The 54,447-nt window shown below is 70.2% G+C and carries 54 protein-coding genes and 2 pseudogenes (2 of these 56 running past the window's edge); 23 read left to right on the plus strand and 33 right to left on the minus strand.

Annotated elements, in window-relative coordinates; translation table 11 throughout:
- Positions 1 to 2,798: the 3' portion of an AAA family ATPase gene (locus ACFY5C_RS24685; protein WP_389447563.1), read on the plus strand. The gene continues 1,069 nt to the left of window position 1, outside the view; 2,798 of the gene's 3,867 nt are visible here — the last part of the coding sequence; its start codon lies off the left edge, out of view; its stop codon occupies positions 2,796 to 2,798.
- A 65-nt stretch (positions 2,799 to 2,863) separates the two neighbouring features.
- Here the strand turns inward: ACFY5C_RS24685 and ACFY5C_RS24690 are convergent.
- Positions 2,864 to 3,063 (minus strand): annotated as a pseudogene (locus tag ACFY5C_RS24690) (DUF4291 family protein); the annotation flags it as partial.
- A gap of 66 nt (positions 3,064 to 3,129) precedes the next feature.
- On the opposite strand from ACFY5C_RS24690, the gene ACFY5C_RS24695 reads away from it, so the two are divergent.
- Together ACFY5C_RS24695 and lnt are read left to right on the plus strand one after the other, a co-directional pair.
- Positions 3,130 to 3,615 carry a nuclear transport factor 2 family protein gene (locus tag ACFY5C_RS24695; RefSeq protein ID WP_389447565.1) on the plus strand — a complete coding sequence of 162 codons (486 nt, stop codon included), beginning with the start codon at positions 3,130 to 3,132 and terminating at the stop codon, positions 3,613 to 3,615.
- Positions 3,616 to 3,724: 109 nt separating this feature from the next.
- Positions 3,725 to 5,305 (plus strand): apolipoprotein N-acyltransferase, encoded by a 1,581-nt coding sequence (gene lnt / locus ACFY5C_RS24700; RefSeq protein WP_389447566.1) that lies wholly within the window; start codon positions 3,725 to 3,727, stop codon positions 5,303 to 5,305.
- Here the strand turns inward: lnt and ACFY5C_RS24705 are convergent.
- Positions 5,229 to 6,134 (minus strand): Gfo/Idh/MocA family protein, encoded by a 906-nt coding sequence (locus ACFY5C_RS24705; protein WP_389447568.1) that lies wholly within the window; start codon positions 6,132 to 6,134, stop codon positions 5,229 to 5,231. The two genes, lnt and ACFY5C_RS24705, sit on opposite strands and share 77 nt — an antisense overlap.
- Positions 6,106 to 7,332 (minus strand): FAD-dependent monooxygenase, encoded by a 1,227-nt coding sequence (locus ACFY5C_RS24710; RefSeq protein ID WP_389447570.1) that lies wholly within the window; start codon positions 7,330 to 7,332, stop codon positions 6,106 to 6,108. Before ACFY5C_RS24710 ends, ACFY5C_RS24705 begins: the two co-directional genes overlap by 29 nt.
- Positions 7,333 to 7,436: 104 nt before the next feature.
- Here ACFY5C_RS24710 and ACFY5C_RS24715 point away from each other — a divergent pair, with 104 nt between their 5' ends.
- The 3 genes from ACFY5C_RS24715 to ACFY5C_RS24725 all read left to right on the plus strand — a co-directional run bounded on the left by ACFY5C_RS24715 (position 7,437) and on the right by ACFY5C_RS24725 (position 9,207).
- Entirely contained in the window at positions 7,437 to 8,027 is a 591-nt protein-coding gene (locus tag ACFY5C_RS24715; protein ID WP_389447572.1) for a TetR/AcrR family transcriptional regulator, read from the plus strand.
- 57 nt (positions 8,028 to 8,084) lie between these two features.
- Complete coding sequence (locus tag ACFY5C_RS24720; protein WP_389447574.1) at positions 8,085 to 8,594, plus strand: DinB family protein; 510 nt, start codon at positions 8,085 to 8,087, stop codon at positions 8,592 to 8,594.
- 112 nt (positions 8,595 to 8,706) lie between these two features.
- On the plus strand, positions 8,707 to 9,207 hold the full coding sequence (locus ACFY5C_RS24725; RefSeq protein ID WP_389447576.1) for a hypothetical protein: 501 nt from the start codon (positions 8,707 to 8,709) through the stop codon (positions 9,205 to 9,207).
- Positions 9,208 to 9,346: 139 nt separating this feature from the next.
- Here ACFY5C_RS24725 and ACFY5C_RS24730 read toward each other — a convergent pair whose 3' ends face one another.
- The 5 genes from ACFY5C_RS24730 to fabG all read right to left on the minus strand — a co-directional run bounded on the left by ACFY5C_RS24730 (position 9,347) and on the right by fabG (position 14,089).
- Positions 9,347 to 9,817 (minus strand): hypothetical protein, encoded by a 471-nt coding sequence (locus ACFY5C_RS24730; protein ID WP_389447673.1) that lies wholly within the window; start codon positions 9,815 to 9,817, stop codon positions 9,347 to 9,349.
- A 119-nt stretch (positions 9,818 to 9,936) separates the two neighbouring features.
- Positions 9,937 to 10,620 carry a uracil-DNA glycosylase gene (locus ACFY5C_RS24735; protein ID WP_389447578.1) on the minus strand — a complete coding sequence of 228 codons (684 nt, stop codon included), beginning with the start codon at positions 10,618 to 10,620 and terminating at the stop codon, positions 9,937 to 9,939.
- Between the two features lie 118 nt (positions 10,621 to 10,738).
- A complete protein-coding gene (locus ACFY5C_RS24740) occupies positions 10,739 to 12,319 on the minus strand; it encodes an ABC transporter substrate-binding protein (RefSeq protein WP_389447579.1) in 1,581 nt (526 codons plus the stop codon).
- A 227-nt stretch (positions 12,320 to 12,546) separates the two neighbouring features.
- Positions 12,547 to 13,308: an SDR family oxidoreductase gene (locus ACFY5C_RS24745; RefSeq protein WP_328429134.1), complete on the minus strand. Its 762-nt coding sequence runs from the start codon at positions 13,306 to 13,308 to the stop codon at positions 12,547 to 12,549.
- A gap of 19 nt (positions 13,309 to 13,327) precedes the next feature.
- Complete coding sequence (gene fabG / locus ACFY5C_RS24750) at positions 13,328 to 14,089, minus strand: 3-oxoacyl-ACP reductase FabG (RefSeq protein WP_328429133.1); 762 nt, start codon at positions 14,087 to 14,089, stop codon at positions 13,328 to 13,330.
- Between the two features lie 297 nt (positions 14,090 to 14,386).
- Here fabG and ACFY5C_RS24755 point away from each other — a divergent pair, with 297 nt between their 5' ends.
- The gene (locus ACFY5C_RS24755; RefSeq protein ID WP_389447580.1) at positions 14,387 to 15,004 is read left to right on the plus strand and encodes an excalibur calcium-binding protein; all 618 of its coding nucleotides are present in this window, start codon (positions 14,387 to 14,389) and stop codon (positions 15,002 to 15,004) included.
- Positions 15,005 to 15,039: 35 nt separating this feature from the next.
- Here ACFY5C_RS24755 and ACFY5C_RS24760 read toward each other — a convergent pair whose 3' ends face one another.
- Positions 15,040 to 15,456 (minus strand): DUF3037 domain-containing protein, encoded by a 417-nt coding sequence (locus tag ACFY5C_RS24760; protein WP_389447582.1) that lies wholly within the window; start codon positions 15,454 to 15,456, stop codon positions 15,040 to 15,042.
- Positions 15,453 to 16,217 carry a HipA family kinase gene (locus ACFY5C_RS24765; RefSeq protein ID WP_389447583.1) on the minus strand — a complete coding sequence of 255 codons (765 nt, stop codon included), beginning with the start codon at positions 16,215 to 16,217 and terminating at the stop codon, positions 15,453 to 15,455. Before ACFY5C_RS24765 ends, ACFY5C_RS24760 begins: the two co-directional genes overlap by 4 nt.
- 219 nt (positions 16,218 to 16,436) lie before the next feature.
- On the opposite strand from ACFY5C_RS24765, the gene ACFY5C_RS24770 reads away from it, so the two are divergent.
- Positions 16,437 to 16,919, plus strand: a complete 483-nt coding sequence (locus ACFY5C_RS24770) for a Rieske (2Fe-2S) protein (RefSeq protein WP_389447585.1) — start codon at positions 16,437 to 16,439, stop codon at positions 16,917 to 16,919.
- Here the strand turns inward: ACFY5C_RS24770 and ACFY5C_RS24775 are convergent.
- Positions 16,906 to 17,556 carry a cysteine hydrolase gene (locus ACFY5C_RS24775; RefSeq protein ID WP_389447587.1) on the minus strand — a complete coding sequence of 217 codons (651 nt, stop codon included), beginning with the start codon at positions 17,554 to 17,556 and terminating at the stop codon, positions 16,906 to 16,908. The genes ACFY5C_RS24770 and ACFY5C_RS24775 overlap by 14 nt on opposite strands.
- A gap of 135 nt (positions 17,557 to 17,691) precedes the next feature.
- On the opposite strand from ACFY5C_RS24775, the gene ACFY5C_RS24780 reads away from it, so the two are divergent.
- Positions 17,692 to 18,159 (plus strand): pyridoxamine 5'-phosphate oxidase family protein, encoded by a 468-nt coding sequence (locus ACFY5C_RS24780; protein WP_389447589.1) that lies wholly within the window; start codon positions 17,692 to 17,694, stop codon positions 18,157 to 18,159.
- A 6-nt stretch (positions 18,160 to 18,165) separates the two neighbouring features.
- Here the strand turns inward: ACFY5C_RS24780 and ACFY5C_RS24785 are convergent, their stop codons facing one another.
- Positions 18,166 to 19,074 carry a LysR family transcriptional regulator gene (locus ACFY5C_RS24785; RefSeq protein ID WP_389447591.1) on the minus strand — a complete coding sequence of 303 codons (909 nt, stop codon included), beginning with the start codon at positions 19,072 to 19,074 and terminating at the stop codon, positions 18,166 to 18,168.
- Positions 19,075 to 19,112: 38 nt separating this feature from the next.
- Here ACFY5C_RS24785 and ACFY5C_RS24790 point away from each other — a divergent pair, with 38 nt between their 5' ends.
- A complete protein-coding gene (locus ACFY5C_RS24790; protein WP_389447593.1) occupies positions 19,113 to 20,153 on the plus strand; it encodes a DMT family transporter in 1,041 nt (346 codons plus the stop codon).
- Between the two features lie 21 nt (positions 20,154 to 20,174).
- Here the strand turns inward: ACFY5C_RS24790 and ACFY5C_RS24795 are convergent, their stop codons facing one another.
- Entirely contained in the window at positions 20,175 to 21,506 is a 1,332-nt protein-coding gene (locus tag ACFY5C_RS24795) for an aminotransferase class I/II-fold pyridoxal phosphate-dependent enzyme (RefSeq protein WP_389447595.1), read from the minus strand.
- Positions 21,507 to 21,577: 71 nt separating this feature from the next.
- Here ACFY5C_RS24795 and ACFY5C_RS24800 point away from each other — a divergent pair, with 71 nt between their 5' ends.
- Positions 21,578 to 22,261 (plus strand): pyridoxamine 5'-phosphate oxidase family protein, encoded by a 684-nt coding sequence (locus ACFY5C_RS24800; protein WP_389447597.1) that lies wholly within the window; start codon positions 21,578 to 21,580, stop codon positions 22,259 to 22,261.
- Positions 22,261 to 22,893: an FMN-binding negative transcriptional regulator gene (locus tag ACFY5C_RS24805; protein WP_389447599.1), complete on the plus strand. Its 633-nt coding sequence runs from the start codon at positions 22,261 to 22,263 to the stop codon at positions 22,891 to 22,893. Before ACFY5C_RS24800 ends, ACFY5C_RS24805 begins: the two co-directional genes overlap by 1 nt.
- Positions 22,894 to 22,965: 72 nt before the next feature.
- On the opposite strand, the gene ACFY5C_RS24810 is transcribed toward ACFY5C_RS24805, so the two are convergent.
- The 3 genes from ACFY5C_RS24810 to ACFY5C_RS24820 all read right to left on the minus strand — a co-directional run bounded on the left by ACFY5C_RS24810 (position 22,966) and on the right by ACFY5C_RS24820 (position 25,759).
- Positions 22,966 to 23,916, minus strand: coding sequence for a DMT family transporter (locus ACFY5C_RS24810; protein WP_389447601.1), 951 nt, complete (start codon positions 23,914 to 23,916; stop codon positions 22,966 to 22,968).
- Positions 23,917 to 24,095: 179 nt separating this feature from the next.
- Positions 24,096 to 25,088, minus strand: coding sequence for a DMT family transporter (locus ACFY5C_RS24815; protein WP_389447603.1), 993 nt, complete (start codon positions 25,086 to 25,088; stop codon positions 24,096 to 24,098).
- A gap of 110 nt (positions 25,089 to 25,198) precedes the next feature.
- Entirely contained in the window at positions 25,199 to 25,759 is a 561-nt protein-coding gene (locus ACFY5C_RS24820) for a Clp protease N-terminal domain-containing protein (protein ID WP_389447604.1), read from the minus strand.
- 269 nt (positions 25,760 to 26,028) lie between these two features.
- Here ACFY5C_RS24820 and ACFY5C_RS24825 point away from each other — a divergent pair, with 269 nt between their 5' ends.
- Complete coding sequence (locus ACFY5C_RS24825; protein WP_389447606.1) at positions 26,029 to 26,460, plus strand: SRPBCC family protein; 432 nt, start codon at positions 26,029 to 26,031, stop codon at positions 26,458 to 26,460.
- Between the two features lie 152 nt (positions 26,461 to 26,612).
- Here the strand turns inward: ACFY5C_RS24825 and ACFY5C_RS24830 are convergent, their stop codons facing one another.
- Positions 26,613 to 27,239, minus strand: a complete 627-nt coding sequence (locus ACFY5C_RS24830; protein ID WP_389447608.1) for a PadR family transcriptional regulator — start codon at positions 27,237 to 27,239, stop codon at positions 26,613 to 26,615.
- A 211-nt stretch (positions 27,240 to 27,450) separates the two neighbouring features.
- Between ACFY5C_RS24830 and ACFY5C_RS24835 the strand changes: the two genes are divergently transcribed.
- Positions 27,451 to 28,260: a PhzF family phenazine biosynthesis protein gene (locus tag ACFY5C_RS24835; protein WP_389447610.1), complete on the plus strand. Its 810-nt coding sequence runs from the start codon at positions 27,451 to 27,453 to the stop codon at positions 28,258 to 28,260.
- Between the two features lie 109 nt (positions 28,261 to 28,369).
- On the opposite strand, the gene ACFY5C_RS24840 is transcribed toward ACFY5C_RS24835, so the two are convergent.
- A complete protein-coding gene (locus ACFY5C_RS24840) occupies positions 28,370 to 29,170 on the minus strand; it encodes a CPBP family intramembrane glutamic endopeptidase (protein ID WP_389447612.1) in 801 nt (266 codons plus the stop codon).
- 194 nt (positions 29,171 to 29,364) lie between these two features.
- Between ACFY5C_RS24840 and ACFY5C_RS24845 the strand changes: the two genes are divergently transcribed.
- A complete protein-coding gene (locus ACFY5C_RS24845; protein ID WP_389447614.1) occupies positions 29,365 to 31,152 on the plus strand; it encodes a substrate-binding and VWA domain-containing protein in 1,788 nt (595 codons plus the stop codon).
- 42 nt (positions 31,153 to 31,194) lie between these two features.
- On the opposite strand, the gene ACFY5C_RS24850 is transcribed toward ACFY5C_RS24845, so the two are convergent.
- Entirely contained in the window at positions 31,195 to 32,712 is a 1,518-nt protein-coding gene (locus ACFY5C_RS24850) for a glutamate--cysteine ligase (protein ID WP_389447616.1), read from the minus strand.
- Positions 32,713 to 32,860: 148 nt separating this feature from the next.
- On the opposite strand from ACFY5C_RS24850, the gene ACFY5C_RS24855 reads away from it, so the two are divergent.
- From ACFY5C_RS24855 to ACFY5C_RS24865, 3 genes are all read left to right on the plus strand, one after another.
- Positions 32,861 to 33,064, plus strand: a complete 204-nt coding sequence (locus ACFY5C_RS24855; protein WP_389447617.1) for a hypothetical protein — start codon at positions 32,861 to 32,863, stop codon at positions 33,062 to 33,064.
- 226 nt (positions 33,065 to 33,290) lie between these two features.
- A complete protein-coding gene (locus ACFY5C_RS24860; protein WP_389447619.1) occupies positions 33,291 to 33,893 on the plus strand; it encodes a hypothetical protein in 603 nt (200 codons plus the stop codon).
- A 464-nt stretch (positions 33,894 to 34,357) separates the two neighbouring features.
- Positions 34,358 to 34,564 carry a DUF5999 family protein gene (locus ACFY5C_RS24865; protein WP_030053671.1) on the plus strand — a complete coding sequence of 69 codons (207 nt, stop codon included), beginning with the start codon at positions 34,358 to 34,360 and terminating at the stop codon, positions 34,562 to 34,564.
- A 174-nt stretch (positions 34,565 to 34,738) separates the two neighbouring features.
- Here the strand turns inward: ACFY5C_RS24865 and ACFY5C_RS24870 are convergent, their stop codons facing one another.
- The 6 genes from ACFY5C_RS24870 to ACFY5C_RS24895 all read right to left on the minus strand — a co-directional run bounded on the left by ACFY5C_RS24870 (position 34,739) and on the right by ACFY5C_RS24895 (position 41,022).
- A complete protein-coding gene (locus ACFY5C_RS24870; protein ID WP_389447620.1) occupies positions 34,739 to 35,782 on the minus strand; it encodes an endo-1,4-beta-xylanase in 1,044 nt (347 codons plus the stop codon).
- A 55-nt stretch (positions 35,783 to 35,837) separates the two neighbouring features.
- Positions 35,838 to 36,602, minus strand: a complete 765-nt coding sequence (locus tag ACFY5C_RS24875; RefSeq protein ID WP_389447674.1) for a carbohydrate ABC transporter permease — start codon at positions 36,600 to 36,602, stop codon at positions 35,838 to 35,840.
- 134 nt (positions 36,603 to 36,736) lie between these two features.
- The gene (locus tag ACFY5C_RS24880) at positions 36,737 to 37,735 is read right to left on the minus strand and encodes a carbohydrate ABC transporter permease (protein WP_389447622.1); all 999 of its coding nucleotides are present in this window, start codon (positions 37,733 to 37,735) and stop codon (positions 36,737 to 36,739) included.
- Between the two features lie 6 nt (positions 37,736 to 37,741).
- A complete protein-coding gene (locus ACFY5C_RS24885; RefSeq protein ID WP_389447676.1) occupies positions 37,742 to 39,037 on the minus strand; it encodes an extracellular solute-binding protein in 1,296 nt (431 codons plus the stop codon).
- Between the two features lie 289 nt (positions 39,038 to 39,326).
- Positions 39,327 to 40,673 (minus strand): diaminopimelate decarboxylase, encoded by a 1,347-nt coding sequence (gene lysA / locus ACFY5C_RS24890; RefSeq protein ID WP_389447624.1) that lies wholly within the window; start codon positions 40,671 to 40,673, stop codon positions 39,327 to 39,329.
- A gap of 10 nt (positions 40,674 to 40,683) precedes the next feature.
- A complete protein-coding gene (locus ACFY5C_RS24895) occupies positions 40,684 to 41,022 on the minus strand; it encodes an SAV_915 family protein (RefSeq protein WP_389447625.1) in 339 nt (112 codons plus the stop codon).
- A 326-nt stretch (positions 41,023 to 41,348) separates the two neighbouring features.
- Between ACFY5C_RS24895 and ACFY5C_RS24900 the strand changes: the two genes are divergently transcribed.
- On the plus strand, positions 41,349 to 41,912 hold the full coding sequence (locus tag ACFY5C_RS24900) for a universal stress protein (protein WP_389447627.1): 564 nt from the start codon (positions 41,349 to 41,351) through the stop codon (positions 41,910 to 41,912).
- 53 nt (positions 41,913 to 41,965) lie between these two features.
- Here ACFY5C_RS24900 and ACFY5C_RS24905 read toward each other — a convergent pair whose 3' ends face one another.
- The 7 genes and pseudogenes from ACFY5C_RS24905 to ACFY5C_RS24935 form a co-directional block, all read right to left on the minus strand.
- Positions 41,966 to 44,509, minus strand: a complete 2,544-nt coding sequence (locus ACFY5C_RS24905; protein ID WP_389447628.1) for a DUF4118 domain-containing protein — start codon at positions 44,507 to 44,509, stop codon at positions 41,966 to 41,968.
- A gap of 2 nt (positions 44,510 to 44,511) precedes the next feature.
- The gene (locus tag ACFY5C_RS24910; protein ID WP_389447630.1) at positions 44,512 to 45,195 is read right to left on the minus strand and encodes a response regulator; all 684 of its coding nucleotides are present in this window, start codon (positions 45,193 to 45,195) and stop codon (positions 44,512 to 44,514) included.
- Positions 45,196 to 45,198: 3 nt separating this feature from the next.
- A complete protein-coding gene (locus ACFY5C_RS24915; RefSeq protein ID WP_389447632.1) occupies positions 45,199 to 45,831 on the minus strand; it encodes a potassium-transporting ATPase subunit C in 633 nt (210 codons plus the stop codon).
- Between the two features lie 5 nt (positions 45,832 to 45,836).
- Entirely contained in the window at positions 45,837 to 47,960 is a 2,124-nt protein-coding gene (gene kdpB, locus ACFY5C_RS24920) for a potassium-transporting ATPase subunit KdpB (protein WP_389447634.1), read from the minus strand.
- On the minus strand, positions 47,957 to 49,621 hold the full coding sequence (gene kdpA, locus ACFY5C_RS24925) for a potassium-transporting ATPase subunit KdpA (RefSeq protein ID WP_389447636.1): 1,665 nt from the start codon (positions 49,619 to 49,621) through the stop codon (positions 47,957 to 47,959). Before kdpA ends, kdpB begins: the two co-directional genes overlap by 4 nt.
- A gap of 8 nt (positions 49,622 to 49,629) precedes the next feature.
- On the minus strand, positions 49,630 to 49,719 hold the full coding sequence (gene kdpF / locus ACFY5C_RS24930; protein WP_016434100.1) for a K(+)-transporting ATPase subunit F: 90 nt from the start codon (positions 49,717 to 49,719) through the stop codon (positions 49,630 to 49,632).
- A gap of 221 nt (positions 49,720 to 49,940) precedes the next feature.
- Positions 49,941 to 50,141: pseudogene (locus ACFY5C_RS24935) on the minus strand (amino acid permease); the annotation flags it as partial.
- 471 nt (positions 50,142 to 50,612) lie between these two features.
- On the opposite strand from ACFY5C_RS24935, the gene ACFY5C_RS24940 reads away from it, so the two are divergent.
- The gene (locus ACFY5C_RS24940; protein ID WP_389447638.1) at positions 50,613 to 52,568 is read left to right on the plus strand and encodes an APC family permease; all 1,956 of its coding nucleotides are present in this window, start codon (positions 50,613 to 50,615) and stop codon (positions 52,566 to 52,568) included.
- A gap of 102 nt (positions 52,569 to 52,670) precedes the next feature.
- Positions 52,671 to 53,192: a hypothetical protein gene (locus tag ACFY5C_RS24945; RefSeq protein WP_389447639.1), complete on the plus strand. Its 522-nt coding sequence runs from the start codon at positions 52,671 to 52,673 to the stop codon at positions 53,190 to 53,192.
- Here the strand turns inward: ACFY5C_RS24945 and ACFY5C_RS24950 are convergent.
- Entirely contained in the window at positions 53,170 to 53,763 is a 594-nt protein-coding gene (locus ACFY5C_RS24950) for a DUF1707 domain-containing protein (RefSeq protein WP_389447641.1), read from the minus strand. The two genes, ACFY5C_RS24945 and ACFY5C_RS24950, sit on opposite strands and share 23 nt — an antisense overlap.
- A gap of 107 nt (positions 53,764 to 53,870) precedes the next feature.
- Here ACFY5C_RS24950 and ACFY5C_RS24955 point away from each other — a divergent pair, with 107 nt between their 5' ends.
- Together ACFY5C_RS24955 and ACFY5C_RS24960 are read left to right on the plus strand one after the other, a co-directional pair.
- A complete protein-coding gene (locus ACFY5C_RS24955; RefSeq protein ID WP_389447643.1) occupies positions 53,871 to 54,266 on the plus strand; it encodes a molybdopterin-binding protein in 396 nt (131 codons plus the stop codon).
- Between the two features lie 101 nt (positions 54,267 to 54,367).
- Positions 54,368 to 54,447, plus strand: partial view of a molybdopterin-binding protein gene (locus ACFY5C_RS24960; RefSeq protein WP_389447645.1) — the 5' portion only. The gene runs 340 nt beyond the window's last position; the window shows 80 of its 420 coding nt (coding positions 1-80); it begins with the start codon at positions 54,368 to 54,370; the stop codon falls past the right edge of the window.

The following is a 54,447-nucleotide window of genomic DNA, read 5'->3' on the forward strand; positions in this document are numbered from 1 at the left end:
ACCCGCAGGTCCGCACTCCCTACCGTGCCCGCCCTGCACTCGCGGAAAGGGTTGCTGCGGCCGTAGCAGCTCGTGCCGGCTCCAGTTTTCTCGTGGCACAGCTCACGGCGCTGTCCCTGATGGGATCCGACGAACCCGTGGACACAGGGAGTTCTGGGTGGGCGGAGACGTTTCCCACCACAGTGGGTGCCGCAATGGACCGCTACCTTCGTGACGTTCAGCCAGGTGGCCCATGGTTACGCGATCTGCTGATGGCTCTGGCCTGGTCCCAGGGCGATGGCTTCAGCGACCCAGGAACCTGGGCGGCCGCGGCCACCATGCTGGGAACGGCCGCGTACTCCGAGCGCGATGTCACCCGGCTGCTCCTGGACAGCGCTGGGGTGGACCTGCTCCACCGCAGCACCCACGGAGACCGTGTCGCCTTCCGGCTCTTCCACGAAGCGTTGGGCGAGCATTTGCGGCAGCTGAGCACTCGTCAGCGTCCGGCAGCCGAGGTCCACCGCCGTCTTGCGGGCATTCTCCTCGAGAAGCTGTCATCGTCTTCCCTTGACGAGCGGGACTGGGTGCACGCCGACAGCTACACGCGTACATATCTGCCTTTCCATGCGGGCGAGGGCCAGGTGCTGGACCATCTTCTCGATGACGCGGGCTTTTTGGCTGCCGTGGATCCGGCTCGGCTGCTGACGGCACTCCCCACCGCTCGCACCGGGTCGGGCCGGCGAGTGGCTCGCATCATTCAACGAGTCGGCCAGCAGCTGCTAGTGGCACCGGAAGACGAGCGCATCTGCTACCTCGGGATGGCGGCCCACATGGCCGGCGACGCGCGCCTGGCGGGCGAACTGGCAGCTACAGCTCCCGATCGTCCCTGGTCGGTACTCTGGGCTCGCTGGGACACTCTCATTGAGAGCCGCATGCTCGGACACCATGACGACTATGTCCTTGCTGTCGGCACCGTTGAGACAGCGAGGGGAATCGTGGTGCTGTCGGCGAGCGCGTGGGGCATCCAGGCGTGGCGCCTCGCCGATGGAGAACCCATGGTGACCGGCGTACGGGAGCCGGATTCACCCATCCTCGCCATGGCTACCTTCCGGCAGGGTGACGGCATCGCCATCGTGACCCTTCACGAGGATGGGCATTTGCTGCGCACGACGCCGGACGCGGCCGATCCGCAGAGGATTCTCGCGGAAGATCGTGCGCCAAACGGTTTGTGGTCGATAGACGTCGCAGGTCAATCCGCAGTGGCTACGGTCAGCCGAGATCACGTAGTAGAGGTCTTGTCCGTGAGGGACGGTCATGTGCTGGATCTGCCGCCGGTCGTGATCGGGCGAGAAGACCAAGTTCTCGTGGTGGACAACGCAGGCGGGCGGTGCCTTGCCGTGGTGAGCGGCAACAGTGGTGACATCGAGACGTGGGACCTCACCACCGGTCGCCCGCTCAGTGAACCGCTGCATCCCGGAGTACACGTGCCGGGCTGGCGGAGTGACACGCGCTTCTGGGCAGCGTCGCTCGCTGAGCGCCAGGACGGGCCCGTGATCCTTCTGGGAGCTGCGGCAGGCCAGGTGATCGCTTGGGACCCAGTCCGTGGAGAGGTTGCCGGGGACCCGCATCATGGTGACGCGGGAGTATTCACCACCCTCATCACGGGCCACGACAACGATCTGTGGTGCTGGGGCGATTGGAACGGCAACCTGTTCATACGTGGCGCCGCCCAAGAGGAGGTACGGCAACTGGCCGTTCATGACGGCGGGGTGCAATCGCTGGCACAGTGCGAACTGAACGGTGCCCGCCTGCTTATCTCGGGAGGACGTGACGGCGCCGTACGTGCCTGGAACATCCAAGCAGCCCGCCCGGTGGCCTCTGTCGGCGACCACCACAGCGTCGTCACGGGAACCAACTCCACCCGACAGAGCTGCATCGCGTCCATCAATGCCGACGGCTCTCTCGTGATCTTCGAGGCGGACGGCGGTGACGTCCTCGCCGAACTGAGGCGATCGGCCGAGGAAGGCTTCCGCAGCGCAGCCGCGGTCCCGGGCGACCCGCGGTCCTTCGTCACGCTGGACAGACAGAGGCACATCACGCTACGGGTCTTCCCGGACGGCCAACCGTCATACGACTTCCAGTTGGCCTCGGACGAGGAGTGGAGGTCCATCGCTGTCGTGAACAGGGAGCGGCCACTACTCCTCGTCACTGCGACAAGCGGGCGACTGGGCTTCTTCGACCTAGCCACTTGTGATGCCATTCGGCCACCGCTGGCCTGCCACACCGGCAGCTTCATGGTGGCTCCGCTCCCAGAGCAACCGGACGAAGCACACCGGTTCGTCACTTGGGACTGGGAATGCTTCCAGGCCCAGCTGTGGACCGTGACGAACGACGAGACGCGGCATCGCGTCCTCAGAATGGACAACGGCGACCCGTTTTCCATCACGGCTGTCTCCTTCAGCCACATAGGTGACATCCCGGTCGCCGTCGGAGTCGGCGGCTACTCTCGTCTGCACATCTGGAACACCGAAGACGGCTCCCTGATGATCGACGCCCAACTCGAGCAGGCCCATCACATGCAATTGGCCGACGTGGACACCACCCAGATCGGCAGGCAGCCGCTAATCCTCTCCGGCGGACACACCTGCTCCGCTGCCCTGTGGTCCGCGGAAAGTCGACGAGAGCACCATCTACGGGTCGGATCACCGTTGCGGAGCACCAGGTTCCTTCCCGGCAACCGAGCCGTCGTGGCCGGGCCACGCGGCATCATGGTTCTCGAACTCGGCTCCCGTCTGCTCAGTCGATTCGAGCACCCCTGAGAAGCGATCAACGAAGTAATCCCACCCTCTTCAGCCCACGAAAGAGGTCATGAACGCGGGTTGATGACCCACGTCATACGGTCGCGACTCAGGAAGCCGGAAAGCGCCCGCTCCCCGCCGCGGCCCGGCCGATCTCGGGACGGTAGGCCTGATAGACGGTGACGGAGGACTCTGTGTGCCGGGCGCGCACACGGAACCTGGGTTCGCGCTCGGCGGGCTGGTCGTTCTGATCATTCACGGGGACAGCTTCGCCCCCTGGCCGCATCCCCATCCAGTGAATATCGCTGCACACCCCCTTGGCTCCGTGCACCTCATGCCCAACACTGAGCCGATGACGCAGCGTGTGGAGCTCGCCACCCTGAGGGACCGGCTGGCGGTCGACGGAATGGTCACCGAGTACGCGGTGGCCGTGGACGACGGGGACTGGGAGGCGTACCGGAGTCTGTTCACCCCGGATGGACGCGCGGACTACCGGTCGGCCGGCGGGATCGAGGGGGACTCCGGGAGCGTCGCCACGTGGCTCGCGGAGAGCATGCGGCTGTTCTCGATGCGGCAGCACCTGATCGTCAATCGCAGGGTGCGCTTCGGGATCCTGGATCAGGACATCGGCGACACGGCCAGGGTGCAGGCCGACTACATCAATCCGATGCGGTTCGCCGCGGACGGCGACGGCTCCTCCGCCCCCGACTTCGTGTGCGGCGGCCGCTACGCCTTCGGGCTCCTGCGCACGGAGGACGGCTGGCGGCTGCGCGAGGTGATCGTGCAGGAGAAGTGGCGCCGCCTGCCCGACCGGACCGCACCGGCCGTGACCACCTGACGTGACCACCTGACGTGACCACCTGCCGTGATCACCTGAGCGGACGCCCACTGTCCCACTGTCAGTGCCTGGCCTCACACTGGAGGGACAACGGGGTAGGAGGCGATGCATGCAGACGATCAACCACTGGCTCACCTCCCCGTGGCGGCGTTCGATCACCGCCGTTCTCGCCGGCGCGCTGCCCGTGCTGGCCTTCCCCGAGCCGTCGTGGTGGTGGTTCGCGTACGTCGCCCTGGTCCCGTGGATCGCATTGCTGCGCTCCGCCCCGACCGGACGGCGGGCGCTGCACGACGGCTGGTGGGGCGGCTTCGGCTTCATGCTGGCGATGCACCACTGGCTGCTGCCGAACCTGCATGTCTTCACGTTCGTCATCGCCGCCCTGCTGGGTGCGCTGTGGGCTCCCTGGGGCTGGCTGGTGCGCCGCTTCCTGGCCGCACGGCCGTCGCCGGGGCGGGTCGTGGCGGCCCTCGTCGTGCTGCCCTCCGGCTGGCTGCTGATCGAGCTCGTGCGCTCGTGGCAGGGGCTCGGCGGGCCGTGGGGCGTGCTGGGTTCCAGTCAGTGGGAGGTGGAGCCGGCGCTGCGGGTCGCCTCGGTGGGCGGCGTGTGGCTGATCAGCTTCCTGATAGTCGGCGTCAATGTCGCGGTCGCCGTGCTGGTGGTGCTGCGCAGGTGCCGGGTCCCCGCGCTGGCCGGGGTGCTCGCCACGGCCGTCGCCGCCTCGGCCGCCTGGGTGTGGTCCCCGCGCCCGGACGTCGAGAACCGGGTCCGGATCGCCGTGGTGCAGCCGGGCGTCATCCAGGGCGCGGACAGGCCGGAGCGGCGTTTCGACCGGGAGGAGCAGCTCACCCGTGAGCTGGCCGGCCAGGGCGTCGACGTGATCGTCTGGGGCGAGAGCAGCGTCGGCTACGACCTCGACGACCGGCCCGACTTCGCACGCCGCCTGGCGGCACTGTCCCGCGAGACGGGGGCGAACATCCTGGTCAACGTGGACGCGCAGCGCTCCGACCGGCCCGGCATCTACAAGAGCTCGATCCTCGTCGGCACGGACGGCCCGACCGGCGCCCGCTACGACAAGATGCGCCTGGTGCCCTTCGGGGAGTACATACCGCTGCGCTCGATGCTGGGCTGGGCCACCTCCGTCGGCAAGGCGGCCGCCGAGGACCGCCGGCGCGGCACCGAGCAGGTCGTGATGGACGCCGGGCACGGGCTGCGCATCGGCCCGATGGTCTGCTTCGAGTCCGCGTTCTCCGACATGAGCCGCAACCTGGTCGACCACGGCGCCGAGGTGCTGATCGCCCAGTCGGCGACCTCGACGTTCCAGCAGAGCTGGGCCCCGGAGCAGCACGCCTCGCTGGCCGCACTGCGCGCCGCGGAGACCGGTCGGCCGATGGTGCACGCGACGCTGACCGGCGTCTCCGCCGTGTACGGCCCCAGCGGACAGCGCATGGGTTCCTGGCTGGGGACGAGCGAGAGCGCCAGCACGGTCTACGAGGTTCCGCTGGCCGGCGGTGTCACGCCGTACGTCCGCTTCGGCGACTGGCCGCTGCAGGCGGCACTGCTGATCATCGCCGCGTGGGCAGCGACCGAGGGCATACGGACGCTGCGGCCCCGGTTCAGGCGCCCTGCTCCTGAACCGCGCGTACGACCCGCTCGCACAGCTCATGGGTCGCCAGCGCGTCCCGGGCGCTGAGCACCTTGCCCGCGCGCACGGCGTCGAGGAAGGCGAGCACCACCTGCTCGATGCCGCGCTGGCGGGCCACCGGCACCCAGTCACCGCGCCGCCGCACGGTCGGCTGGCCCTTGTGGTCGACAACCTCGGCGAGGTTGAGGACCTGACGCTTGGTGTCCTGCCCGGATACCTCGAGGATCTCCTCGGCCGATCCGCTGAGCCGGTTCATCACACCGAGCGCCGTGAAGCCGTCCCCGGCGAGTTGCAGCACGACATGGTGCAGCAGCCCGCCCTCGACGCGGGCGCGCACCGTCACGTCGTCGACCGGGCCGGGCGCGAGGAAGCGGAGCGTGTCCACGACGTGGATGAAGTCGTCCAGGATCATCGAGCGCGGCTCTTCGGGCAGCCCGATCCGGTTCTTCTGCATCAGGATCAGCTCGCGCGGATGATCGGCGCACTGCGCGTACCCGGGGGCGTAACGCCGGTTGAAGCCGACGGCGAGGCTTACGTTCCGCCGCTCGGCGAGCGCCACCAGCCGCTCGGAGTCGGCGAGTTGATAGGCGAGCGGCTTGTCGACGTACGTCGGCACGCCCGCCTCCAGCAGCCGGGTCACGATCTCCGGGTGCACGACGGTGGGCGCGTGCACGAAGGCGGCGTCGAGACCTTGGTCGAGGAGCGAGTCGAGGTCCGTGTGCCGCCGCTCCGGAGGCAGATGGAGGCCGTCGGCCACCCGGGCGAGCGTCGCGGGCGTACGGGTCTGCAGATGCAGTTCCACCCCGGGCTGCACACCGAGCACCGGCAGGTATGCCTTCTGCGCGATGTCACCGAGTCCGATGCAGCCGACCTTCACGGGGTGTTCTCCTCAACTGCTTGCCTGCCGGGGTCTGCCTGGAAGCATACGACTGCTGCGGAGGCCCCCAGTCGGCGATCGCCTCGAAGCTCCGCAGGAACAGCGCGGGCGCGACCTTGGACAGGCCCGCGAGCGTGGTGTTGCGTACGGCGATCCCGGCGCGGTTGGTCATCAGGTTCAGGCGGGCGACCTTGACGGCCTGCCGGGCGAGGGTTGTCGTACGCGGGAGGCGGGCTGCCGTGTAGGCGGCGAGGTCGCCGCAGTGGTGGGCGAGGACCACGGCGTCCTCGACGGCCTGGTTGCCGCCCTGCCCGAGCATCGGCGGCATGGCGTGCGCGGCGTCGCCGACCAGGGCGACCCGCCCGCGGTGGTAGGCGGGCAGCGGCTCGGCGATGTGGTGGACGTCGTGGCGCAGGACATCTTCGGGGCGGGCGGCCGCGAGAATCGCGGGGATCGGGTCGTGCCAGTCGCCGTAGCGGCGCAGCAGGTCGGCCTTCTCGTCGTCGGGAGCGCGCCCTGCGGCGGGCGTGATCGCGGCGGCGTAGGCGTAGACCCGGCCGTCCTTCAGCGGGTGCGAGCCCCAGATGCGGCCCCGGCCCCAGGACTCGTGCGAGGCGAACTTCGCGCCGGGCACCGGGACCACGACCCGCCATGTGGTGAAACCGGAGTAGACGATGCCGGGATGGTCCGGGAAGAGCACGGGGCGGACGGCGGACCGGATGCCGTCGGCGGCCACCACGAGGTCGGCCTCCATCGCGTCGTTTGAGGTCACCACGCGCGCCGGGCGGTCGGCGTCGCCGGGGTCGGTGACGGTCGCGGCGACCCCGGTGCGGACGGCCCCGGACGGGAGCAGCGCGGCGAGGCTGTTGATGAGGGTGGCCCGGTGGAGGAGGACGAGGGGGCCGCCGAAGCGTGCGGCCACGGCGTCGGCATCGGTGCGCGAGAGCCAGCGTCCGGACGGTGTGCGCACTCCCCCGTCGCCCTGCCAGGCAGCCAGGTCGCGGATCTCGTCGCCGAGCCCGATGACGTCCAGCGCGCGCAGGGAGTTGGGCGCGAGGGAGATGGCCGCACCGACCGGCTCCAGGGACGGGGCCCGCTCCAGGACGGTGACGTCCCAGCCGCTCTGATGCAGTGCGGCGGCAGCGGTCAGGCCGCCGATACCGCCGCCGATCACGACGGCTCGCTTGGACTGTGCCATGACTCCTCCTGCGTAACTACAGATGTAGTGTCCCAGCGTGTCGACTGTACTACACCTGTAGTGCGACGCACTACAGACGTAGTACGGGAGGTAGGTTGATCTCCATGCCCGAGCACACCCCGCGCGCCGCGCGCTCCGATCTCGTCGCCGACACCGCCCTGGCGCTGCTCGCCGAGCGTGGGATGCGCGGGCTGACGCACCGGGCGGTCGACGAGACGGCCGGGCTCCCCCAGGGCTCGACGTCCAATCTGGCGCGCACCCGGCAGGCGCTGCTGGAACTGACCCTGCGGCGGCTCGCCGACCGCGAGGCGCGGGTACTGGCGCTGGAGGAGCTGCCCGACCCGCGGGGCGGTCTCGACACGGTGGTCGACGGCCTGGCCCTGGCGACCCACCGCGCCCTGACCCGCAACCGCGAACTGACGCTGGCCCGCTACGAACTGGCCCTGGAAGCCACGCGCCGCCCCGAGCTGCGCGCCTACTTCGACGCGACCGGGGCCCGCTTCCGCGACCAGCTCACCGCCCTGGTGACAGCGATGGGCTCCACGGACCCGGCCCGGCACGTGCTGTCACTGGTCGCCTGGGCGGACGGACTGCTGTTCAGCTGCGTGGCCGGATCCTTCGGCTCGGAGGTGCCGAGCCTGGCGGAGGTGCGGGCGGGCCTGCGCGAGTTGCTCGACGGAATGTTCGGCCGGTGAGTTCTGCGGCCGTGAAAAGTCCTCGTCAAACGGGCCGAGTTGGGCAACGATGCGGGCATGACCATCGAACGCCATGAGCCCGACACCACCGCCGACGAGCGCACCATGCTGGAGGGCTGGCTGGACTACCACCGGCAGACCCTCGCCTGGAAGTGCGAAGGCCTGACCGACGCCCAGCTCAGGACCGCCTTCGTGGAACCGTCCGAGCTGACCCTGATGGGGCTGGTGCGGCACATGGCGGAGGTCGAGCGGTTCTGGTTCCACGAGATCCTGCTGGACGAGGACCTCGGGGTGCTCTACTGCAGCGAGGACGACCCTGACGGCGACTTCCACTTCACCGAGGCCGACACCTGGGACGAGGCGCACGCGACTTGGCGGACCGAGATCGACAACGCCCGTCGCAACGCGGCCGGCTTCGGTCTGGACGGCCTCGCCAAGGGCAGGAGCAGAAGGGGTGAGCCCTTCAATCTGCGCTGGATCATCACCCACATGATCGAGGAGTACGCACGCCACAACGGCCACGCCGACCTGCTCCGCGAGCGCGCCGACGGCGCCACCGGCGACTGACGTCAGCCGCGGCGGAAGCTCGCCGCCCTTACGGGGTCAGAGATCACTCGTAGGGAGCAAGGTTCGCTCGTCCGCTGTCCCAACGGCCGCCGAACCCAGCAGAGTTGCGCGGGTGCATCGAACGACGACCACCGCAACGCTCCTGGTCACCGTGGCCGTCTCGGCCCTCTCCGGCTGTACGACCGTCGAGCGACCGCCGACGTCCGAGGCGCCGGCGGCACCGTCCCGGCCGTCGGCGCCGCAGCCGAGCGGGCACCGGGACCCCGAGATCGTGCAGGCACCGGCTCGCGAGGCCTTGGCCTTCATCGGCCCGTCCCGCCGCCCGACCCCTTCGGCGTCCGCCGCACGCTCGGCGTCCCCCGGCTCCCCGCCGCCGGCGCACACACCACCTGCCACTGACGCGCGCCCCCACTCCCGTCCCGAACGCCATGAGCCCCGCCGCCCGGCCCCCGAGGAACCGAAGGCCCCACCGTTCAAGATCCCCGACGTGCCGGATTCGACCCGCCCGGACGTCCCGAAGAACACGAACGTCTGCGCGCTGGGCAAGCAGTACGGCGGCTGGCGGGCCGACAGCCCGGAGTCGAGGATCTGCGAGCAGACGTACGGCCGTTGAGCGGCAGGTGAGCCAAGGCGAGCGAGCTGATATCCGCCGCCCGCTTGGTGCTGCCAGGCTCTGGCCCCCTGCTCCCGCTACAGCCGTCCCCCGCTCCCCCCAACTGCCGCTACAGCCGTCCCCGCTCCCCCAGCTGCCGCTACGGACCCTCCCCCAACCACACCTCCAACCGCCTGATCTCCGCCCGCACCCCGTCCCCGTACCTGTCGTCCGCCAACGCCCCCGCCGCTCCCCGCGCCCGGCGCAGATGGACGCGGGCGGCCTCGGCGCGGTCGAGCTTCACATAGTCGGCGGCCAGATTCAGATGCAGCGAGGGATACAGCGCCCGTACGGCCGGCGCGTCACGTCCGTCGCCTACACCGGCACTCTCGGCCTCGGTCAACGCCCGCAGGTCCCATGCCAGTTCGTCCGAGGGGTCGTCCTGTGTGTCGGCCAGGTAGTGCGCCAGGGTGCAGCGGTGCAGCGGGTCCCCGTCCTCGCCGAGCTCCGTCCACAGGTCCAGCAGCCGGCGCCGGGCCTCCTCGCGGTCCCCCGCGTGATGCAGCATGACGACCTGCCCGATCCGCGTCAGCACGGCATCGGGCGCCGTACGCTCCTGTCGCTCCGCCACCGCGTCCTCCGGGCCCTCGTCGACTGATCCCTCGACGCTAACGGCCCCCACCGGCAAACCCGGTCAGGCGGCTCCGTACGGCACCGGGCCGGTCCGGGGCAGGACCGGCCCGGTCCGGCTCAGCCCAGGTCGGGGATCCGCCAGTCGATGGGGTCGTGCCCCTGCGCAGCCACCGCCTCATTGATCTGCGTGAAAGGGCGGGAGCCGAAGAACTTCTTCGCCGACAGCGGCGAGGGATGCGCGCCCTTGACCACCACGTGCCGCGTCTCGTCGATGAGCGGGAGCTTCTTCTGCGCGTAGTTGCCCCACAGCACGAACACCGCGGGGTCGGGCCGGTGGGCCACGGCCCGGATCACCGCGTCGGTGAACTTCTCCCAGCCCTTGCCCTTGTGCGAGTTGGCCTCGCCGCCGCGGACCGTCAGCACCGCGTTGAGCAGCAGGACACCCTGCTGGGCCCAGGGCATCAGATAGCCGTTGTCGGGGACGGGGAGGCCGAGCTCCTCCCGCATCTCCTTGTAGATGTTGCGCAGCGACGGCGGGGTCTTCACGCCGGGGCGCACCGAGAAGCAAAGACCGTGACCCTGGCCCTCGCCGTGGTAGGGGTCCTGGCCGAGGATCAGGACCTTCACCTGCTCGTACGGCGTCGCGTCCAGCGCGGCGAAGACCTCGTCGCGCGGCGGGTGGACGGGACCCTTCGCCCGCTCCTCCTCGACGAACTCGGTCAGCTCCTTGAAGTAGGGCTGCTGAAGCTCGTCACCCAGAACCCCGCGCCAGGACTCGGGCAGCATGGCGATGTCGGTCACGTCAACTTCCTTACGATGTACGGCGAACGGTGCGAGGCGACCGCACCGCGGTCACCTCCAGGCCTCAGAACCTACAGGCGACCACTGACAATCGCCCCGCCCACCGCACATCCCACCGCTACCAGCTGGTCTTGCGGTACAGCTCCCCCATCATCATGATCGTCGACGGGTCCAGCGCCCGCTCGGCGCCCGAGACCTCGGCGCTCGCGGCCACGTACTGCCGGCCCTGCCACAGCGGCAGCAGCCGCGCGTCGTCGACGAGGATGCGCTGGGCGTCCTCGAAGTCCTTGACCACGTTGGCCCGGTCGCTCTGGGCGCGGGAATTGGGCAGCAGGGTCTCGGTGATCTTGGGCGTCACGTACGGCGTGCCGAGCGCGTTCTGCTCGCCGACGAACGGCGCGATGAAGTTGTCGGCGTCCGGGAAGTCGGGGAACCAGCCACGCCCGAACACCGGGTACTCGCCCTTCTGGTAGCCCGCGACGTACGTCTTCCAGGGGCGGCTCTTGAGAGTGATCTCGAAGAGACCGGACTTCTCGAGCTGGCTCTTCAGCTCCTCGAACTCCGCCTTGGTCGCGGAGCCGTAGCGGTCGCTGGTGTACCAGAATTTGAGCGGGACGGGGGTCGTGATGCCCGCGTCGGAGAGGATCGAGCGGGCCTTGTCCGCGTTGGGCTCGCCGTAGTCGTCGAAGAAGCCCGTGGTGTGTCCGGTCAGCCCCTTGGGGACCATGGAGTACAGCGGCTCGACGGTGTCCCGGTAGACCTTGTGGGCGATCGCCGGGCGGTCGATGACCTGGGCGATGGCCTTGCGGACGGCGGACTTGCCGGCCATCGGGTCCTTCGGGTTGAAGACCAGGTAGTTGATCTCGGTGCCGGAGCCCTCGATCAGCTGGAGCTCGTCGTCGTCGTCGGCCTGGAGATCGACGATGTCGTCGGCGGCGAGGCCCCGGAAGGCGACGTCGAGCTCCTTGTTGCGCAGAGCCGCGACCATGGGGGGCGAGTCCTGGAAGTAACGGATGGTTACCGCATCGTTTTTGCGCTCCGCGTACCCCTGGTAGCTGTCGTTCTTGACGAGCTCGGCCCGCTTGCCCTCCTCGTAGGACTCCAGGGTGTACGGCCCGGAGCCGACGATCGTGCCGTCCTCGCGCAGCTTGTCCGCCGGGTAGTCCTCAGGGTCGACGATCGACATCGCGGGCGTGGCGAGCACGAACGGGAAGGTGGCGTCGGCCTTGTTGAGGTGGAAGACGATCTCGCGGTCGTTCAGCACCTGGACCCGTTCGAGGCTGCCGAGCAGACCCGCGGGGCCACCGTTGACGTTGATCTTCCGGATCCGGTCGATCGAGTACTTGACCGCCTTCGCGTCGAGCGTGTGCCCGTCGGAGAACTTCAGTCCCTCGCGCAGCTCGCACTGGTACTTCATGCTCGAGCTGTCGGTGAACTGGCAGCTCTCGGCCGCGTCGGGCTCCGGTGCCGCCGAGCCCGAGGGATAGCTGAGCAGTGTCTGATAAATGTTGCGGAACAGTTCCCAGGAGCTGTCCCAGGACGCGGCGGGATCAAGGGTGCTGGGGGCCGCGGTGGTCCCCACGACGATCGGCCCCTCCTCGTCCGTCGAGTCGGACGAGAGGACTCCGCACCCTGCCACCAGGGACGATATGGACGCGATGGCCGCCACCTGCCGCAGGCGTCGGATCCGGTTGAACACGCGCACGCTCCTCGATCTGCCATACCAAGGGTCGGCAGACCATACCGCAGTGTTCCGGCCGTTGGACCTCCCGTCTCAATGAGCACTTGTTCGATCTTGTGGTGACTACGTTGTCACCGGTCGTTCGCCCTCTGACAGGGATCTCCTGATACGTCGACACGGGCGCCGCTGGTGTCCAGCGGCGCCCGTGTCGAGGTTGCGCGTCAACCGTGCAGCGGTCCCGTCCGTCAGCCGACGCCGGCGTTGAGGAAGATTCCGCCGTCGACGACCAGCGTCTGCCCGGTCACCCAGTCGGACTGGTCCGAGGTGAGGAACGCGGCGGCGCCGCCGATGTCGGAGGGCACGCCGAGCCGGCCCAGCGGGTAGGCCGCGGCGGCCTCCGCCTCGCGGCCCTCGTAGAGGGCCTGCGCGAACTTGGTCTTCACCACGGCCGGGGCGATCGCGTTGACCCGCACCTTGGGCGCGAACTCGTGCGCCAGCTGCTGGGTCAGGTTGATCAGCGCGGCCTTGCTGACGCCGTAGGCCGCGATGAACGGCGAGGGCGCGATGCCCGCGACGGAGGCGATGTTGACGATCGCGCCGCCGTTGTCCTTCTGCCAGGCGTGCCAGGTCTTCTGGGCGAAGCCGAGCGCCGAGATCACGTTGGTCTCGAAGACCTTGCGCGCGACTCCCAGGTCGAGGTCGGCGATCGGCCCGAAGACCGGGTTCGTACCGGCGTTGTTGACCAGGTGGTCGACGCGGCCGAAGGCCTCCATGGTGCGCTCGACGGCGACGGCCTGGTGGGCCTCGTCGTGCGCCTTGCCGGCCACGTAGATGGCGCGCTCGGCGCCGAGCTGCTCGACGGCCTCCTTGAGGGCGTCCTCGTTGCGGCCGGTGATGCAGACGCGGTCGCCGCGTGCGACGAGCGCCTCGGCGACGCCGTAGCCGATGCCTCGGCTGGCGCCCGTGACGAGGGCTACCTTGCCGGAGAGTTCAGGCAGTTCAGTCATGTTCGTGCCTTCCCAGTCCCTAGTCGAGCGGTCCGCCGGCGACGTACAGCACCTGTCCGGAGACGAATCCGGCCGCCTCGCCCGTGAAGAAGGCGATGGCGTTGGCGATGTCGTCCGGCTCGCCGACCCGCGCGACCGGGATCTGGGTGGCGGCGGCGGCCTTGAAGTCCTCGAAGCCCATGCCGACGCGGTCGGCGGTGGCCTTGGTCATCTCGGTGGCGATGAAGCCGGGCGCGACGGAGTTGGCGGTGACGCCGAACTTGCCGAGCTCCTTGGCGAGCGTCTTGGTGAAGCCCTGGAGGCCGGCCTTGGCGGCCGAGTAGTTGACCTGGCCCCGGTTGCCCAGCGCCGAGGACGAGGAGAGGTTGACGATCCGGCCGAAGCCCGCGTCCACCATGTGCTTCTGGCAGGCCTTGGACATCAGGAAGGCGCCGCGCAGGTGCACGTTCATGACGGTGTCCCAGTCGGCGACGCTCATCTTGAACAGCAGGTTGTCGCGGAGCACGCCCGCGTTGTTGACCAGGATGGTCGGGGCGCCGAGCTCCTCGGCGATCCGCGCGACGGCCGCCTCGACCTGTGCCTCGTCGGAGACGTCGCAGCCGACGGCGATGGCCTTGCCGCCGGCCGCGGTGATCTTCTCCACGGTGTCCTTGCAGGCGGCCTCGTCGAGGTCGATCACGGCTACCGCGCGGCCCTCTGCGGCCAGTCGTACGGCGGTGGCGGCACCGATGCCACGCGCTCCGCCGGTAACCACGGCGACCCGCTGCTCAGTGGTGGACATTGCTGGTTCTCCTCGCCCTCGAGATGCGGCTCGTGCGGAGCGCCCGATGGTGAGCGACCGCTTAGTACCTTCAGCAGACGTGACGCTAGAAGCCCTGGCACCCGGTGTCAACGGCCGACCGGCTGCGTGTGATCGATTCCCCGTACGACCGGAGCGAACCGGGCGTACCGAGCCATGGCCCGTGCTCGGCCGTGTCCCGTCGTGCACACCCGAACGGCCTACGGCTGCGAGCCGCCGAGCACAAGGGCACCTAGCGTCGAAGCGCGAAGTCATCGATGGCCGGAAAGGAGGCGCTCCATGCGCCGTCGCACCGGTGCCGTCGGCACGCTGTTCGTGATCGCCGCGATTGTGCCGTTCGCCGAACCCGCTCACGCACAGGAACTGGACTGCCGCAGTTTCACCTACCAGGAGGACGCGCAGGCTCTCTTCGAGTCGGACCGCGACGATCCTCATCGGCTCGACGAGGATCAGGGACGGGACGACGGGATCGCCTGTGAGACGCTGCCGCGTCGCGGTGGCGACGGAGACCGCGGCGGTAACGGGGACCGCGGGGGCAACGGAGACCGCGGCGGTAACGGAGACCGCGGTGGCAACGGGGACGACGGGGGCATCATCTCGTCCACGACGCGCCCCAGGACCCGTCCCTCGACGCCCGTGACGCCTGAGACTCCAGCCACTGCCATCACTCCTGCCACGCCGGCCACACCGGCCGCTCCTGTCACACCTGCGACTCCACGTGCCACCGCCACACCTGCCACCCCTCGTGCCACCGTCACCCCGACCCGCGGCACGCGAGGCGGGATCGGCGGCGGCACGACGTCCGGTCCAGGCGGCTGGGACATCGCCATCGGGCTGGCCTTCGTCACGGGCTCCGCGCTCGCCGCCGGTTACGCGCTGAAGCGGCGCAGGGGCTGACGCCAGGCGCGCGTGCGTTGCGGACGCGGGGGCGGTCACCGCACCAGCAGGTCCAGCAGCCGCTCCGCCTCGGCCGCCGGATCGTCGGTGAGACCCGTGTGCACGGGTCCGGGCTGCACGACCGTCGAGCGGGGCGCGATCAGCCAGCGAAAGCGTCGCCCCGGGTCGTCGCCGGCGCCCTGCCCCGCCGCGTCGCCGCCCGCGCAGACGCCCTCGACGGCACGGAGTGCGGCCCGTACCCCTGCGACGTCGGCATCGGGGTCCAGCGCGCGCAGTCTCGTCTCGTCCAGGTCGGTCCGGGCAGCGACGTAGGACTTCGCCCGGCAGTACACGAGCACGCCGGCGTTGATGCACTCGCCGCGCTCGACGCGGGGTACGACGCGCAGGACGGCGTACTCGAAGACGTCGCGGTCGCCGCCCTGTCCCGGCCTGATGAAGTGGCGGTCGCTCATTTGGTCCCCTCGATTCCGTTGACGCGCTCGTGGACGACGGCTGCCCGAGCCAGCAGCGGCCGCGCGTAGGCCCGCCTGAGGTCGTCCGCGGTGTCGAAGCCCGGCTCGGCGGCCAGCCACACGTCCGGGATCTCGGCGGTCACCTCGGTCAGCAGGTCCTCCGTCACCAGCGGCGCCAACTCGGCGGCGGCTGCCCGCACGTCGGGTGCGAAGCGGGCGAGGGCGTGGTCGGAGGCGTCGTACGGGCGTTCCGCCGAGGTCTGCGCGCCGGGCCAGTTGTGCTGCCAGATCATGGTCGCGCCGTGGTCGATGAGCCACAGTTCGCCCTGCCACATCAGCAGGTTGGGGTTGCGCCAGGACCGGTCGACGTTGTTGACCAGGGCGTCGAACCAGACGACTCGGCCGGCGTCCTCGGGGCTCACCTCGAAGGCGAGGGGGTCGAAGCCGAGCGCGCCGGAGAGGAAGTCCATGCCGAGATTGGTGCCGGCGCTGGACCTGAGCAACTCCTGTACCTGCTGGTCGGGTTCGCCGAGACCCAGCACCGTGTCGAGCTCCACGGTCACCAGCCGGGGCACCCGGAAGCCCAGCCTGCGGGCGAGTTCACCGCAGACGACCTCCGCGACGAGCGTCTTGCGGCCCTGTCCGGCGCCGGTGAACTTCATGACGTACGTCCCGAAGTCGTCGGCCTCGACGAGCCCCGGCAGCGAGCCGCCCTCACGCAGCGGCGTGATGTAGCGGGTCGCGATGACTTCCTTGAGCATCGCCCCAGGTTACTGGCGCGGGGACGGCGCCCGGGGACGGCCCGGGGTGCGGTGCGCCGTCGCGTCGACAGCAAACCGACAGCCCTCGACAGGGAACCGACAGCTCCGCTTTACCCACGTCCAGTCGGGAGCGGGTCAGGATTTCGACAGCGTCTGAACAGCCGGTCCGAACGGACCGTACCTCTCGGCAGATCACGAATGACCGGAAGGAACGTCAGCATGACCAGCGAATCAGTTCAGCCCGTGTCGGGCCCGAGCCGCCGTACCGTCGTGGCGGCGGTCGGCGCGGCGGGGCTCGCCGTTGCGCTGACCGCGTGCGGATCGGACGACGACGCGTCCGGCTCGTCCACCGAACAGGGCGCGGGCGCGGGCGCGACCACCGAAGCGGGCTCGTCCGGGGGCGCCGGTGCCGGCGGTGCGGCGCTCGCGAAGACCGCCGACATCCCGGAGGGCGGTGGCAAGGTCTTCAGCGACGAGAAGGTGGTGGTCTCGCAGCCCGCGGCGGGCGACTACAAGGCGTTCTCCACGATCTGCACCCACCAGAACTGCCCGATGACGGACCTCAAGGAGGACACCATCTCCTGCGCCTGTCACGGCAGCCAGTTCTCCGTACTCGACGGCAGTGTGAAGAAGGGTCCCGCGACGCAGCCGCTGGCCGCCAAGCAGATCAGCGTGTCGGGCGACTCGATCACCCTCGCCTGACCCTGGACGGACGCTTGAGGCCGCCCAGTACCTCGTCCGTGGTCGCGACCGTGGCGACCAATGCGAGGGTGTGGCGGATCATCGCCGGGGTGTAGTCGGAGGGCACCCCGGCGATGGCATCCCGGGGCACGACCACGACGTATCCCCGGTTCACCGCGTCGAAGACGGTGTTGGGGATCGCGACGTTCGCCGAGACACCGGTGACGACGAGCGTGCGACAGCCGAGGTTGCGCAGCAGTGCGTCGACGTCGGTGCCCTGGATCGGGGACAGGCCGTGCAGCCGTCGTACGACGAGGTCCTCCTCGGTGACCTGAATCGGCGCCGCCACACGTACTGCCGTCGTTCCGGACAGCTGCTGGACGGGGAGCCGTTCGGCGGCGCGGAAGAGGCGGGCGTTGTGGTTGGCGCCGCGGCCGTCGGGGCGGCGTTCGGCGATCGCGTGGATCACCTGGACGCCGCTCTCGTGGGCGGCGGCGACCAGCCGGGCGACGTTGCCGAGGGCGCCCGAGGAACGGGCCTCCTCGGCGAGTTCGGGCAGCGCGCTGTCCGGTCCGACGACGCCCTGCTGGCATTCGACGGTGAGCAGGACGGTGGTCGCGGGGTCGAGGAGTTCACTGAGCTCTGCGGGCGACGGCATGGTTCCCCCTGTGGCCGACGGCGTGGGCGGGCGAGCGTAGCCACCATTGCGTGTGGACGGAAGACGACTCATCCTTTTCTGACGTGATGTCAGAGGATCTCTCCTCTGGCACGACGTGAGAGAAGAGGGGGCCGCATGACCGTCACTCAGCGCCGGGGCCGGAAGATCATGATGACGCCCGGTGAGCTGGACGAGTTCCTCGCCACACAGCGCACCTGCCGGGTCGCCACGGTGTCCGCCGACGGCTTCCCGCATGTCAGCGCGCTGTGGTTCGCCTGGGACGGCAACTCGCTGTGGCTGTACTCGGTGGTCCGCAGCAAGCGGTGGACGGAGCTGCGCCGTGATCCGCGGATCGCCGTCGTGATCGACACGGGTGAGGACTACGAGCAGCTGCGCGGCGTCGAGCTGTCCGGCACCGTCGAGTTCGTGGGCGAGATCCCGCGTGTCGGCGAGCTGCGCGCCGAACTCGACGTCCCCGAGACGCTGTTCGCGCGCAAGAACTTCGGTCTCGACGAGATGCCGCACGACGGCAGGCACGCCTGGATGCGGCTGACGCCGCAGAAGATCGTGTCCTGGGACTTCCGGAAACTGGGGTCGCGCTAGGAGTCCTCAGCCTTTGGCGATCTTCTCGGCCGCCGCCTGCAGGGCCTCCACCGCCGCCCGGATCGACGGGCGGCGGTCGGCGTCCGCACGCCACACCGCGTACACATACCGGTGGACCCGATGGCGGACGGGCACGACCCGCACCCCGGGCGGCATCGGGTCACGGCCCAGCCGGGGCGCGACGCAGACGCCCAACCCGGCAGCGACCAGCGCGAGTTGGGTGTGATGCTCCTCCGCTCGATGGGCGATGCGCGGCTCGATGCCCTTGGTGCGCAGCGTGTAGACCAGCCACTCGTGACAGAACTCGCCCTCGGGCCACGCGACCCACTCGTCGTCCGCGAAGTCCTCCAGGTCGACCTCGCGCCGGTCGGCGAGCGGGTGCCCCTCGGGCATGGCGATCTCGACACGGTCGTCGAGGATCGCGGCCTTGGCGAGCCCTTCCGGCATGGGCAGCGGCTTGTTGTACCAGTCGAGGACGACGGCCAGGTCGGCGTCCCCTCGGACCACTGCGGCGACACCGTCCGCGGGCTCGAGCTCCCGCGACCGCAGGCGCAGCGCCGGATGGCCGGCGCGCAAGGTGGTGAGCGCGGCGGGGAACAGTCCCCGCAGTGCGGTGGGGAACGCGACGAGGCGCAGCTCACCGACCACCTGGCCGCGCTGTGCCTCCAGATCGGACTGGGCGAGCTCGACCTGCGACAGAATGCGCGCCGCGTGCTCGGCGAGCAGCCGCCCCGCGTCCGTGAGCCGCACACCCCGGCCGTTCCTGGCGAGGAGCTGCTGGCCGATCTCCCGCTCCAGCTTGGACATCTGCTGCGAAACGGCCGACGTCGTGATGTGCAGGCCCTCGGCGGCGCCACTGACCGAGCCGTGCCGGGCGAGGGCGTCGAGGGTGCGCAGGCGCTCCAGGTTCAACATGTAAGCAATGCTACGAGATATCGGGCCGGAAAACTCGATTGTGCTACGAGATTGTGTGGCGGATCGTTGCTGCCATGAGCACCGCCTCCTCCTCCGGGTCCGCCTCCAAAGGCTCCGCCTGCACCAGCTCCGTCTCCACCAGCCCCGTCTCCCCCAGCCCCGCCTCGACCGGCTCCCGCGCACCGGCCGAGGCCACGCCCCGCCCCCGCCTCGACTGGCGGCTGCGCTTCGCCGCACTGTCCCTGATCTGGGGATTCAGCTTCCTGCTGATCAAGGTGGGCACCGACGGCTACGCCCCCTTCCAGGTCACGCTGGGCCGACTGGTGTTCGGCACGGCGGTGCTCGCGGTCGCGATGGCGGTGAAGCGGGAGCGGTTGCCGCGGGGGGCCCGGACCTGGGGGCATCTGACGGTCGCCGCGTTCCTGCTCAACGCGCTGCCGTTCTCCCTGTTCGCGTACTCCGAGCTGACGATCCCGTCCACCCTCGCGGGTATCTGCAACGCGACCTCGCCGCTGTGGGGGATGGCCCTGTCCCTGGTCGCCCTCTCAGAAGACCGGCCGACTCGGATCAGGGTCGCCGGGCTCGGCGTCGGCTTCATCGGCGTTCTGACCGTGCTCGGAGCGTGGCAGGGCTTTCACGGGCTGGATGCCACGGGGACGGCGATGGCGCTGCTGGCCTCCTTGAGCTACCCGATCGGCTGGATATACGTCAGGCGCACACTGGCCGGCTCGAGTGCGTCGCATCTGTCGCTCACCGGTGCGCAGTTGCTGCTCGCCGCGGTGCAACTTGCCGTTGTGACGCCGGTGTTCACCGCCGCGCCGACCCGCTTTCCGATGCTGCCGCTGCTCGCGATCGTGGCGCTGGGAGCGCTCGGGACGGGGCTCGCGGTTCTGATTCAGTACGGGCTGGTCGCGGAGGTCGGGCCGACCACGGCCCAGATGGTCACGTACTTCATTCCTGTCATCGCCACGGTGGCGGGTGTCGCTGTGCTCGGCGAGTCGTTGACCTGGACCACACCGGTCGGGGCGGCGATCGTCCTTGTGGGGGCGGCGCTCACTCAGGTGAAGCGGGGCACCTGATGGTCGCCATGCCCGGCCGAGTCATGCGTAGCCCCTCGCCGGCGTCGACGCCACCGCCGTCGCCACCGCGTCGGCCAGCGGGGTGACCTCGTCCGGGGCGAGAGTCGCGACCGTGATCCGGATTCCGGGGGGTGCGCTCATGCGGAATCGTGCGCCCGGCGCCACCGCCCAGCCGGCGTGCAGCAGTCGGGCCACCGCGCCCGTCTCGTCGGGCACCGGCACCCACACATTCAGGCCGCTGCGGCCGTGCGCCGTGACCCCCCGCTCCGCCAGCGCCGCGATCAGCGCGTCACGGCGTGCGGCGTACGCCGCTGCCACCCTCGTCGGGTCGACGGCGCCCTCGGCCCACAGCCGCATGAGGGCCCGCTGGCCGAGGCGGCTCACCCAACCGGGACCGAGGCGCTGGCGTCCGCGTACCCGGTCGACGGTGACGGGGTCGCCGGTGAAGACGGCGAGCCGCAGGTCGGGGCCGTAGGCCTTGGCGGCCGAGCGGACGAAGGCCCAGCTGCGGGTGGTGCCGGCGAGGGCGTGCAGGGGCAGGTCGACGATGCCGTGACCGTGGTCGTCCTCGATGAGCAGGACGTCCGGGTGGTTCGTCAGCACGGATCGCAGGGCACGCGCGCGTGCGGCGGTCACGACCGCGCCCGTCGGGTTCTGCGCCCGGTCGGTGACGATCAGGGCGCGCGCCCCCGCCTCCAGGGCCCGGCGCACGTCGTCGGGCAGCGGGCCCTCGTCGTCCACGCCGACGGGGGCCGTTCGAAGCCCGACGGCCGGGACGAGGTCGAGCAGGCTGCCCCAGCCGGGGTCCTCGACGGCGACGGTGTCGCCGGGTTTGAGGTGGGCCGCGAGGACGCGTTCGATCACGTCGAGCGAGCCGGAGGCGACGGCGATCGGACCGTCCGGGACGCCGTCGGCGTCGAATGCGGCCCGCGCACTGCGCGCCAGCTCCGGTTCCACGGCAGCGTCCCCGTACATGACGGGCTCCCGGTCGTTCTGCTCGGCGGCCGCCGCGAACGCCTTGGCCAAGGCCGGCAGCAGGGCGGGGTCCGGGTTGCCTCCGGCCACGTCCCGTACGCCCTCCGGCACGTGCACCCGGATGGACTCGCGCCCGGTCGTGGCCGGCTTGGGGCGCACCCGGCTGCCCCGGCGCCCGGCCGTCTCGATGACTCCGCGCTCCCGCAGGGTCCGGTAGGCGGCCGCGACGGTATTGGGATTGACGCCCAGCTCCGCCGCCAAGTCCCGCATGGGAGGCAGAAGTTGACCCGGTTCCAGGTCACCGGCACCCACCGCACGCTCGACGCTCGACGCAATGTCCGCTGCGCGACGCCCTTCGATCGGATATCCTTCTAGCACAAAACAGATTATGCACTAGTGCAATAGAGATCGCAAGACGCATCGCCAGGCGCATCGCAAGGGAGACCGAAATGCAGGGGACCACACAGCCGACGCAGCAGCCCGCCGCCTATCCGGCGACCGACCGCACGGTCCCCACGCGCGCCCCGGACCGGGCCTCGTACGACAAGGAACTCGTGCACGCGATACTCGACGAGGCCTACGTCTGCCACCTCGGATTCGTCCGCGACGGCGCACCAGTCGTGCTCCCCACGCTGTTCGCCCGGGTCGGCGAGACGCTCTACGTGCACGGCTCGACGGGTTCACGCCCGCTGCGGATGACCGGCCGGGCCGACCCGGGACTGCCGGTCTGCCTGACGGTCACGCATGTCGACGCGCTGATCCTGGCCCGCTCGGCCTTCCACCACTCGATCAACTACCGGTCCGTGGTGGTGCACGGCACCGCGTACGACGTGACGGACCCGCAGGAGAAGCGGACCGCCCTGGACGCGCTCGTCGACCACGTCGTGGCCGGCCGGTCCCGGGACTCACGGCCCGCCGACAAGAAGGAACTGGCCGCCACCGCCGTCATCCGCCTCGACCTCGACGAGGTCTCCGCCAAGCTCCGCACCGGCGGCGTGAACGACGAGCCCGAGGACCTCACCCTCCCCCACTGGGCCGGCGTCGTTCCGCTGCGCAAGGGCTACGACGCGCCCGTCGGCGACCCCGACCTGGCCCCCGGCACCGAGCTCCCCGACTACCTCAGGGCGCTGTGATGCTGATCCACCCTTGGGACGCGCCCCGCGACGACGCCGAGTGGCAGCGGTGGCTGGCCGTCCACGACTTCGGGCACCTCGTCGTCAACGGCCCGGACGGCGAGCCGCCGTTCGCCCAGCCACTGCACTTCGCCTACGACGCCGAGCGCGGCGAGGTCGTCACCCACCTGGCCCGCCCGAACCCGATGTGGCCCGCGCTGCTGGCGCACCCCGAGGTCGTGCTGAGCGTGGTCGACGACTACGCCTACGTGCCCGGCCCGTGGCAGGCGGCACCGGACGCGCCGCCCGAGCACGGCGAACCGACCAGCTTCTACGCGGCGGTCCAGCTCCGCTGCCGGGCCCATGTCGTGGACGACCCGGCCGAGAAGGCCGAGCTCCTCAACCGCCAGGTCGGCCACTTCCAGCCGGAGGGAGGCTCGGCCGAGGTGGCGGTCGGCGAGGCACCGTTCGGCAGGCTGTTGTCCGGCGTCCGCGGGCTGCGGCTCGAAGTCACCGGCGTCCGCGCCAAGTTCAAGTACGCGGGCAGGCGCACGGCGGAGGTGCAGGACCGGATCGCCGCGAGGCTGACGGAACGGGCCGGTCCGGGTGACGCGGCGGCTCGCGACCACATGCTGCGTCGACGCCCGGCCTGAGCGAACGGGCGATCGACGACCCTCCCCTCACCCAAGGGGCCCCGCACCGGGCGGTGCGGGGCCCCTCCGCGCTCACGCCGGCAGCCGCCGCGCGCCCCGGGCCTCCGCCACCGCCAGCCCTGTGACGGAGCCGAGCATCAGCACGGTGCCGGCGAGGGTCGGTGCCGTCAGGTGCTCGCCGAGCAGGAGGACGGCGAGCACTGCCGCGCTGACCGGCTCCAGCAGCATGATCACGGACACGGTGGCCGACCGTACGGCCGCGGCGCCCGCGAAGTAGAGGGCGTACGCGAGGGCGGTGGGGACGGCCGCGATGTACGCCAGCAGCCAGGCCAGCTGTACAGGTTCGGCCGCGTGCGGCACGAGTCCCTCGGCGAGGGCGAACGGCAGCAGGCACAGGCTGGTGACCGCGAAGGACCGCACGGACGTACCGGCGGCGTCGGCCCCGCCGTCGCGGCCCCACTTGCGTGTCAGCAGGGTCATCACGCAGTACCCGGCCGCGGACACGAGCGCGAGCAGCACGCCCCACGGCCGTACGGTCGCGCCCTCGCCGCCGAGGGCCAGCACCGTGAGCCCGACGAGCGCACCGGCCACGGCCGCGACGCCGCCACGGCCGAGTCGCTCCCCCAGCGTCAGCCGGGCGCCGAGCGCGATGAACACTGGGCCGGCGCCGAGGGTGACGACCGTGCCCACGGCGAGTCCGGTGACGTCGACGGCAGCGAAGTACGCCGTCTGGAACACGGCGAGCCCGATGCCCGTGGCCCCGGCCCGCAGCGCCTTGCGACCGAGGGGCTCGGATGCGACGGCCTGCGCCCGCACACGCACGCGCGGCCGCAGGAGGCGGACGGTCAGCAGCAGCACGAAACCGATCGCGCAGCGCCAGAAGGAGAGGGCGACCGGCCCCATGTCACTGGCGCGGTAGACCAGGGAGGCGGCGGCGCCCGCGGTGCCCCAGGCGGCACCGGCGACGATCAGACAGAGAAGGCCACGCCCGATGGGCAGGCCGGAGACAGCGGTGTTCGACACGAGTTTTTCTCCGCAGACATGCAGAAGTGCTGGAAGGAGCCCGGGTCAGCGGGATCCGTGGACTTCGTCTGCGGGCAGCACCGTTCCGCCCGGCGTGACGCCGGGCAGGCGTTCCGGAGGGCCCGCCTCAGGCGGCCGGAGGCGGAAGAACGAGTGCCGTGGAGTGCATGATCCGCACCTTATGCGGCCGGCTCACGGGCCGACAAATCCCTTTCCGGACCGCCGCTCGCCACCGGCTCCGGGGAACCCTTCGTGGGCGCCGACGACTGCGCGATGAAGGCGCCGGCCAGGACGACCGCACCACCGATGATCTGCGGCGCGGACAGGTGCTCGCCGAGCAGGAACCAGGCCAGGACGGTCGCGATGACCGCTTCGAGGCACGCGACGACGCCGGCGACCTGCGGCGAGAGCCGGCGTACGGAGACGACACCGGTGACGTATGCGATCACCGTGGCGACCAGGACGATCCAGGACAGCAGCAGGACGGCCGCGACCGGGGTGCCGTCCATGTGCGCCGTGCCGCCGATCACGGACCAGTCCATCGTCCAGGGGCGGGCGACCACGGTGAGCACGCCGGCGCCGATCAGGAGGCCGTACGCGATCACGCCGAGGGGGTCGGGGGCGTCGGCACCGGAGTCGCTGCCCTGGTCGGACAGGACGAAGTAGCCGACCTGGCAGCAGGCGGCGCCGAGGGCGAGGAGCAGCCCGAGGGCGTCGAAGCTCAGCCCGGACCAGACCTCGACGACGCAGGCGAGGCCGCCGACCGCGAGGACGACCCCGAGCGCGGCGGCGGGCGTGACGGGCCGCCGCTGCACGAACCGCACCCAGCCGAGGACGAGCGCGGGGGCGAGGTACTCGACGAGCAGCGCGACACCCACCGGGATACGGGATATCGAGGCGAAGTAGAAGGCCTGCACGCCGGCCACGCCGAGCAGTCCGAACCCGGCGAGCAGGGCGGGGCGGCGGCGCAGCAGCGCGCGGTGGCGCACGGCGAGCGGCAGCATCACGAGGGCCGCGCCGGCGACCCGCAGCCACACGACGTGCAGCGGATCGAGGCCCGCCTCGATCAGGGGCTTTGCCGCGACACCGGACCCGCCGAAAGCGACCGCGGAACCGAGGGCCAGACCGAGCCCGAGGCCCTTGCCGCGGCCGGCCTCACTGTTTTCAGACATACGCACCGCCACATGATGACAGCCGATGACATGAGCGTCACCCCCGATGACACCTGTCTCATCGGGTGGACGGAGGGCAGCCTCGGGAGGGGATCAGGGAGTGCGCGCGCCTAGCGGGCGGTTTCGGAGCCCCCGACGTATTCGTCCCGGTGTGCGTCGATGCCGGTGCGCAGGGTGTTCGCGTCGATGCCGGCGCGTGCGAGCACCTCGACGGCGCGGGCCTGCGGGTCCACGACGATCGCCGCAAGAAGGTCAATGCCGCGGGCCTGCGTGTCGCCGCGCAAGGTGGCACGTCGGCGGGCGTAGTCCATGGCGCTCGCGGCCAGTGGGGAGAATCCGTCACCCTCCATGACCACGGGTACGCCGCCGGAGTCCTCGACGCTGCCCTGCCAGCGCAGGCCGTAGCCGATGGTGCGCTGAACGAGGTAGCCGAGGAGGCGGGCGATCTGGGGTCCTTCACCGAAGACCGCGTACACATCCCGGTCGTGCTCGAGGAGCGAGTGCAGCAGATGAGCCGTGTCGATCTGCCGGTCCCCGTCCCTGACCGCCCGGCGGCGGGCGCCGGAGATCACCGCTGCCAGCTCATCGCTGAGCCTGGCATCGTCCGCCGCGGCGTCCGGGCGCCGGCCGTCCTGCTCCTGGGCCGACTGCCGGGGGATACGGGGTTGCACATCCCCTACCTCATCAACCACTCCGAGCCGAGTCATCCCCGAGGGGAAGCATTTGCGCGTCCCACACAGAGTGGACTCGGGCGGCTGGAATCTCCTCCTTACGGATGAGATCAGGCCGAACGCCCCTGATGGGCGCGCGCCGTCCCGCCATGCGCGTCGGTCGGCCTGTCCGGCGTCTCCACATTCTCTGACGGTTCATCAGTATTGAATGTTCCGCGCCCCCCAGCTACGTTCCGCGACACCGTAGCCCGAGACGAAGGGGTGGTCGCATGGCCGAAGTCAGCGCGGAGGCACGCATCGAGGCACCGGCCGAGAAGGTCTGGGCGCAGCTGACGGACTGGTCGGCATGGAGCCAGTGGAACGCCACCCACACCAGCTTCCCCGGCGGCGGACCCGCGGCCCTCGAAGTGGGCGGGACCTTCCAGGAGAACATGAAGCTGATGGGATTCCCGGCCGAGGTCGAGTGGACCATCGAGGAACTGGAGCCGGCACGGGTGCTCGCCATTCGCGGCAAGGGCCCGATGGCGGTGACCGTGGCCACGCGCTACACACTGACCCCGGTCGGCGACAGCGCCACGACCGTGCGCATCGACGGGGAGTTCACGGGTGCGGCGGTGTCGTTGATGGCGGGCAAGCTCAAGGATTCGGCGACGGCGGCCCTGAACGAGTCACTGCGGAAGCTGGCGGGGCTGGTGACCTGAGGGCGGACCCTCAGCGCGCACAGCAAGGCGCCCCGCGAATCACTCCACGGGGCGCCTTCACCGACGGCGGGGAGGCCGCACGACAGTTGCCGTACGTCAGTCGCCGTACGTCAGTCGCCGCACGTCAGTCGCCGCACGACAGTCGCCGTACGTCAGTCCTCGTCGGCGAGGATCAGGTACAGCCGCTTCCGGGCGTCATTGATGACCGTCAGCGCCTTCTCGCGCTGCTCCTTGCTGCCCGTCTTCCAGACCTGTCCGAAGGCCTCCATCAGACCGAAGCCGGCCTGGCGGATCTCACCGAGGGCCTCCCAGTCGACACCACGGGAAGCCTCCTCCCAGGGCGCCTCGGGTCCGGCCTCGGCCGCCTCACGGCCCGCCTCCGTGAGCGAGAACAGCTTCTTGCCACCCTCACTCTCACTGGCGATCAGGCCCTCGTCCTCCAGCAGCTGGAGGGTGGGGTACACCGAGCCGGGACTGGGCTTCCAAGCCCCGCCGCTGCGCTCGGCGATCTCCTGGATCATCTCGTAGCCGTGCATGGGACGGTCTTTGAGCAGGGCGAGGATCGACGCGCGCACATCGCCGCGCCGCGCCCTCCCCCGCGGTCCGCCTCGACCACCCCTCGGCCCCCAGGGGCCGGGCCCGAATCCGGGCCCACCGAAGCCGGGGCCGCCAGGGCCACCCGGCCCGAACGGGCCGAAGGCGCCGCGAAGCCCCTCGAAGTCACCTCGGCCGTGATGACCGTGTCCACCGTGTCCACGCTCGAATCCATGGGAACGCATCGCAATCACTCCATTCCATCGTTGATCTGTCGCGATGCCTCAACGATATATCGGAAGAGTTCGTTAGGCAAGGGTGGAGTGAGATGTGTGGGCGGCGCCGGCGCTGAGCGGCGCCGGCATGCAGCGCATAGGGCCACCCGGCCCCGAAATCGGTCCAGCGCCCACGAATTGGCCTTGGCCGCCCTCACCGCACGCCCTCTACCGTCGCGACATGCGGATTCGAATCGTCGATGCCTTCACCGACCGCCCCTTCGGCGGCAACCCGGCCGGGGTCCTCCTCCTGGACGGCTTCCCGGAGGACGGCTGGCTTCAGGACGTGGCCAGGGAGGTCAATCACGCCGAGACGGCGTTCGCCCACCCGTTGGAGGAGGACAGGGAGGCCGACTGGGCCTTGCGGTGGTTCACGCCCGTCGCCGAGGTGGCGATGTGCGGGCACGCCACGCTCGCCACGGCCCACGTGCTGCACAGCACCGGCAGCCACGAGGGACCCGTACGGTTCGCCACCCGCAGTGGCGTACTCGTCGCCACGCCTCGCGGGGACGGCTCCATCACGCTCGACTTCCCGACGGCCCCGCTCACACCGGTCGAGGTGCCGGACGGGGTCGCGCAGGCGCTGGGCGCCGAGCCGCTCGTCGCCTTCGACACCGGCCCGAACCTCGGGGACCTGCTCCTCGAAGTGGCCGACGAGAAGACGGTCCGCTCCCTGAGCCCCGACCTCAAGGCCCTGGGCGCCCACTCCGAGCGCGGGATCATCGCCACCGCCCGCGCCGAGGACCCCGCCCGCGGCCACGACTACGTCTCCCGCTGCTTCTTCCCGAACGTCGGCATCGACGAGGACCCCGTCACCGGCAGCGCCCACACGGCCCTCGCGCCGTTCTGGTCCGAGCGCCTCGGCCGCACCGACCTCACCGGCCTGCAGGCCTCCCGTCGCTCCGGCCACGTCCGCACGGAACTGCGCGGCGACCGCACGCTGCTGAGCGGCCGAGCGGTGACCGTGATCGAGGGGGAGTTGACCGCCTAGACGCAGCGTCCGGTCCGCGCGGCGAGCGGACCGGCCGAGCATGCCGAAGGGGGCGTACGACAGTCTCGTACGCCCCCTTCGGCATGCGCTTGGCGACTGTCGACCCGGGTCACGCCGTAGGCAGCCACCCCACCTTGCCGGCCAGCAGCGCGTACCCCACGAACGCCCCTATGTCGAGCAGGGAATGCGCCACCACCAGCGGGCCCACCCGGCCCCAGCGCCGGTAGAGGTAGACGAACACCACGCCCATCGCCATGTTGCCGAGGAAGCCGCCGATGCCCTGGTACAGGTGGTACGAGCCGCGCAGTACGGAACTGGCCACCAGGGCGGTGCCCGGCGTCCAGCCCAACTGGTCCAGCCGGCGCAGCAGATAGCCGACGACGATGACCTCTTCGAGGATCGCGTTCTGCATCGCCGAGAGGATGAGCACCGGATACTTCCACCACACGTCGGGCAGCGCCTCGGGCACCACGGTGAGGTTGAAGCCGAGTCCACGAGCGGCCAGGTAGAAGGCGATTCCGGTGCTGCCGATCACTGCCGCGATGCCCGCGCCACGGCCGAGGTCCGGCCAGGGGCGAGTGCGGTCGAAGCCGAGGGTGCGCAGGCTCTGTCCCTCGCGCATCAGGAAGTGCGCGACGAGGGCGACGGGCACCAGCGCGGTCGTGATCCCGAACAGCTGCCAGGCGAGATCCAGCCAGGGACGGCCCGGCGCTGCCGAGGCGTTGAGTGTGGCCGCCTGGTCCTTGAGGCCCCCCGGTTTGGTGACCGAGCCGACAAAACTGATCAGGGCGGACACACCACTCGCACCGAGCGAAAGCCCCAGTACGAGCAGCGTCTCATCACGGAAGATCCGTCGCGAGGGCCGCTCACGCGGAAAAGAATCGGCCACGGGGCCTGCCTCGCCCTGCACACCTGCCTCCAGTTGGGTAATCCCGCCTCATCCTCATCGCCACCCCGCTAGGGTCTCGAATGCACTTACGAAGACCGTGCGCGACAGGCCGTTGGGGGGACGGGCGCCGTACGGGGCGCACCGCCCCTTTGCCTGCCATACGGCCGGACTCCGGCACGGGGTTCAGCAGGGCAACAGGGAGGGGCACCACCGTCATGGGACGTCACAGCTTGCCCGATCAGTATGGGGCGGGCGGCAGCGACCCCCGTCGACGCGGCCTCCTTCGACGCGCCCGCCGCCGCACCGTGGTCATCGCGACCGCCCTCGTCCTGACCGTCGCGGGCGGTACGGCCGCCGCGGTCAGGGGCGGGCTGCTCCCCTACGGCTCCTCCTGCCAGGACGACCCGGTACGGCTGACCCTGGCCGCCTCCCCCGACCTGGCCCCGGCCCTGCGAACGGCGGCGAAGCAGGCCAGGGAGGCCGACCTCACCTCGGACGGGCGATGCGTCGCCGTGACGGTGAGGGCTCGCGAGTCGTACGAGGTCGCGGACACGCTCCTGGCGGGCAAGGACCCCGACGCCGAGGTGTGGGTGCCGGACTCGGAGTTGTGGCTCCAGCGGCTCACGGCGGACGGCGGCACCGCCGCGGTCTCCACGGTGGGCCACGTGGCCTCCACGCCGGTCGGGGTGGCGACGGTGCCCGCGGCCGCGAAGTCGCTGGGGTGGCCCAGGAAGACGTACAGCTGGCTGGAGCTGGCCGGTGCCCGGCTGCGCGACGATTCGCTCCGGCTCGGCGCGGCCGACCCCGCGCGCAGCGCGACCGGGCTGCTCGCCCTCACGCAGCTGAGCACGGCGGCCGGCGCGGGCGAGGGCGGGGACACGCAGGCCGCGGCGATGATGAAGGCGCTGTCGCAGCGCGTCTCCGACAGCGACGCTCAGGTGCTCGAGACGCTGCCGCGCGACGCCTCGGGCACCGAGCTGGGCAACCCGAAACGCAACCAGGCGCTGGTCGTGAGCGAGCAGGCGGCGCACATGTACAACTCCAGGGCGGACGGCGGCAGCCTGGACTTCTTCTACCCGAAGGACGGCACACCCCGCCTCGACTACCCGTACGCCCTCCTCGACCAGACGGGGCTGACCACCGACGAGAGCCGGGCCGCGATCCGGTTCATGAGTTACCTCGGTGACGCTGGGCAGCGGCGGCTGCTGGAGCGGCACGGGTTCAGGACGTCCGACGACGCGGCGCCGCCCGACGCACTGGTCACCCGGGCGGGCGGCAGCAGTCCGCAGCCGTACGCGGAGCCGGCGGGCCGGCCGGCCTCGGCGGTCGCGGTCCAGGAGACGCTCGGCGTGTGGACGATCACCGTGCAGAGTGCGCGGATCACCACGGTCGTGGACGCCTCCGCGTCCATGGCCGAGCCGGTGCCGGGCACCGAGCAGTCGCGGATGGACGTCACCAAGGCATCGCTGTTGCAGGCTCTCGCCACGTTCACGGCCGACGACGAGATCGGCCTGTGGGACTTCGCCACCGAGTTGGACGGCGACAAGGACTACCGCGTCCTGGTGCCGACCGAGCGGCTCGGCGACGGGAACGGCGACGGCGCGCAGCGCGAAAGGCTCTCGAAGGCGTTCGGCGACCTGAAGCCGGTGCCGAACGGCGCGACCGGCCTGTACGACACCACGCTCGCCGCCTACAGGGCGGCGACCGGCTCCTACGCCAAGGGCAGGTTCAACGCCCTGGTCGTCCTGACCGACGGCAGGAACGAGGACCCGGGCAGCGTCTCGCGCGCCGACCTCGTCGCCCACCTCGAGCGCCTGACCAACCCTGAGCGCCCGGTCCCCCTGATCATGATCGCCGTCGGCCCGGACGCGGACCGCGAGGAAGCCGACCGCATCGCCAAGGCGACGGGAGGCTCGGGCCACGAGGTGACGGACCCGTCCCAGATCCACTCGGTGATACTGAAGGCCATCGTGGGGGCCGCGTCACCGGGCGCACCGAACTGAAGGAGGCCCCCGCCCGCCGAGCACACCGTCCCGCCTGTTCCCTCAACCCAGCGGCACCGGTTCCAGCAGCCCCACCGGCCACGTATGTACCGGATCCCCGCGGTACATCAGCTCGCGGTACCGGCGCGTCGTCGCCGCCAGGGCCGCCTCTCGGGACAGGCCCGACTCCAGGGCCCGGTGGAAGGTGGCCGCCTGCCAGGAGGCACCGTTCGTGCGCCTGCGGCATCGCTCCTCGATGACGCCCAGGTAGAAGTCCCGGTCGGCCGGTTCGACGCCCCACGCGTCCAGGCCGGCCTCGGCGAGCGGCAGCAGTTCGTCGCGTACGAGGCTCACCGCGTCGACCTCGGTCGTCCCGCCGTACCGCCCCCGCCGGGGCCAGCGCAGCCGCGCGTCGATGCCGTGCCTGCACGCCTCGTCGAAGTTGGCGGCCGCCGCCTCGAAGGGCAGCCGTGTCCACACGGGCCGCGACTCCTCGGCGAGGGCGCGGACGACGCCGTAGTAGAACGCCGCGTTGGCGACGACGTCCGTGACGGTCGGCCCGGCGGGCAGGACGCGGTTCTCCACACGCAGATGTGGGACGCCGTCGGCGATGCCGTAGACCGGCCGGTTCCAGCGGTACACGGTGCCGTTGTGCAGGACGAGTTCGGCGAGCGACGGAGTGCCACCGGCGTTCAGGACGTCGAGGGGGTCCTCGTCGTCGCAGATCGGCAGCAGGGCCGGGAAGAACCGCAGGTTCTCCTCGAAGAGGTCGTACGCCGAGGAGATCCACCGCTCCCCGAACCAGGTGCGTGGCCGCACGCCCTGGGCCTGGAGCTCGGGCGGACGGGTGTCGGTGGACTGCTGGAACAGCGGCGGCCGCGACTCCCGCCACAGCTCGCGCCCGAAGAGGAACGGTGAGTTGGCGCCCACGGCGACCTGGGCCGCGGCGACCGCCTGAGCCGCGTTCCAGACGTCGGCGAAGCGGCCCGGGGTGACCTGGAGGTGCAGCTGCACGGAGGTGCAGGCGGCCTCCGGGGCGATGGAGCCCGAGGTACACGTCAGGCGCTCCACACCGTCGATGTCGAGCGTGAACTCCTCACCGCGGGCGGCCACGATCTGGTCGTTGAGCAGGGTGTAGCGGTCGACGGCGGAGAGGTTCGACGAGACCAGGTCGTCCCGGTCCAGCGTCGGCAGAATGCCGATCATCACGATTCCCGCGTCAAGCTCACTCGCTTTTCGGTCGGCATATGCCAGAGACGTACGGAGCTCTTCGGCCAGCCGGTCGAATACCCGCTCCTGAAGCCGGTGCGGGGCGATGTTGACTTCCAGATTGAACATGGCGAGTTCTGTTTGGAAATCGCGGCTCGCGATCCGCTCCAGTACCTGCATGTTCAACATTTTCGGCATGCCGTCGGCGCCGGCGAGATTCAATTCGATCTCCAGCCCCATGAGGTTCTTGGGGCGGTCGAACCGCTTCTCCTCCAGCAGCCGCTCCAGGCCCGTCAGACACTGCCGCAACTTCTCGCGGTAGTGCTGGCGATCGGACAGATCGAACCGACCTGCCACGACCTTCTCCCCCATCGAAGCTTCCCTCCTCGGATGGCCGGGCTCTGCGGCCCGCTCGGCGGACCCTGGATCCGACCTCCGGTCCCGGGTCAGGTGGGATGATGCCCAGTGGAAGCGATCGATAACGTCCCGCGGCGACCCGGCGGCCGCTACTCTGTCGGACGTGACCGGCGGCACATTCACCGGGCATGGGGCACTATGCAGTTGCGGACGGCTCAAGGAACTCGTGAAAAACGCCGACGAGAATTGGCCGACCGCACCCGGGGTATTTTTCGAGGTCATGGACGTATGGCCGGTCGGCAATCGGGATGATTCCCGCAAATCACCGGCCGAATGGGCCCTTGCCGGGTGCACCAAAAGCGGCTAGATGAAACATCGTCTGAACACTCGTCGTATAAACTCCGCAATCAAGGCAGAGGGTTGGCGCCCACGGTCCCAGGGACCTGCCGTCAGGTGACGTACGGCAGGCTCGCGCATCCCCCTCGCGTTCCCAGACCCCGGCCCCCGCCTCTCTGACCTCCGTGAGCAGACAGCGCCGTCCGCCCCCGCCACGCCCTCGCGCCACCGTGCCTGTCAATGAGAGGCGACCCACCATGCCGCTGCATGTTCCCCCGGCTCCCGCGCCCGCACTTCGCTCCGTCCTCACCGCACTCGGCTCGCCCACCGCGGTCCGCGAGGCCCGAACACCCTCCCTGCGCGCCGCCCAGGGCCCCGCGACACCCGAACTCCCGCTGCCCGTGCACGTCGTGGACGAGATCACCCCGGCAGGCGTGACCGCGACCCGGCTGGCCGGCTGGCGCTTCTTGATCCGGTGCGGCGAACGAGCGGTGGCCGCGGCCGAGACCCGGCTGACCCCGGACGGCTGGGCGTTCTCGCACTTCTTCGAGGGCCCCTACATCGCCTCCACCGAGCGCGCGCTGCGCCAGGCCGAGACGATCGCACAGCCCTTCCAGCCGCGCCTGCTGTCGTTCCCCCGCCTCTACATGCTCACCCTCTGGCTGCACGCCGACTGCACCGCCGACGCCGCCACCGGCCACCCCGCCGCCACGGACCTCCTCGTGCCGCTGGCCCCCGCCCCGCCCGGCATCGCGGCCCATCTGCCGCATCTGGTCGCCGAACTGCTCCCGGTGCTGACCCACCGGGCGACCCCGGCCCCGCTGCCCCCGCTGCCTCCGCTGCTCGGCTCACCCGCCTGACAGCGCACCGCGCGAGCGCCCGTGTACCCCGACGCCCCATTCCCGGGCGGCGGGGTACACCGCTTTAGCACACGCGACACCCGGCGGCATTCGGCACTCGTACGAGCAGGAAAGCACTCGCTTGAGCGCACAATAGTCGAGCGAGCGAGAAAAGTATCGCTCGCGCGAGCGACAATGCGCTCGAACGAGCCACCGAGGCCCCCGGCCCGTCTGGACTAGCCCCATCCGACCACGGCGAACCACCCGAAATGACAGTGGAGTTGGGATGAACCGTCCGCGCGGGTGATGCGTCATCAACCTGTGAGAAAGCGGTGCTGCGAAATCCCTGCGGATTGACGCCCGTGGGGCAACACTGGGTTCCGACCGACTAATCACAACGGGGGGCGGCCATGAACGAAGCTTCACGCCGCGATACAGACGCCACAGCCATCTCACACATCACGACAGAGCGAAAGATCCCATCCATGTGCCAGCACCAGCCACCGTGCCCGTCAGCCGACTCCGCCGACCGGGAATCCGCCCGTCTCGTGGCGCACCACCCGGAGCAGGGTTGGAGCCTGCTGTGCAACGGTGTCCTGCTCTTCGAGGACACCGGTGAGCTCCTGCCGGACGGCCAGATCATCGCCCCGCACCGTCCGCTGGGCACCGGCAAGGTGATGACCGCCGCGTAGCGCCTGCTCCGGCGCCACGCCGGAGAGGTCCCGCAGCACTACCGGGCAAGCGATGACCGGAGCCCGGCGTACTCCCAGGGGCCGGTCGCAGACGCTGACTGCGAGCCGGCCCCCACGTGTATCCAGACGTGGTCACTCAGCGTAGTCCCCCGTGCGCCTGAGGCGGCGACCCACCTACCTCAACGCCTGACGTATCGCGAAGTACGCCGGCTTCGGACGCAGTTGCTCGTCCCACGGCAGCGCGGCACCCTCACCCTCGAAGAACGCCGGGATCCAGGAGTACTTGTCGGTGTAGTCCCAGACGGTGACGCCGACACACCGGCGCACGGCCAGGCAGGCCTCGGTCAGATCCCGGTACCACTCGGCCTGCTGGGCAAGTTTCTCCTCGGTCGCGGGAAGGATCATCCGGATGTCGACCTCGGTGAGCGCGGTGTCGAGCCCCAGCCCGGCGAAGCGCCGGAGGTTGTCCTCCAGCGTGGTCGGGTAGCCGTACTGCAGGGCCAGATGGGCCTGGAGGCCGATGCCGTCGAGCGGTACGCCCTGGGCCTTCAGCTCCTTGGCGAGACGGTAGTAGGCGTCGCTCTTCGGGCCGACCGCCTCGATGTTGTAGTCGTTGAGATAGAGCTTGACCTTCGGGTCGGCCTGGCGGGCCCAGCGCAGGGCGTCGGCGATGTAGCCGGGGCCGAGCGTCTGGTAGAAGACCGTCTCGCGGTAGGTGCCGTCCTCGTTGAAGGCCTCGTTGACGACGTCCCAGGCGAACACCTTGCCCCGGTAGTGCCGTACCTCCCGCTGGATGTGGTTCTTCAGTACGGCCCTCAGCTCGTCCGCGCTCCATTCGCGGCCGGTCAGCCAGCCGGGCAGCTGGCTGTGCCAGACGAGGGTGTGGCCGCGCACCTTCTGGTGGTGGGCGCGGGCGAGGTTCACGATCTCGTCGCCCTTGGCGAAGTCGAACACGCCCTGCTGGGGCTCGGTGGCGTACCACTTCATGCCGTTGCCGGGGGTGATCTGGTCGAACTCGCTGCCCAGGAGCGCCTTGTACGGCTCGTCGACGAGCTCGGGGTTGTCGGTCGCGCTGCCGAAGTAGCGGCCGTGACGCTGGGCGAGCTCGGCGAGGGTGGGCGGCTTGCCGTGGGCCTGGGCCGCCGGGCCGCTCGCGACGCCCGCGGCGATCAGGACGGCGGTGAGGGCGCCGGCGAGTCTCAGACGGTTCTTGCGCATGGTGCGACTCCTCACGTAACGGTGGTGTGTTGAGCCGTACGTCCGCCTGCGCGCGTCAGCCCTTCGTCGCGCCGGCGGTCAGGCCGCCGACGAGCTGGCGCTCGGCGACCGAGTAGAAGGCGAGGGCGGGGACCATGGCCAGCACCAGGTAGGCGAAGACGCGGGCATAGTCGGCGGAGTACTGACCCTGGAACTGCTGGACGCCGATCGGGATGGTCCACCACGTGGAGTCGGTGAACACCAGCAGCGGCAGGAAGAAGTTGTTCCAGCTGGTGACGACGGCGAGGACCGAGACAGTGCCCAGCGCCGGCCGCGCCATGGGAAGCAGCACCCGCCAGAAGAAGCCGAAGGAGGTGCACCCGTCGAGCGTGGCCGCCTCCTCCAACTCGCCGGGGATGTCACGGAAGAAGCCGCGCAGGATGATGATGGTCATCGGCAGCCCGAAGGCTGCTTGCGGGAGGATCACGCCGAGCGGATTGTCCAGCAGGCCCAGGGAGCGCAGCAGCAGGAACAGCGGGAGGGCCGCGACCGCGAAGGGGAACATCAGCCCCATCGTGAAGAGGGTGAACAACGTCTCCCGGCCCCGGAAGGCGAACCGTGCGAAGGAGAAGGCCGAGAGCGCGGAGACCGCCACGACCAGGACGGTCGTCCCCACCGCGATCAGTGTGCTGTTGCCGATCAGCCGCCAGAAGTCCCCCGAGCCGAGGATGCCCGTGTAGTTCCCGGGCACCCACGACTCCGGCAGCCCGACCGGGTTGCGGGAGAGCTCGTCGGTGGACTTGAAGCCGGACACGACGGCGTAGAGCAGCGGCACGACCATCACGGCGCCGACCACCACGAGGATCACGTGCAGCGGCAGACTCTTCCTGCCGGCCTTCCCGCCGGCCTTCCCGCCGGCCTTCCCGCCGATCTTCCCGCCGATCTTCTCACCGGCCATCGTGCCGGACCTGACCGTCACTTGGCGCCTCCCCGCATGGTCGTGGTGGCCCCTTCGAGATCGCGGCGGAGCACGAACCGCTGGTAGGCGAGGGCGAAGACGAGGCTGATGCCGAACATGACCACGCTGATCGCGCTGGCGTAGCCGACCTGATAGCGCTTGAAGCCGTACTGGAACATGGTCACGGCCATCGTCTCGGAATGGTGGTCGGGACCGCCCGCGGTGGTCACCCAGACCAGGTCGAAGAGCTGGATCGACCCGATGACGGACAGGAACACGCTGATCCGCAGGGTCGGCGCGAGAAGCGGGAGGGTGACGCTGCGGAAGCGCTGCCAGGCGTTCGCACCGTCGATCAGCGCGGCCTCGGTCAACTCGGCGGGGATGGACTGGAGTCCGGCCAGGTAGAGCATCATGTGGAAGCCGAAGTACTTCCACGTCATGACCAGGAAGAGGGTGGCCATGACGGTGGACGGGTCGGCGAACCACTCGCCGCCGAGCCCGTCCAGGCCGACGTGGCCCAGGATCTGGTCGGCGAAGCCGTCGCCGGGGGCGAAGATCATGCCGAACAGGACGCCGGTGATGGCTTCGGACAGGACGTACGGCCCGAAGAACAGCATCCGGTAGAAGGCCCGGCCCCGCAGCTTCTGGTTGAGCAGTACGGCCATGGCAAGCGCGAACGGCAGCTGGACGGCGAGCGAGAGCACGACCAGGAGCAGGCAGCGCCACAGGTCGCCGAGGAAGACGGGGTCCTGGAAGAGCCGGGTGAAGTTGTCGGCGCCGATGTAGTCGGACGGCATGCCGAACCCGCCCCAGCGGAAGAAGGCGGCGTACAGCGCGAACAGCATCGGCAGCAGCACCAGGACGAGGAACAGCACCAGTGCCGGCACCTGGAAGCCGACCGCGGTGAGCCAGTGCAGCGCCCGACGCCGGGCTCGCCCGCGAGCCGCACCGGTGGGCGGGGGCGTGCGATCGGCGGCGGGGCCGGTGCGTTTGTCCGGCAGGAACGTGGAGGTCATCGCCGGCTACTGCTCTTCTTTCGCGGTCTGCGTGATCGACTCGACGACCTGCTGGGGTGACTTGGACCCGGCGACGAGGGCGCCGACGCTGTCGTTGACCTCCTGGCCGACGGCGGGCGCGTAGGCCTGGTCGAGATAGAGCTGGAAGCCGGTGGCGCCCTTCAACTGCGCCTGTACGGCCTTGATGTTGGCGTCGGTGATGGCGCGCTCGGCGGCCGGGACCACCGGCAGGACGCCCGTCTCCTTGACCAGCTCCACGTCGGTCGCCTCGGAGGCGAAGAACTTCAGGAAGTCGACGGCGGCCTGCGGAGCCCCGCTGCGCAGGGCGTGTCCGCCGCCCCCGCCGAAGACCTCGGTGATCGCGCCCTTGCCGCCGGCGACCTCGGGGAACGGGAAGAACCCGAGGTCCTCGCCAAGCCCCTTGCCGGCGTCCGCCTGCACGACCGGGGCCCACTGCCCCATGAGCTCCATCGCCGCCTTGCCGTTGCCGACGGCCGCGGCCTGGCCGGTCGGGGTGGAGTAGGCGGCGCCGAGGAAGCCTTTCTGGAACGGCTGGAGGTCGACGAGTTCCTGGAGGTGCCGGCCGGCCTGTACGAAGGCGTCGCCGGTGAAGTCCTTGTCGTCGTAGGCCTTCTGGAGGGCGGAGGCGCCCGCGGTGCGCATCGAGAGGTACGCCCAGTAGTACATGCCGGGCCACTTCTCCTTGCCCGCGAGGGCGAGCGGGGTGATGCCCTTGGCCTTCAACTTCTTTACGGCGTCGAGGAATCCGCTCCAGGTGGTCGGCGGCTCGCCGACCCCCGCATCCTTGAAGAGCGCCTTGTTGTACCAGAAGCCGATCATGCCGATGTCGAACGGGATGCCGTAGACCTTCTCGTCCAGGAGGTACGGCTCCTTGGCGACCGGCAGCAGGCCGTCGGCGAAGTCCTTGGTGCGGTCGGTGAGGTCCTCGACCAGCCCGGCGTCGACCTGCTGCTTCAGGACGCCGCCGCCCCAGGTGTGGAAGATGTCGGGCAGCTTCCCGGAGGCGGTCAGGGCCGTCATCTTCGACTTGTACGCGTCGTTCTCCAGCTGGACGATCTTTACCTTCACCTTGGGGTTCTGGGCCTCGAACTTCTTGGCCAGCGCCGCCCAGACTCCCTTCGTCGGCTCGGTGGTGGAGATGTTCCACCACTCGATGGTGGTGGTGCCGTCCGACGACCCTCCGTCCGAGTCTCCGCCGCAACCGCTCAGTGCCGTCATGCCCAGACCGGCCCCGGCGGAGGCCGCCAGGAAGCCGCGGCGGGACAGTCCCGGGTCGCCCATCATGCGCTCCTTGGGTACGGGACGGCGCCCACCACGGCCACCGTCCGCTGCATCGAAAGTTTCGGAACTAATTCAGAAAGCTTCGTTGCTGCCGCACCCTAGATACAGCTACCAAACGGTGGCAACCCTTTGGACAAGGCGAATTGAACTCCTCCCTGCTTCGAGCTGCGGGTGATCGAAACATTCGCCAACGCTGGCGAACCTTACGCCGGGCACCTCCGGGCGAGGGCGTGGCCATGGCTCACCCGGAGGTGGATCGGATGCGACTGGGCGAGGGGCCCGCCGGGCCTCAGAGGCCGACGTCGCGGCTGCGGATGTCGTCCAGGGACTCGCGGCGGATCAGGAGCCGTGCGCGGCTGTCGGCCACGGCGACCACCGGGGGGCGTCCGACCAGGTTGTAGCCGGAGGCCATGGACAGGTGATAGGCGCCGGCGGCAGGGACCGCGAGCAGGTCTCCCGGGCGGATGTCGTCGGGGAGCTCGACGTCCGTGGCGACGACGTCACCCGCCTCGCAGTGGCGGCCCACGACGGTCACCGGCCTGGCGGCTGCGGTGCTGTGCCGGCCCACCAGCCGGGGCGCGTAGCGCACCCCGTACAGTGCGGGCCGGGGGTTGTCGCTCATGCCGCCGTCCACCGCCACGTAGGTGTGCGCACCGGTGCGCTTTACGGCGAGGACGTGGTAGAGCGCGATGCCCGCCGGGCCCGCGATCGCCCGTCCCGGCTCGATGACGAGGCGCGGCACGGTAAGCCCGGCCGCCGCGCAGGCCTCGGCCAGTTCGGCCCGCACCCGGCGTGCGAGCAGGGTCAGGTCCAGGGCCGGCTCGCCGGGCCGGTAGGCGATGCCGTGGCCGCCGCCCAGGTCGAGTTCCGGCAGGACCAGGCCGTGCTGTTCGTACAGGCGGGCCATGAGTCCGACGACGCGCCGTACGGCGGCGATGTAGGGCTTGACGCTGGTGATCTGCGAGCCCAAGTGGCAGTGCAGGCCGGTGAGTTCGAGCTGCGGCTGGTCCAGGATGCGGGCGATGGCGTGCTGCGCGTAGCCGTCCGAGATGGACAGGCCGAACTTCTGGTCCTCGGTTCCGGTGCGGATCTTCTCGTGTCCGCCGGCGCTGATGCCGGGCACGACGCGGACCATGACCTTCTGGTGGCCGTCGGGCCCGACCGCCGCGGCCAGCCGGGCGATCTCGGAGGGGCTGTCGATGACGATGCGTCCGACGCCCAGGCGAAGCGCGGTCTCCAGGTCGCGCGGCGACTTGGCGTTGCCGTGGAGCACGATCCGCTCCGGCGGGAAGCCGGTGGTGACCGCGAGTTCCAGTTCACCGGCCGAGCAGACGTCCAGGCCCAGGCCCTCCTCGGCCATCCAGTGGACCATCGCGCGGCACAGGAAAGCCTTGGCCGCGTACAGCACTTCGGCGTCCGGGAAGATATGCCGGTAGGTGCGGCAGCGCTCGCGCACCTCGGTCTCGTCCAGGACGTAGACGGGGGTGCCGAAGCGGTCGGCGACCTCGGCCAGGGGTACGCCACCGACGGAGAGGTCACCCGGGCGGTGCTCAACGGTGGAGACGGGCCATACGGACAGGGCGTCGGCAGGGGCGGTGGCCGTGGCGGTGACCGCGGGTTCGTGAAGCGTGGTCATGTGTGCCCCCTCAGCCGATCCGCAGTGCGGGAACAGCGGCGACGGGCTCGATCGGCGTGGGAGCCGGTGCCGCGAACTGTGGGTCGACGGTGACGGTGGTGACGCCGAGCGGTGCGGTCAGGGCGCGCAGGGCGGGCTCGGCGAGCCGGATCCAGGGCTGGTCGGGGCCGAGGGTGGCGGCCAGCTGCCGCGGAGAGGTGAACCCTACGGCCGTACGGTCGCCGAGGGGCGTACGGAAGAGGCGGGCCGCACAGGCGGCTGCCGGTCCCGGCCGGACCGGAACGTACAGAGGGCCGGCCGGGAACCGATCAGAGGGCTCCGGGTCTTCTTCGTACAGGATGTCTGCCATGGGTGCCTCCGGAAGGATCCGAGGTGGATCGGGTCAGTGGCTCGATGGCCCCGGCGCGGGGAGGCGGACCGGGGCTTGCCACCGAAGGTATGCCCGGCGACGGGGGCTTCGGGCGGCTCATGACGCGATGCTGACGGCGATCGGCCGGACGCTGACGGGACGTTGACGCGGAGTGCGGCCTGCCGGGGGAACGCCGTCAGAGGTCCGCCAAGAAGTGCCGTCAGGCCTGGCTGCGGGCCTGCGGCGGGCGTGTGATGGGAGCGGCCCGTCAGGGCTTCCCGCGAGGACGGCTCGCGGGCGTGCGCGAAGAGAAGAACGGTGGAGTCATGTCCGGTTCCGGCAGCGTCGCGACAGCACGGGTCGTGGTCGGAGTGAGCGGTTCCGTGGGCAGCCTGACCGCCCTGCGCCGGGCCGCCGACGAGGCGCGGCAGCGGGGCGCGCAGCTGTGGCCTGTGCTGGCATGGCAGCCGCCCGGCGGGGACCCCGCCGCCCGGCGCGGTCCGGGGGTGAGCCTGGTGCACGGCGAGTGGCAGCGCCTGGCGCGCGAGCGGCTGGTCGCCGTCCTCAGCGACGTGTTCGGCGAGGCCGGCCCCGGCGTGTGGATGTACGCCCTTGTCGCCCATGGCACCGCCGGACAGGCACTGGTGGAGATCGCCGACCGCGAGGACGACATCCTGGTCGTCGGCGCCGGCCGACGCAGCCGCTGGCATCGCGCGTGCGGCCGCTCGGTGACCCGCTACTGCCTCGCGCATGCCACCTGCCCGGTCCTCGCGGTACCGCCGTCAGCGCTGGAGACGGAGCTGGCGGCCGTGCACCGGCGCAACGCCTGGCGACTGCGGCTGGACACACGGCACTTGGCGCGGGACACGGTGCGGCCGGACGGGGCGTGAACGCAGTCGGCGTCCGAGCCGCTACGGCATCGCCGCAGTCGGCGTCCGAGCCGCTACGGCATCGCCGCAGTCGGCGCTTCCGTCTGCCCCGGCAGCCTCCCCCGCGCCATCCCCAGACTCAGCACCATCGTCAGCCCACCCCCAGGCGTGTCCTCGGCGTTGATCGTGCCTCCCATCGCCTCCGCGAAGCCCCGTGCGACCGCGAGCCCGAGCCCCACTCCGGCTCCGCGCGGGGCGTCGCCGTAGCGCTGGAACGGCTCGAAGATGCGTTCCTTGGCCTCGTCCGGGACGCCCGGGCCGCGGTCGACCACCCGGACCTCGACCCGGTCGGCGATGGCGCTGGCGGCGACCAGCACGGGTTCGTCCTGGCGGCTGTACTTCACGGCGTTCTCGACGACGTTGGCGACGACGCGCTCCAACAGGCCCTTGTCCGCCGAGACCATGGGCAGCGTCTCCGGGATGTCCAGCTCCACGCTGTCCTCCGGCACCCCGCCGAGCGCCATCGGCACCACCTCGTCGAGGTCGATCTCCCTGATCAACGCCTTGACCGTGCCGGTCTGCAGGCGCGACATGTCGAGGAGGTTCCCGACCAGGTGGTCGAGCCGGTCGGCGCCCTCCTCGATCGCCTCCAGCAGTTCGGCCTGATCCTCCTCGGACCAGGCCACGTCGTCGGACCGCAGCGACGAGACCGCCGCCTTGATGCCCGCGAGCGGCGTACGGAGGTCATGGCTGACGGCGGCGAGCAGTGCCGTACGGATGCGGTTGCCCTCGGCCAGTTCCTTGGCCTGGTCGGCCTCCTCCTGGAGCCTGCGGCGGTCCAGGACGACCGCGGCCTGGGCGGCGAAGGCGGCGAGCACCCGGCGGTCCTCGGCGGGCAGCACCCGGCCGGTCAGGGCAAGCGCCATGTGGTCGCCGACCGGCACGTCCACGTCCGCGTCCTCGGGGTTCTGGCAGGGCCTGGGGCCCACGCTGCCCGCGCAGGACCACGGGGCCACCTCGCTCGCCCGCTCCAGCAGGGCCACCGACCCCATCCCGAAGGTCTCGCGGACGCGCTCCAACAGCGCTTCCAGGCTGGTCTCGCCGCGCAGCACGTTCCCGGCGAGGAAGGAGAGGATCTCCGACTCGGCGCGCAGGCGTGCCGCCTGGTGGGTGCGGCGGGCCGCCAGATCCACCACGGAGGCCACCGACACCGCCACGCCGAGGAAGATCGCGATGGCGACGATGTTCTTCGGGTCGGCGATGGTCAGCGTGTGCACCGGTGGCGTGAAGAACCAGTTCAGCAGCAGCGAACCCACCACTGCGGAGGCCAGTGCCGGCAGCAGCCCGCCGAGCAGCGCCGCGGCGACCGTCAGCGCCAGGTACAGCAACATGTCGTTGGCGAGGCCGACTTCGGGCGCGAGGTGCGTCAGCAGGAGGGTCAGGACGACGGCGCCGAGGACCCCGACCAGCCAGCCCCAGATGATCCGCGCCCGGCCGAGCCGGGCAGTGCGGGCCACGGGCAGCCCGCGCCCCTTTCCCGCCTCGCCATGGGTGATCAGGTGGACGTCGAGGTCGGGCCCCGACTCCCGGGCGACCGTCGCGCCGACGCCGGGCCCGAGGACGTACTGCCAGCTCTTGCGACGGGACACGCCGAGCACGATCTGGGTGGCGTTGACGCCGCGCGCGAAGGCCAGCAGGGCCGCCGGGATGTCGTCGCCGACCACGTGGTGGAAGGTGCCGCCGAGGTCCTCCACCAGCCCGCGCTGCACAGCCAGTTCCTTCGGTGACGCGCCGGTCAGGCCGTCGCTGCGGGCGATGTAGACGGCGAGCACCTCACCACCGGCACCCTTCTCCGCCAGCCGCGCGGCCCGGCGGATCAGCGTTCTCCCCTCCGGCCCGCCGGTCAGGCCCACGACGATCCGCTCCCGCGAACCCCATATCGTCGTGACCTCGTGCTCGCTGCGGTACGCGTTGAGGTATTCGTCGACGCGGTCGGCCACCCAGAGCAGGGCCAGCTCCCGCAGTGCCGTCAGGTTCCCGGGGCGGAAGTAGTTGGAGAGGGCCGCGTCGACCCTGTCCGGCTGGTAGACGTTCCCGTGTGCCATCCGGCGGCGCAGCGCCTGTGGCGACATGTCGACCAGCTCGATCTGGTCGGCCCGGCGCACCACCTCGTCCGGCACGGTCTCCTGCTGCCGTACGCCCGTGATCGACTCGACGACGTCCCCCAGCGACTCCAGATGCTGGATGTTGACGGTCGATATCACGTCGATGCCGGCGGCGAGCAGCTCCTCCACGTCCTGCCAGCGCTTGGCGTTGCGCGAGCCGGGGACGTTGGTATGGGCCAGCTCGTCCACCAGCGCCACCTGGGGCCTGCGGGCGAGGACGGCGTCGACGTCCATCTCCGTGAAGGACGAGCCGCGGTACTCCAGTTCCCTGCGCCGAATCTGCTCCAGTCCGTGGAGCATCACCTCGGTGCGCGGCCGGCCGTGGTGCTCCACGAACGCGACCACGCAGTCGGTGCCGCGCTCCACCCGCCGGTGCGCCTCGGAGAGCATCGCGTACGTCTTGCCGACGCCCGGTGCCGCGCCGAGATAGATCCGAAGCCTGCCGCGTCCCATGTTCACCCTTCGAAGCGGTAACCCATGCCGGGTTCGGTGATGAGATGGCGGGGGTGCGAGGGGTCCGCCTCCAGCTTCCGGCGCAGTTGGGCCATGTAGACCCGCAGATAGTTGGTCTTGCCGGACTGGGTGACCCCCCAGACCTCCCGCAGCAGGTGCTTCTGCGTGACGAGGTGCCCGGGACGGGTCACCAGGATCTCCAGCAGATGCCACTCGGTCGGGGTGAGGCGTACGTCGCGGCCGGCCCGTACGACTCTCTTGGCCAGCAGGTCGATGGTGAACTCGGCGGTCGCCACGTGCGTCGTACCTGGGGTGAGCGGGGACTTCTCGGTGCGGCGCACCGCTGCCCGCAGCCGTGCCATGAGCTCGTCCATGCTGAAGGGCTTGGTGACGTAGTCGTCGGCGCCCGCGTCGAGTGCGGCCACCTTCTCGTCGGAGGCCCGACGGGCCGACAGCACCATGATCGGCACACGTGTCCAGCCGCGCAGTGCCTTGATGACATCGACCCCGTCCATGTCGGGCAGACCGAGGTCGAGCATCACCACGTCCGGCTGACGCGCGGCCGCCAGCCGGAGGGCCGTGGCGCCGTCGGGCGCCGCGTCCACTCCGTACCGGCGGGCCTGCATGTTGATCACGAGTGCTCGTACCAGCTGGGGGTCGTCTTCCACGACCAGCACCCGGGTCATCGGTCAGTCGCCCTTGATGAGTTCCTTGAGCGCGATGTTGAGTTCGAGGACGTTCACGCGTGGCTCACCGACGAAGCCGAGCGTGCGTCCCTCGGTGTGGTCGTCGACCAGCTTCTGCACCTGGGCGACGGACAGGTCGTTGCGGTCGGCGACGCGGTGGACCTGGATGTCCGCGTACTGCGGGGAGATGTCGGGGTCCAGACCGGAGGCGGAGGAGGTGACCGCGTCGGCGGGGACCTGGGAGGCCTTGACCGTGTAGCCGGGCACGGAGTTGTCCTTCACGACCTTGGCCTTCGCCTCCTTCACCCACCCGATCAGCTCGGGGTTGTCGCCCGAACGGTTGGTGGCGCCGGACAGGATCAGCTTGTACTGCGTGTTGACCGAGTTCTCACCCAGTCCCTTGGCGGGCCGGGGCTGGAAGTAGTCCAGGCTGTAGCCCTGTTGACCGATCAGCGAGGAACCGACGACCTTGCCGTCCGCCTTGGCCTCCGAGCCGTTCGCCTTGTCGCTGAAGAGCGCTTGCGCCACGCCGGTGACGGCCAGCGGATAGATGACGCCGGTGAGCAGGGTCAGCACGAGCAGGGCCCGCAGGCCCGCCCCGAGCAACCGGGCGGTGTTCGTAACCGAGTTGTTCATGGCGATCAGCCGATTCCGGGGATGAGGGAGATGAGCAGGTCGATGATCTTGATGCCGATGAAGGGCGCGACCAGTCCGCCCAGCCCGTAGATGGTGAGGTTCCGCCGCAACATGCGGTCCGCGCTGACGGGCCGGTACTGCACGCCCTTCAGGGACAGCGGCACCAGCGCGACGATGATCAGCGCATTGAAGATCACCGCGGACAGGATCGCCGAGTCCGGCGAGGACAGGCCCATGATGTTGAGCTTGTCCAGGCCCGGGTAGACGGCCGCGAACAGCGCCGGGATGATCGCGAAGTACTTGGCTACGTCGTTGGCGATGGAGAACGTGGTCAACGCGCCCCGGGTGATCAGCAGTTGCTTGCCGATCTCGACGATCTCGATGAGCTTGGTCGGATTGGAGTCGAGGTCGACCATGTTGCCGGCCTCCTTGGCGGCCGACGTGCCGGTGTTCATCGCCACGCCGACGTCCGCCTGGGCCAGCGCGGGCGCGTCGTTCGTGCCGTCACCGGTCATCGCGACCAGCTTGCCGCCCGCCTGCTCCCGCTTGATGAGCGCCATCTTGTCCTCGGGAGTCGCCTCCGCGAGGAAGTCGTCCACGCCGGCCTCGTCGGCGATCGCCTTGGCGGTCAGCGGGTTGTCACCCGTGATCATGACGGTCTTGATGCCCATGCGGCGCAGTTCCTCGAACCGCTCCCGCATGCCGTCCTTGACGACGTCCTTGAGGTGGATGACGCCGAGGATCCGAGCGCCGTCGGCGTCCTCCACTGCGACCAGCAGCGGGGTGCCACCGGCCTCGGAGATGCGGTTGGCGATCGCGTCCGCGTCGTCGGCGATCGTGCCGCCCTGCTCCCGCACCCAGGCGATGACCGAACCGGCGGCGCCCTTTCGGATCTTGCGGCCGTCGACGTCCACGCCGGACATCCGGGTCTGCGCGGTGAAGGCGATCCACTCGGCACCGGCCAACTCGCCCTGGTGGCGCTCGCGCAGGCCGTACTTATCCTTGGCCAGTACGACGATGGAGCGGCCCTCGGGCGTCTCGTCGGCCAGCGACGACAGCTGGGCTGCGTCGGCGACCTCGGCGTCGGTCGTTCCCGTGACCGGCACGAATTCGGAGGCCTGACGGTTGCCGAGCGTGATGGTGCCGGTCTTGTCGAGCAGCAGCGTGGAGACGTCGCCGGCCGCCTCGACGGCCCTGCCGGACATGGCGAGTACGTTGCGCTGGACCAGCCGGTCCATGCCCGCGATGCCGATCGCGGAGAGCAGGGCGCCGATCGTGGTGGGGATCAGACAGACCAGCAGGGCGACCAGCACGACCATGGTCAGGTGCGTGCCGGCGTAGTCCGCCAGGGGCGGCAGCGTGGCGCAGGCGAGCAGGAAGACGATCGTCAGCGAGGCCAGCAGGATGTTGAGCGCGATCTCGTTCGGTGTCTTCTGCCGGGCGGCGCCCTCGACCAGGTTGATCATCCGGTCGATGAAGGTCTCGCCGGGCCTCGTCGTGATCTTGATGACGATGCGGTCGGAGAGGACCTTCGTACCGCCGGTGACGGCCGAACGGTCGCCGCCGGACTCACGGATGACGGGCGCCGACTCACCGGTGATCGCCGACTCGTCGACGGACGCCACGCCCTCGACGACATCGCCGTCACCGGGGATGACATCTCCGGCCTCGCAGACGACCAGGTCGCCGATCCTCAGCTCGGTGCCGGCGACGACCGTGCCGTCGACCTTGCGCGCCACCGTGTCGGTCTTGGCCTTGCGCAGGGTGTCGGCCTGCGCCTTGCCGCGGCCCTCGGCGACGGCCTCGGCCAGGTTGGCGAAGAGCACCGTCAGCCACAGCCAGGCGCTGATCGTCCAGCCGAACCAGTCGCCGGGGTCCTTGAACGAGAAGGCAGTGGTCAGGACGGACCCGACGAGCACGACGAACATGACCGGGGACTTGACCATCACCCGTGGGCCGAGCTTGCGGAAGGCGTCCGGCAGCGACTTGACCAGTTGCTTGGGGTCGAAGAGGCCGGCACCGACACGGCCCTCGGGGGCCTTGTGCCCGGTGGGTACGTCGCTGTGCGGCGCCCGGGTGGGGGTGACTGTGGACATGGAGTCCTCTTGCTTGTCGATACGAGTGGTCATGACGCCAGCCCCTCGGCCAGCGGACCCAGCGCCAGCGCCGGGAAGTACGTCAGACCGGTGATGATGATGATCGTGCCGACCAGCAGACCCGCGTAGAGCGGCTTGTCGGTCCGCAGCGTGCCCGCGGTGGCCGGGACGGGCTTCTGCTCGGCGAGCGAGCCGGCCAGCGCCAGCACGAACACCATCGGCAGGAAGCGGCCGAACAGCATGGCCAGGCCCAGCGTCGAGTTGAACCACTGGGTGTCCGCGTTCAGACCGGCGAAGGCCGAGCCGTTGTTGTTGGAGGCGGACGTGTAGGCGTAGAGGATCTCGGAGAAGCCGTGCGCCCCGCTGTTCGTCATGGAGTTGCCCGGCGTGGGCAGCGCCATGGCCGCGGCGGTGAAGATCAGCACCAGCGCCGGTGTGATCAGGATGTAGCAGGCCGCCAGCTTGATCTCACGGGAGCCGATCTTCTTGCCCAGGTACTCGGGCGTACGGCCGACCATCAGACCGGCGATGAACACCGCGATGATCGCCATGATCAGCATGCCGTACAGTCCGGAACCGGTACCGCCCGGCGCGATCTCGCCCAGCATCATCCCGAGCATGGTGATACCGCCGCCAAGGCCGGTGAACGAGGAGTGGAAGGAGTCCACCGCACCGGTCGAGGTGAGCGTGGTCGCCGTCGCGAAGATGGACGAGCCGCCGACACCGAACCGGACCTCCTTGCCCTCGTAGGCCCCGCCCGCGATGTCGAACGCCGGGCCGTGGTGGGCGAACTCGGTCCACATCATCAGCGCCGTGAAGCCGAGCCAGATGGTGGCCATCGTCGCGAGGATCGCGTAGCCCTGCTTCACCGAGCCGACCATGAGGCCGAAGGTGCGGGTCAGCGCGAACGGGATCACCAGGATCAGGAAGATCTCGAACAGGTTCGAGAACGGGGTGGGGTTCTCGAAGGGGTGGGCGCTGTTGGCGTTGAAGTAGCCGCCCCCGTTGGTACCCAGCTCCTTGATCGCCTCCTGCGAGGCGACCGCGCCGCCGTTCCACTGCTGCTGCCCGCCCATGAACTGGCCGACCTCGTGGATGCCGGAGAAGTTCTGGATGGCACCGGAGGCGACCAGGACGACCGCGGCGACCGCCGCGATCGGCACCAGGATGCGTACGACACCCCGCACCAGGTCGGACCAGAAGTTGCCCAGCTCACCGGTGCGCGAGCGCGCGAACCCGCGCACCAGCGCCACCGCCACCGCGATACCGACGGCCGCGGACACGAAGTTCTGCACGGCCAGCCCGCCGGTCTGCACGACGTGGCCCATGGCCTGCTCGCCGTAGTACGACTGCCAGTTGGTGTTGGTGACGAAGGACACCGCGGTGTTGAACGCCTGGTCCGGATCGATCGCGGAGAAGCCCAGCGAACCGGGCAGCACGCCCTGAAGTCGCTGCAACAGATACAGGAACAGCACGCCCGCCACCGAGAAGGCGAGCACACCGCGCAGATACGCGGGCCAGCGCATCTCGGTGTCGGGGTCGGCACCGATGCCCTTGTAGATCCACTTCTCGACACGCCAGTGACGGTCCGAGGAGTAGACCCTGGCCATGTAGGTGCCGAGGGGTATGTAGGCGAGAGCCAGCGCGCCGATCAGGGCGAGCAGCTGGAGGACGCCGGCGAGTACGGGACCCATGTCTGCTCTCAGAACCTCTCCGGGAAGATCAGGGCGAGGACGAGATAGCCCAGCAGGGCGACGGCCACGACAAGGCCGACGATGTTCTCGGCAGTCACAGCTTGGTCACCCCCTTGGCGACGAGCGCCACCAGCGCGAAGCACGCGATCGCGGTGACGACGAAGGCCAGATCGGCCATCGTGAACTCCTGGAGTGAGGATCGGCTGAACAGGGACGATTCGAGGAAACAGCCTCAGTGGCCGGATTCGGCCGCCGTTGACGGGTCCCTTACGGCGCTCTGCGCCTCCTTGACGGGACTCATACGCGGACCGTCCCGAGGTCGGAACAAGCGCAGCCGCAGCCGGACATGGGCGGCGATGGCCGGCGTGACCGGAAGCGTGAAGCCGAGGCCGTGCGCACCGGCGGCGGCCAGGACGAGGTCGGTCGCCTCGGGCCCGTAGGCCACCGACGCCACGGCGTCGAGCGAGAGGACGGCCAGCCCGGTGACCGCCACCCCGGGCACGGTGGTCAGGGCGGACATGGCGCGGGCGCCTTTGTACGGAACGAACAGTCGCGGAGGAAACCCGCGGGCGAGGCACCAAGGTTCTGACCGGATCCCGCCGTTCGCTGTCACTCCTTGCGCATTCTTCGCGTCGAACCGACCGTCCTCGACGGCACTTTGACGCCCAAGGGCCGCCGGGAGCCGCGCGATCGGCCACAGCCGACCCGCGTCGGCCGAACCCCAGGCGCCCTCCCCGGCACGCGCACCGTGACGCTGGGTGTCCACCTCCCCGAGAGGCAGCCGCCCCTCCCCGTGCGACCGAACGCCGCCCATACGACCCCGGAGCTCGGCCAATACCTTTCACCACGCCCCGACCCGGCCAGTCTTAACGGAAGCTTGACGCTCACAGCCCCCCGATCCGTGGGCCCATGCGTCACTCTCCGCTTACGCTGATCCCGCCGTCCGCGTGATGGCCGAAATCGCGCCGACCCGCACATCAGGAGCACGCCGATGGCCACGACCGAACACTCGACGTCCAGTCGGGTGCGCTCCTGGATGCTGCAAGGGCTGTCCGACATGGGCAAGGGCCACGGCCCCCAGGGCCCGCACGCCGAGCCGGAGCCCGCCCACGAAGGCCAGCCCTGGTACCGCGTCATGTGCCTCACCGGCGTCGACTACTTCTCGACCCTCGGCTACCAGCCAGGAATCGCGGCCCTCGCGGCCGGCCTGCTCTCCCCCATCGCCACGATCGTGCTCGTGATCGTCACACTGGCGGGCGCTCTGCCCGTCTACCGGCGGGTGGCGGAGGAGAGCCCGCATGGCGAGGGCTCGATCTCGATGCTTGAGCGGCTGCTGTCCTTCTGGAAGGGCAAGCTGTTCGTCCTGACCTTGCTGGGCTTCGCCGCCACCGACTTCCTGATCACCATCACCCTGTCGGCGGCCGACGCCTCGACCCATCTGGTCGAGAACCCTCACCTGAACAGCGCCCTGCACGACAAGCAGCTGCTGATCACCCTCATCCTCGTGGCCCTGCTCGGCGCGGTGTTCCTCAAGGGCTTCCTGGAGGCCATCGGCGTCGCCGTCGCCCTGGTGGGCATCTACCTCGCGCTGAACGCGGTCGTCGTGGTCGCCGGCCTCTATCACATCGTCACCGAGGGGCACGTGATCACCGACTGGTCCACGGCCCTCACGGCCGAGCACGGCAACGTCTTCGTCATGATCGGCGTGGCCCTGATCGTCTTCCCCAAGCTCGCGCTCGGTCTGTCAGGGTTCGAGACCGGGGTCGCGGTGATGCCGCACGTCAAGGGCGACCCGGGGGACACCGAGGCGCAGCCGAAGGGGCGGATCCGGGACACGAAGAAGCTCCTCACCACCGCCGCCCTGATCATGAGCTGCTTCCTGATCACGACGAGCTTCATCACCACGCTGCTGATCCCGGAGAAGGAGTTCGAACCGGGCGGCCAGGCCAACGGCCGCGCGCTCGCCTTCCTCGCGCACGAGTACCTGGGTGGCGCGTTCGGCACCGTCTACGACGTCTCGACGATCGCCATCCTCTGGTTCGCCGGCGCCTCCGCCATGGCCGGGCTGCTCAACCTGATGCCCCGCTATCTGCCCCGCTACGGCATGGCCCCGCACTGGGCGCGCGCGGTGCGCCCGATGGTCATCGTCTTCACCCTGGTCGCCTTCCTCGTCACCTGGATCTTCGACGCCGACGTCGACGCCCAGGGCGGCGCCTACGCCACCGGTGTCCTGGTACTGATCAGCTCCGCCGCGATCGCGGTGACCATCGCGGCCCGCAAGGCCGGTCAGCGCAACTGGACCATCGGCTTCGCCGTCATCTCCGCGGTGTTCCTGTACACGACCGTGGTGAACGTCATCGAGCGCCCGGACGGTGTGAAGATCGGCGCCTGCTTCATCGCCGGCATCATCCTCGTCTCCCTGCTCTCGCGACTGCGTCGCGCCTTCGAACTCCGGGTGACCAGCGTGACGTTCGACGCCATGGCGGAACGATTCATCCGGGACGTGGCCAGCCGCAAGATCCGCTTCATCGCCAACGAGCCCGATCGGCGGGACATGGCGGAGTACCGCGACAAGATCGAGCAGATCCGGGCCGACAACGACGTCCCGGGCCAGGAGGACTTCGTCTTCGTCGAGGTGACGGTCACCGACCCGTCAGAGTTCGAGGCCGGTCTGACCGTACGCGGCGAGGTCCTGCACAACCGCTACCGCGTCCTCACCCTGGAGTCCTCCTCCATCCCCAATGCCCTGGCCGCGCTGCTCCTGCGCGTCCGCGACAACACCGGCCGCATTCCGCACATCTACTTCGAGTGGACCGAGGGCAGTCCCTTCGCCAACTTCCTGCGCTTCTTCCTCTTCGGCCAGGGCGAGGTCGCCCCGGTCACCCGCGAGGTGCTGCGCGAGGCGGAGCCCGACCGGGACCGCCGGCCCCGGGTGCACACCGGCTGAAACGGACGCCGGCATCAGGATCGCGTCAAGGTTGCACCGTAAGGCGTCAGAGCACCGACTGCGGCGGTCTTACCGGCGCCTCGGAGCCCTACCGTCTGCACTGTGCAGGGAAGCGGACCTCTTCCGGTGCCGACCGGCGACCGCCACTGGCGTGGCAGCGCCCGGTTCGCCGTGGGCTGCGCCCTGGCCTTCCTCGGCATGACCCTGCTGGTCGATCTGGACGGGGAGACGCTGACACCGCCACGGGCCCTGCTGTGGCTGGCCCTCACCGCTCTGCTCTTCACGATCCTGTTCCCCCAGCGGGTGACCGCGGGCCCGGGCTGGCTGGCGGTGCGTGGCCTCGTACGACGGCAGTCGGTGCGTACGGACGCGCTGGTCGCCGTACGACAGCACGGCCGCGTCTCCGCTCTTCTGACCCTGCGCGACACGGACGGCTGCCGACTGGACCTGGACCCACGGATCCTCGTCGCCAACCCGCTGCTCTGGCACGAGTTGGACACCGGGGTGCGCCGCTCACGCGAACGCGGGACGCTCCTCGAAGGCACGGACGTGGTCGAGCGGTTGGGCCACCAGATCGACGACGCGGCGGCGCAGGCAGTGCTCAGGGCGTCGGGGATGTTCTGAACCGCGTGCGCCGCGCAGGACGTACCACTATCCGGCCGTACTGCATGCGCCCGGCGATCTCGACCCGCAGCACGACCGGCGCACCGGCCTCACCGGCCTTTCCGGCCGGACGTGTCCTCACCTTGGCGTAGTCGATCGCCAGGGAGTCGGTGTCCACCACCACACCGGGCCGCGTGACCAGCCTCAGCGTGCCACCGCGCATGTCCAGGTCGATCCGCAGGGTCCCGCCGGCTGTCGCCGCCTGCGTGAAGTCGAGGGTCACATCACCCCAGGACGACTCGATCTCCAGCCGCCGGGGTACCACCCAGGCGCCGCCCCGCACGGCCGAACCGCCTTGCTGCTCGATCCGGACGACGTCCTTGACCTCGACACCGCCCGGCACCGACGGCAGATCCACCGTCAGCTCGGCCAACTCGGCCACCGTGCGGGCGGAGAGAGCGGCGGTCACGCGCTCGTCCAGCTCCTCCATGGTCAGCCGGCCGTCCGCCGCCGCGGCGTTCAGAACGTCCACCGCACGGTCCCGGTCCGTGTCCGAAGCCCGCAGCCCCGTGTGCGACAGCTCAGTCGCCATGCCCTCACCCCGTTCTGACCCGCCGACCCCACTAACGCTATATCGCGTTATACCCAACGGCCAACCCCCTGCCTCGAGTTCCCCGCCCGGCCCCTATCGTGACCGGCATGCAGTCCTACACGATCGGCCAGGCGGCGCGGCTGCTCGGCGTGAGCCCCGACACCGCACGCCGCTGGGCGGACGCCGGCCGCGTCGCGACCCACCGCGACGACACCGGACGGCGACTCATCGACGGCAAGGACCTCGCCGCGTTCTCCGTCGAACTCGCCAGGGCCGGCAGCGACGAGGAGGAAGCCTCCTACACCTCGGCCCGCAACGCCTTCCCCGGCATCGTCACCGCGATCAAACTCGGCGACGTGGCGGCCCAGGTGGAGATCCAGGCCGGCCCGCACCGCCTGGTCTCCCTCCTGACCCGCGAGGCGGTCGAGGAACTGGGCCTGGAAGTCGGCATGGAGGCCACCGCCCGCGTGAAGTCGACGAACGTCCACATCGACCGCACGTAAACGGACAGGGCACGTCGTTACGGTAGGGGCCGGATTCCGCAAACCCTCACAAATCCCCCCTCTCCTCCTCTCCCTCTCCCACTGTCTGCGAGGCGTCCCCCATGAGCCTGAGCATCCGCAACCAACTGCCCGGCACCATCACCGCCATCGCACCCGGCGAGGTCATGGCAACCGTCAAGGT

Source organism: Streptomyces sp. NPDC012935 (genome assembly GCF_042900345.1).
In the GTDB taxonomy this organism is placed as follows: Bacteria; Actinomycetota; Actinomycetes; order Streptomycetales; family Streptomycetaceae; genus Streptomyces.

What these genes read in the sequence shown, in the direction of transcription:
- ACFY5C_RS24695 (WP_389447565.1), top strand. Translation starts at nt 3,130, where the DNA reads ATGACGCAGCGTGTGGAGCTCGCCACCCTGAGGGACCGGCTGGCGGTC.
- lnt (WP_389447566.1), top strand. Translation starts at nt 3,725, where the DNA reads ATGCAGACGATCAACCACTGGCTCACCTCCCCGTGGCGGCGTTCGATC.
- ACFY5C_RS24710 (WP_389447570.1), bottom strand. Translation starts at nt 7,332, where the DNA reads ATGGCACAGTCCAAGCGAGCCGTCGTGATCGGCGGCGGTATCGGCGGC.
- ACFY5C_RS24715 (WP_389447572.1), top strand. Translation starts at nt 7,437, where the DNA reads ATGCCCGAGCACACCCCGCGCGCCGCGCGCTCCGATCTCGTCGCCGAC.
- ACFY5C_RS24720 (WP_389447574.1), top strand. Translation starts at nt 8,085, where the DNA reads ATGACCATCGAACGCCATGAGCCCGACACCACCGCCGACGAGCGCACC.
- ACFY5C_RS24745 (WP_328429134.1), bottom strand. Translation starts at nt 13,308, where the DNA reads ATGACTGAACTGCCTGAACTCTCCGGCAAGGTAGCCCTCGTCACGGGC.
- fabG (WP_328429133.1), bottom strand. Translation starts at nt 14,089, where the DNA reads ATGTCCACCACTGAGCAGCGGGTCGCCGTGGTTACCGGCGGAGCGCGT.
- ACFY5C_RS24755 (WP_389447580.1), top strand. Translation starts at nt 14,387, where the DNA reads ATGCGCCGTCGCACCGGTGCCGTCGGCACGCTGTTCGTGATCGCCGCG.
- ACFY5C_RS24760 (WP_389447582.1), bottom strand. Translation starts at nt 15,456, where the DNA reads ATGAGCGACCGCCACTTCATCAGGCCGGGACAGGGCGGCGACCGCGAC.
- ACFY5C_RS24765 (WP_389447583.1), bottom strand. Translation starts at nt 16,217, where the DNA reads ATGCTCAAGGAAGTCATCGCGACCCGCTACATCACGCCGCTGCGTGAG.
- ACFY5C_RS24770 (WP_389447585.1), top strand. Translation starts at nt 16,437, where the DNA reads ATGACCAGCGAATCAGTTCAGCCCGTGTCGGGCCCGAGCCGCCGTACC.
- ACFY5C_RS24775 (WP_389447587.1), bottom strand. Translation starts at nt 17,556, where the DNA reads ATGCCGTCGCCCGCAGAGCTCAGTGAACTCCTCGACCCCGCGACCACC.
- ACFY5C_RS24780 (WP_389447589.1), top strand. Translation starts at nt 17,692, where the DNA reads ATGACCGTCACTCAGCGCCGGGGCCGGAAGATCATGATGACGCCCGGT.
- ACFY5C_RS24785 (WP_389447591.1), bottom strand. Translation starts at nt 19,074, where the DNA reads ATGTTGAACCTGGAGCGCCTGCGCACCCTCGACGCCCTCGCCCGGCAC.
- ACFY5C_RS24800 (WP_389447597.1), top strand. Translation starts at nt 21,578, where the DNA reads ATGCAGGGGACCACACAGCCGACGCAGCAGCCCGCCGCCTATCCGGCG.
- ACFY5C_RS24805 (WP_389447599.1), top strand. Translation starts at nt 22,261, where the DNA reads ATGCTGATCCACCCTTGGGACGCGCCCCGCGACGACGCCGAGTGGCAG.
- ACFY5C_RS24815 (WP_389447603.1), bottom strand. Translation starts at nt 25,088, where the DNA reads ATGTCTGAAAACAGTGAGGCCGGCCGCGGCAAGGGCCTCGGGCTCGGT.
- ACFY5C_RS24825 (WP_389447606.1), top strand. Translation starts at nt 26,029, where the DNA reads ATGGCCGAAGTCAGCGCGGAGGCACGCATCGAGGCACCGGCCGAGAAG.
- ACFY5C_RS24830 (WP_389447608.1), bottom strand. Translation starts at nt 27,239, where the DNA reads ATGCGTTCCCATGGATTCGAGCGTGGACACGGTGGACACGGTCATCAC.
- ACFY5C_RS24835 (WP_389447610.1), top strand. Translation starts at nt 27,451, where the DNA reads ATGCGGATTCGAATCGTCGATGCCTTCACCGACCGCCCCTTCGGCGGC.
- ACFY5C_RS24845 (WP_389447614.1), top strand. Translation starts at nt 29,365, where the DNA reads ATGGGACGTCACAGCTTGCCCGATCAGTATGGGGCGGGCGGCAGCGAC.
- ACFY5C_RS24850 (WP_389447616.1), bottom strand. Translation starts at nt 32,712, where the DNA reads ATGGGGGAGAAGGTCGTGGCAGGTCGGTTCGATCTGTCCGATCGCCAG.
- ACFY5C_RS24860 (WP_389447619.1), top strand. Translation starts at nt 33,291, where the DNA reads ATGCCGCTGCATGTTCCCCCGGCTCCCGCGCCCGCACTTCGCTCCGTC.
- ACFY5C_RS24865 (WP_030053671.1), top strand. Translation starts at nt 34,358, where the DNA reads ATGTGCCAGCACCAGCCACCGTGCCCGTCAGCCGACTCCGCCGACCGG.
- ACFY5C_RS24870 (WP_389447620.1), bottom strand. Translation starts at nt 35,782, where the DNA reads ATGCGCAAGAACCGTCTGAGACTCGCCGGCGCCCTCACCGCCGTCCTG.
- ACFY5C_RS24875 (WP_389447674.1), bottom strand. Translation starts at nt 36,602, where the DNA reads ATGGTCGTGCCGCTGCTCTACGCCGTCGTGTCCGGCTTCAAGTCCACC.
- ACFY5C_RS24880 (WP_389447622.1), bottom strand. Translation starts at nt 37,735, where the DNA reads ATGACCTCCACGTTCCTGCCGGACAAACGCACCGGCCCCGCCGCCGAT.
- ACFY5C_RS24885 (WP_389447676.1), bottom strand. Translation starts at nt 39,037, where the DNA reads ATGGGCGACCCGGGACTGTCCCGCCGCGGCTTCCTGGCGGCCTCCGCC.
- lysA (WP_389447624.1), bottom strand. Translation starts at nt 40,673, where the DNA reads ATGACCACGCTTCACGAACCCGCGGTCACCGCCACGGCCACCGCCCCT.
- ACFY5C_RS24895 (WP_389447625.1), bottom strand. Translation starts at nt 41,022, where the DNA reads ATGGCAGACATCCTGTACGAAGAAGACCCGGAGCCCTCTGATCGGTTC.
- ACFY5C_RS24900 (WP_389447627.1), top strand. Translation starts at nt 41,349, where the DNA reads ATGTCCGGTTCCGGCAGCGTCGCGACAGCACGGGTCGTGGTCGGAGTG.
- ACFY5C_RS24905 (WP_389447628.1), bottom strand. Translation starts at nt 44,509, where the DNA reads ATGGGACGCGGCAGGCTTCGGATCTATCTCGGCGCGGCACCGGGCGTC.
- ACFY5C_RS24910 (WP_389447630.1), bottom strand. Translation starts at nt 45,195, where the DNA reads ATGACCCGGGTGCTGGTCGTGGAAGACGACCCCCAGCTGGTACGAGCA.
- ACFY5C_RS24915 (WP_389447632.1), bottom strand. Translation starts at nt 45,831, where the DNA reads ATGAACAACTCGGTTACGAACACCGCCCGGTTGCTCGGGGCGGGCCTG.
- kdpB (WP_389447634.1), bottom strand. Translation starts at nt 47,960, where the DNA reads ATGACCACTCGTATCGACAAGCAAGAGGACTCCATGTCCACAGTCACC.
- kdpA (WP_389447636.1), bottom strand. Translation starts at nt 49,621, where the DNA reads ATGGGTCCCGTACTCGCCGGCGTCCTCCAGCTGCTCGCCCTGATCGGC.
- ACFY5C_RS24940 (WP_389447638.1), top strand. Translation starts at nt 50,613, where the DNA reads ATGGCCACGACCGAACACTCGACGTCCAGTCGGGTGCGCTCCTGGATG.
- ACFY5C_RS24950 (WP_389447641.1), bottom strand. Translation starts at nt 53,763, where the DNA reads ATGGCGACTGAGCTGTCGCACACGGGGCTGCGGGCTTCGGACACGGAC.
- ACFY5C_RS24955 (WP_389447643.1), top strand. Translation starts at nt 53,871, where the DNA reads ATGCAGTCCTACACGATCGGCCAGGCGGCGCGGCTGCTCGGCGTGAGC.